This window comes from Flectobacillus longus (assembly GCF_030056705.1).
GTDB lineage: Bacteria > Bacteroidota > Bacteroidia > Cytophagales > Spirosomataceae > Flectobacillus > Flectobacillus longus.
Genome location: NZ_JASHIC010000011.1, coordinates 115,343 through 173,013, shown reverse-complemented (window position 1 = coordinate 173,013; position 57,671 = coordinate 115,343). Strand labels below are relative to the sequence as shown.

Genomic DNA, 57,671 nt, shown 5'->3' with positions numbered 1-57,671 from the left:
TGATCCCGCTGGGACTCGAACCCAGGACCCATACATTAAAAGTGTATTGCTCTACCAACTGAGCTACGGAATCAGTACCCATTTTTTACAATTTACATCGTAAAAACTAAGTCAAAAAATTTACTCTAAAATATCTATCGTGCTAGACATCTCGGTGATCCCGCTGGGACTCGAACCCAGGACCCATACATTAAAAGTGTATTGCTCTACCAACTGAGCTACGGAATCAGTACTCATTTCTTACAATTTGCATCGTAAAAACTAAGTCAAAAAAAATTACTGTAAAATATCTATCGTGCTAGACATCTCAGTGATCCCGCTGGGACTCGAACCCAGGACCCATACATTAAAAGTGTATTGCTCTACCAACTGAGCTACGGAATCGGTACTCATTTTCTACAATTTACATCGTAAAAACTAAGTCAAAAAATTTATTCTAAAACATCTATCGTGCTAGATATCTCGGTGATCCCGCTGGGACTCGAACCCAGGACCCATACATTAAAAGTGTATTGCTCTACCAACTGAGCTACGGAATCGTTGCATATAAGAAGCGTTTTCAGTATTTTTGTTGTTCTGTTTCGTTTTCCTTAATTGCGGTGCAAAACTACTATTTCTAGAAACATAATGCAAGCCATCCATCTAAAAAAAGTTATATTTTTTTTATTTTTCTTCGTTACGATTCCGCAACTTTCTAGGTGTCTGGACAATACAGCATCACTAAAAAAAGCAGATTCTTTATACAAAATTCAAAATTATGGTGCAGCCGAGAGGATTTTTGAACGAGAATTGACAAAATTGGAACATCCGTCGCATATCATTTTCTTAAAGCTTGCCAAAATCAATGAGCAAAAAAGAGACTATTTGAGAACACTTTATTACCTAAATAAGTCTTTTGAGATAAGTCCGAATGATAAAATTCTTTCAAAACTCTACACAATTGCACAAGAACACGAATTAAAAGGGTACGAATTAAATGATTTTAATTTCTTAATATTGGTCTACAAAACCTATTCTGGATTTTTGGTGGCGTTAATGTTGGTGATAGGATTATATGTTTTTATCGTATTGATTGGCAAAAAATACAGACATGAATATATTCCTACATCTCAAAAAGTCATTTTAGGAATTTATTTAATTGGCGTTTGGACCTTATTGAATCTGCCAGACAAATACCATCAAGGTATTATTAATGCCAATCATGTAATTTTAAGGAAAAGCCCATCGGCAGGAGCACCCGTCGAATATGTCATTAACAAAGGGCATCGCCTTAATATTATTGGAGGAAGTGATATTTGGAAAAGAGTTTTTTGGGAAGACCAGCTTTTGTATGTCAAGCAAACTGATCTTTGGCAGGTGGAATAAGTAATGATTGAATGAGTGATTTTAAGATAATCACTCATTCAATCAATTCAGAAGGACTCCTGTTTATGAGTTCCTTTTTAGAGGAGAATCTTTTTCCTTAGCGAGAGTATTAAAAACAAGCTTATCTGTCAAAGAAGGTAAAAACTTATTCAGAAATACCGTAAGCTTACCCTGAGCGGTCAAAATGAGTTCTCTCTTACGATTCTTCACAGCTTTAAGAATAAGGGCTGCAACCTCCTCGGCTGACATCATATTTCCCTCATCACGCATACTTTCACCTTTGGTTTGTCCGTCGCTACCCAAAGATGCAAATCTAATGTTAGAAGCCGTAAAACCAGGGCAAGCAGTCAACACATGTACACCTTCATGAAGCAATTCTGTTCGAAGTGCCTCCAAAAAGCCATTCATGGCAAATTTTGAGGCCGAATAACCAATCCTAACTGGCAATCCACGATATCCAGCAATCGACGAAATTCCTACAATAGAACCTTTCGCCTTTTTGATATAAGGTAAAGCATATTTAGTAGCATACACAGTTCCATAGAAATTAATATCCATGACCTTTTTGATAACCTCTACCTCACAATCCTCAAACATAGAACGCATCGAAATGCCAGCATTATTGATAAGAATATCAATTCTACCATATTTGGCAACTGTTTGGTCTACTACCTTTATGTTATCCTCCTCGAGGCTTACATCAGAAACAATAGCTAGGTTATCTATCCCTGCTGCACTAAGCTCTTTGCTAGTTTCATCCAAAGGAGCTTGCTTACGTCCAGTGATTACAACTTTTGCACCTTCATTGCCAAAAGCAAAAGCCATTGCTCTACCAATACCCGACGATGCCCCAGTAATAATGACTACTTTATCTTTCATAATACTATATCTATACTTGTGTTTAAGATTTTCAAAATTAGGGATTAATTAGCAAAATACATTTTTTAGTTTAGATGTACTCCAAAGATTTCGATTTATGTGGGTCTTTTTTGTAATTTTGCAACCTTATGAGAAAAAAGCACAAAGAAAATATCATTTTTGAAAATGTCTTGGTAGAAGATTTTGCTGCTGAGGCAAAATGTATCAGTCGTGTCGAGGATAAAGTTATTTTTATCGACGGACCTGTGGCTCCTGGCGATTATGCTGATTTACGCATTACGAAATCGAAAAAAAGCTACTATGAAGCGACAGCTCAAAATATAAAGCCAAGTTCCCCATACAGAACTCAAACGATCTGCGATCATTTTGGCACTTGTGGTGGCTGTAAATGGCAACATATTGACTACGCAACCCAATTGTCATTTAAAACTAAGCAAGTGACTGATGCCTTGGAAAGAATCGCCAAAGTAGATCTTCCTAACATCAATCCTATCTTAGGTTCTGGAGAAACATTCTATTATAGGAATAAATTAGAATATACTTTCTCTCAAAACCGTTGGTTAACCATTGAGCAAATTCAGTCAGGTGAAGAGTTTTGTCGTAATGCCTTGGGATTTCACGTACCAAAGCGCTACGACAAAATTTTACATGTAGACCACTGCTATTTGCAACCAGACCCTTCGAATCAAATTCGTAATGCTTTGCATGAATTAGCTCAAAAACATCAAATTGATTATTATGAGCAAATCAAGCAAGAAAAAGGCGCCTTACGTAATTTGATAATTCGTACTGCTACAACAGGCGACTTGATGGTAATTGTTCAGTTTGCCTACGCTACTGAAGAGCAAATTAGCTTGGTGATGGAATTTTTGGATGCGAACTTCCCTCAAATCACGTCGTTAAACTACATTATCAATACTAAAGGAAATGACACTTTCTTTGACTTAGAGGTAGTTAACTACAAAGGATTGCCATACATTGTAGAAGAAATGGAAGGCTTAAAATACAGAGTTGGACCAAAATCTTTTTACCAAACCAATTCTAAACAAGCGTATGAATTATACAAAATTACGCGTGATTATGCTGGATTGACTGGTTCTGAGTTTGTCTATGACCTTTATACGGGAACTGGGACAATTGCCAACTTTGTCGCTAGACAGGCCAAGAAAGTAATTGGATTAGAATATGTGGAAATGGCTGTTGAAGATGCGAAGGTAAACTCACAAATTAATGGCATCAACAACACGGAGTTTTATGCAGGTGATATGCGTAAGCTTTTGGACGATTCATTTATTGATGCTAAGGGACGTCCAGACGTTGTAATTACTGACCCTCCACGTGCAGGTATGGATGAACCAGTGGTTCAGACACTCTTAAATGCCGAACCACACACGATTGTGTATGTAAGTTGTAATCCAGCTACTCAAGCTCGTGATTTGGCTTTACTAGACTTAAAATACCGTGTTGAAGCTGTACAGCCAGTAGATATGTTCCCACAAACTCACCACGTAGAGAACGTTGTGAAATTGGTGAAGAGATAGAGGTTTAATTTAGTGAGTTGTGATTGAGTGATTTGTGATTATTTTTAGATTAAGAACATATTCAAGATTAGGCTTATTCACCAAATTTTTAATACATTAAAAAAAGGGGGCGAAAACAATTTTCGCCCCCTTTTTTGATATTATATTTCAGAATAACATCTCTTAAAATAATCACTCATTCACTCAATCGCAACTCACTCAATTTTAGAATGGAACATCTTGATTTGGTGGAGTTGTACCAAACGATGGCATTTCTCCTCCTCCAGATTGGAAGTTATTCATTTTACTACCTACTGTTCTCGCTCCGCCTTCAAATGTTGTCATTGTATCAGGAACAGCTGCAAAAGATTGTAGAGAATCTCCGCTGGTAAAGCTTGAATAATCTGTAGCATCCAAATCACAATATTTTGTGTACTTGCCAATAAATCTCAACTGAACAGTATCTAGAGAGCCTGCACGGTTTTTAGCAATAATCAACTCTCCCATTCCTGCAATCGACTGCCCATTTTCATCTTGCGTAATACCGTAATATTCTGGACGATAAATAAACATTACCATATCCGCATCTTGCTCGATTGACCCAGACTCACGTAAATCGGATAATTGTGGCTTTTTATCTCCTCCACGAGTTTCTACTGCACGGCTCAACTGCGAAAGTGCAATTACAGGCACATCTAGCTCTTTAGCAAGTTGTTTCAAGGAACGAGATATTGTGGCAATTTCTTGTTCACGGTTTCCTCCTCCTTTTCCTCCTGTATCGCCCGACATCAATTGCAAGTAGTCAATCACAATCATCTGTATATCGTGTTGGGCTTTCAAACGACGAGCTTTAGCTCTGAGTTCAAGAAGTGACAACGCTGGGGTATCATCAATAAAAATTGGGGCATTAGTTAAACGACCAATTTTTGCATGTAATTGCGCCCATTCGTGAGGAGCCAAATTACCTTTTCTTAGTTTTTCAGATTCTAATTCAGCTTCTGATGAAATCAAACGATTGACAAGCTGAACAGAGGACATTTCCAAAGAGAATACCGCTACTGCTTGACCAAAATCCACCGCTGCATTACGACAAGCAGAAAGAATCAAGGCTGTTTTACCCATACCGGGGCGAGCAGCGATAATAATTAATTCTGTTTTTTGGAAACCTGAAGTAATTCTATCCAAAGCACTAAATCCAGAAGGAACTCCCGTAAGACCATCCTTCTGATTTTTCTTCATTTCTAATTCCAACAAGGCTGCTCGCATGATTTGCGACATATCCGAGTAGTTTTTACGAATATTAGCCTCCGAAATTCTAAAAAGTTCTTGTTCTACCCTATCCAACAACTGAAATACATCTGTTGTATCCTCATAAGCCATCTTCTGGATTTCAGAAGATACTGTAATCAATTGTCGTTTTAATGAATGTTCTACTACAATGCGCGCGTGAAATTCGATATTGGCAGCTGAGTTAACTCTTTGAGTTAATTCGGCAAGGTACGAAACTCCACCAGCCATTTCAAGTTCACCATTTGTACGAAGTTGATTAGTTACTGTAAGCAAATCTATCGGCTCAGACGCAGCAAAAAGCTGAGTAATGGCGCCATATATTCTTTGGTGTGCTTCTTTATAAAATGAGTCAGGTTTTAAAATGTCTACCACTGCGGTAAGAGCATCCTTCTCAATCATCAAAGCCCCAAGCACAGCTTCTTCCAAATCGACTGCTTGAGGTGGTATTTTACCCAAACCTGTATCCAGCCAACGATTGGTCGCAGATATTCGACCTCCAGCAAAATTGGAGGGCTTTTTAAAGGTATTATTTCTGTTTGACTGTTCCATTAATACAATTTTACAAATATTTTCTCACATTACCACAATCCCATTTTGCAAAAAAAACCTAAGGGTTTGATTTACAGAGTCAAAAAAAAACTTAGAATTAATCTTATAAGAATCGAACACAAACAAGCGTTATTTTTGTTAGATTAGTACTTTCTAATACTAAATCATCGATTAACATTTATTCATTTTTAGATTTGACAGAAAAAATAATTACACTCGAAGACGTTGAGTTGGTTGGTTTCCTTGGCGTTGAAAACAGCAATATCAAAGTAGTAGCTGAAGCTTTTCCTCAAAGTAAACTTATCTCCAGAGGTAACGAAATCACCATCAGAGGTTCTATTTCTGATATTGTCAAGATTACCGAAATTATAGATTCGATGGTTGTGCATTTTCAGAAGTACGGCAAAATTACAACAGAACAAGTAAAAACGTATCTTTCTAGGGATAAGAATAATGAAGAAGAGGCACCTGTAATCTTAAAAGAGGACGATGATGTCTTATTGTACGGCACCAAAGGCGTGGTTATTCGTGTAAAGTCGCCCAACCAAAAGAAGCTCATCGATGCCGCTGCCGAAAATGACATCGTATTTGCGATTGGCCCTGCGGGTACAGGTAAAACTTATACAGCGGTTGCCCTTGCGGTAAAGGCGCTCAAAAATAAGGAAGTCAAAAAAATTATTATTACTCGCCCAGCAGTTGAAGCAGGTGAAAATTTAGGCTTTTTACCCGGTGATTTAAAAGAAAAAATTGACCCATATTTACGTCCAATTTATGATGCTTTAGACGATATGATTCAACCTGAAAAGTTGAAGTTCTTTATCGAGAACCGTGTTATTGAAATTGCACCTTTGGCTTATATGCGTGGGCGTACCTTGAACAACGCATTTGTATTGTTGGATGAGGCACAAAACACTACTCCTATGCAAATGAAAATGTTCCTGACTCGTATGGGCGTAAATTCGAAAGTGATAATCACAGGTGATAAATCACAGATAGACTTACCTACCAAAGTAAAGTCTGGATTAGTGGAAGCAACCAAAATTTTGCAGGGCATCAAGGGTATTTCTTTTATTGAACTTGATGGTAAAGATGTTGTACGTCACCGCTTGGTAAGAGACATCATTATGGCTTACGATAAAGCTGATGCAGAAAAAGAAGCCCAAAAATCTCATTCATCTTTCCAAAAATGAAAAAAAGCATTTTAAGTACACTAGCTGTTATCTTTTCATACACCACATTTGCTCAAAGCAAATGTGGTGTTGTATTTCAGGACTCTCTGAATCAAAGCATTAACCAAAAATGGTTACAACAAAAAAGTAATTTTGAATACCAAGTTCAGCAATATACCAACGCCTTAAAGGCCTCAAGGACTAATGCATATTCGACTATCCGTATTCCTGTTGTAGTTCATATTATCCATAATACGGCTAGTAAAATCATTGGTGGAAATAACAATATTAATATCAGTGACGAACAAGTTTTATCACAGATTCAGACCCTAAACGAAGATTACCGTAAAAAAGAAGGTTCAGCTGGCTATAATACTAATCCTATTGGAGCAGACATGCAGATTGAATTCTTTTTGGCAGACTCAATTGCTACAGGTGAAACTACCAAAGGGATTACCAGACATTATACCAGCATAGCTGGATTTGATATTATTAAAGAATTGAGTTCGATTACAGCTTTTTCAAAATGGAATCCCTACAAATATTTGAATATCTATGTAGTGAAGAGTGGCACTACCGCCACACCTCTCACTATTGGCTATTCGGGTTTTCCATTTGATGCCTATCTACCTGGACTTGTACCCAATACTACCGAAGCAGCCGAACAACAAATATTTGATGGTGTAGTCATAGATTATCGTTATTTTGGTAAATGTTGTGGGACTATTAGCACAACCTATAACATGGGCAGAACCACCACCCATGAAGTTGGTCACTGGTTGGGCTTATTACATCCTACAGGCGATGTTCGTTGCGGTACAGATTATTGTGATGATACTCCAACGATTGAGAGCCTAAACGCTGGCTTTACTTGCAACAAAATGACCTCCACATGTGATGGCATTACAGTTACCAATCAAATTGAGAATTATATGGATTATTCTCCTGATGTATGTATGAGTCTTTTTACAAATGATCAAAAGATACGGACCAGAGCAGCCTTAGAATTAAGCTATCGAAGAAAATCATTGGTTAATAATTCGACCATTGTACCTGAGAGTAACACTTTACAAGTAAGCATTGACCCTAATCCTGTCAAGAGCAACGCCAACGTAAAGGTGCAGTTTAGTGGAACCGAGAATATCACGATGCAACTCATTTCTGAAAATGGAAATACCTTAAATGAGTACAACTATCAAAGTGTTACCTCCAACTACTACTTAATTAATACCTCCAGCTACGCAAATGGCATGTATTTTCTAAGAGTAAATACCTCCAAGGAAACTAAAGTACTGAGAATGTTTATCTTAAAATAACAAAAGCCCTCTATGATACAGTCTTCATGGAGGGCTTTTGTACTTTTATTGAAAATTTTCATAATTTAATTAAACAATGTTTTTTTACTTGATGTTATCTACACAAACGGAAAGAGTATGGAAAAATCAGAAAAAATCAAACAGGCCTTTATTGAACATTTTTTAGAAAATGGTTCTCACCCAGCTTCGGTGTATGCTTTTACCAAAAAGTTAAAAATGAAGGAAGTAGAATTTTATGAATACTATAATTCATTTGAACTACTAGAAAGCAGTATTTGGCTGGACTTCTTTAAGGATACAGTTACACGAATCGAAAGTGATTCTATCTATGCAGGCTATTCTGTAAGAGAAAAACTTTTAGCTTTTTACTACACTTGGATAGAGGTTTTGAAAGAAAATAGAAGTTATGCCTCACAAACTTGGAGGTTGATTGACAAGCGTAAGTTAAAAACGCCTACTTTTTTAACAGACCTAAAAACAGCTTTCAAAGATTTTACACGAGATTTAGTTTTAGAAGGAAAAGAAAGTAAAGAAGTACAACCTAGAAAATACTTGGACGAGCGCTACCCTGATGCTTTATGGCTTCAGCTTTTGATGATTTTGGATTTTTGGGTAAAAGACCGCTCTAAAGGTTTTGAACAAACAGACGCAATGATCGAAAAAGCTGTGAATACCTCATTTGATTTAATGGCTAGCTCTGCATTGGATTCTGTGTTAGACTTTGCTAAATTTTTGTATCAAAATCGTTAATGCTAATTCGATTAAAGAATTAGTGCCTTTTTTATGAAAGAACAAAATTCGATACCTACCTCCAAAGTAGCACGCGCTACTCAGTTTGTAAAGACAGGCGTAAAAATTGGAGGTAATTATCTCAAGCATAATGTCAAAAAAATAATTGACCCTACTACTCCTAGAGAAGAGTTACATCAAGAAAATGCTGAAGACATCTATGAGTCACTGAGCGAATTGAAAGGCTCAGCTCTGAAGGTAACACAAATGCTAAGTATGGACAAGGGGCTATTACCAAGAGCCTATCGTGAGAAATTTGCGATGTCACAATATTCAGCGCCTCCGCTGTCGGGGCCATTAGTGGTAAAAACTTTCAAAAAGCATTTCAAAAAATCGCCAAGTGAGCTTTATGATAAGTTTGACTTGAGTGCTTCTAATGCAGCCTCTATCGGGCAGGTTCACAAAGCTGAACTTAATGGAAAACAACTAGCGGTTAAAATTCAGTACCCTGGTGTTTCGGAAAGTATTGGCGCTGACCTACGAATGGTAAAACCTATCGCTGTTGCGATGTTTGGTCTCAACGACAAGGATGTAGAAAGATACATGGGAGAGGTACGTGAACGATTGCTTGAAGAAACCAATTATGTTTTGGAGTTAGAACGTTCGGTAGAAATTTCGAAAGCGTGTGCTCATATCCCCAATGTATTTTTTCCGAAATATTATCCAGAATTTTCGTGTGATAAAATTCTGACGATGGACTGGCTTGAGGGCTTACACATGAAAGAATTTTTGGATACAAACCCGTCACAAGCAATCAGAAATCAAATTGGGCAAGCATTATGGGATTTTTATGATTATCAAATTCATACTTTACGTCAAGTTCATGCAGACCCTCATCCAGGAAATTTCTTAATGCGTGAAGATGGCACAATGGGTATAATCGATTTTGGTTGTATCAAGGTTATTCCAGATTTGTTTTACGACAACTATTTTGCTCTAATTAATTTCGACACGCTCGAAGATGAACAAAAAATGAATTCTATTTTCAAAACATTAGAATTCATTGTATCATCAGATTCGAAAGAAGAATCCGAGTTCTTTTCAAAATTATTTAAAGAGATGATTTACTTGCTCGGTCGTCCATTTGGAGAAGACACATTCGATTTTGCCGATGATAGTTATTTTGAGCAGGTATATTTATACGCAGAAAAGCTTCAGAAGCTTGACGAATTAAGAAATTCAAAAGTAGCGAGAGGTTCACAACACGGGCTTTATATCAATCGAACCTATTTTGGTTTGTATTCACTTTTGAACGAGCTAAGAGCAGAAGTAACCATTACGAAGCCTGATTGGCTTAAATCTCAAAAACTTAAAGGAGCATTTGTATAAACAAAAATAGCGTTGATTTCTCAACGCTATTTTTGTTTTGTACTTAGAACGGCAAATCTTCGTCTTCACTAAATGACGGCAAATCTACTGATGATGCTTGTGGTGTAGCAGGACGTTGCGCTGGCGCTTGATAGGTATTAGGCGCTGAAGCAGTAGCCGACGACTCCGATGCAAGTTCAATACGATAAGCTCTCAAGTCTGTGTACCAACGATCGTTGTATTCTCTAGATTCTACACTAAAAGTTACTTTAAGTTTATCACCCAAAGCAAATTGCTTCAAATCAGCAGTACGATCACCCCATGCCGAGAAGCAAGCTTTTTTAGGATATTGTTCTTGTGTTTCAACAACAAATTCTTGTTTTACCCACTGACCATTTTTACCGCTTCCTGTCTGTTCAGGTTGTACTTTAATCAAAGTACCTTCTAATTCTAATGCCATCAAAAAAAAAGTTTAAAAATAATATGCTAATTTAATTTCTGATTTTCAAATACTTAAAAAAATCCTACATTTTTTATTTAAAAAAAGTGATTAGTACTATTTTGCTTTGTCAATTTATCTCTCTACTTTTGCATCATCAAAGTACAAGGCGATGTGGTGGAATTGGTAGACACGCTACTTTGAGGTGGTAGTGCGGGTAACCGTATGGGAGTTCGAGTCTCCCCATCGTCACAAGCGTTCTGAGAAATCAGAACGCTTTTTTTATGTCTAAAGTACAAAAAAAGCCTCTCAAAATAGAGAGGCTAGTCAACTTCTGTTTATTTTATTTTACTCTTTTTCATATCTGCTTTTTGGTAATTTTCTTTAAGTCTTCTAAATTTCTCTTTTTGGTCTTCTATCTTTGTATAATAGTCGATATGCTGTTGCTTCCAGCTAAAAATTGTAGAAATTGGAATACCTTTCTCACGTGCTATAGAGTTCATGCTTTTGCCTGTTAGCATTTCATTGAGTATCTCAAAAATCAAATCGCTTGGGTACTTAATTCTCATCTTATCTTAGTGGGTTATAATGGACAAACAAATATCTTAGGTTGACCTATCATAACTCATAACCCAAAAGATTTTTATATGACGATTCAGACAGAATATAAGCTTTGGGTTATCTATAACAAAAAAGGCACTCACAAGTGAGTGCCTTTTGGAGTTGTGTCAGTTTTTAAACTCCCCTTCAGACATAGCTTTATAGTATGTCTCTTTTAGGCGTTTGAATTTTGCTTTTGTCTGTTCCTCCGTGTCTTGGGGCTCTTCAGCAATTTGTTGTTTCAAGACATTTATATAGGAGGTAGAATTACGAATTTTCTCTGCCAATTCTGGAAAGTTGTACTGATTATACTCTGAGTTTGACTCGGAATCATTTTCTTCGGGTTCGTAAAAGTTTTCTCTCGACATTGGGTTTAGGCTTAAATTGTCCTAGTTTTTTAAAACGTATTCTATGAATTGCGAAATTGATTTTTTCTCAATAGGTTTTTCTAAATAACCTAAAACATCAAAATATTGTAGCTCGTTACGATAATGAAAATAATCATTGGAAGAAGTTATTACAACGAACAAATTTTGTGGCGGTTGTTCTTTTAATATCTTCAACACTTCTATTCCATTCAAGATTGGCATTTCAATATCTAAAAGCATTAAAACTTTAGATTGCTTGAGCACTTTCAACAAATCAAGGGCTTCTTGTCCGTTATTAGCTTCAAAAATCTCACATGTAAAATGTTTGAGAATTCCACGAATAGCAAACCGATTAAATTTCAAATCATCAACAATTATGACGGCAAGCGATTGATTCATTTGTCGAATTCAGTAATATATTCAATAATTCAATTTATAGGAGCGAAACGTATGGCTGACTGCTGAAATATAATATAATTTTGTAAGAAATACAATGAGCAATATTCATTTCTATTTGTTCTTACTTCGACCAATTAGAGATTTGTGAACAGGCTAAAGTCTTATTTTTGATATAGAAGCGCCTTATCAACTTCTTTTATTACTTGTTCAAAATGAGCTGTATTATTAACATAATCCAAATCGTTTACATCAATTACCAAGAGCTTGCCTTCGGTATAACCATTCACAAATTCTTCATAATGGTCATTCAAATCTGCTAAATATTGGTGTGAAATATTGGCTTCGAAGTCACGACCACGCTTTTCGATTTGACGAACTAATTTTGGTAAATCGGCTTTCAAATAAATAGTCAAATCTGGAGCTTTAACAGTTTGCATCATCAAATCAAAAATACCACGATAAGTACCGTAATCATTTTCGCTCATAATACCTGTTTTGTAAAGGTTCATCGCAAAAATAAAAGCATCTTCATAAATAGTACGATCTTGAATAATACGGCGGTTAGAACGCTGTATTTGCATCACTTGTTCGTAACGACTTTTCAAAAAATACATTTGTAAATGAAAAGCCCAACGGGGCATGTCCGAATAAAACTCTGCTAAGTAAGGATTTCCTTCTACTGCTTCGAAAAGCACTTCCCAACCAAAATGCTCTGCCAATTTGCTGGCTAAAGTGGTTTTTCCTGCGCCAATATTTCCTGTAACTGCTATGTGCATAAAATGAAAATGATGATGAGATATGAATTCTTGTGCGAGGTCCATTTCGCACTCGAGAAATAACGTTTTTCTTTTTTAAAACGGTGCAAAGGTCTATTTTTTTACCTCAAAATCCAAACTCATCACATCAAGGATGGTTCAATCATTTTGTGACATTGCTATAACTTAATTATCTTTGCAACTTAAATCATTTTTTTAATCTGTAACTCATGTTGAAGATGAAGCCATACAGAGTGCTTTTATATTACAATTATACTCCTATTCCTAATACTGAGGAATATAGAGAAATTCACCACTTATATTGTATCGAGAACAACCTCTTAGGTCGTATTATCGTAGCGTCGGAAGGCTTAAACGGAACTGTTTCTGGTTTAGTTGAAGATTGTGAAAAATACATGAATTGGTTGCAAAACGACCCAATTTTTGCTGGAAGCGATTTCGACTTCAAAGTAGAGGAGCATGACACACATGCTTTTGCCAAATTGCACGTTCGTGTCAAAGAAGAAATCGTTAATTCAGATTTACCAGTAAATCCTCGTGTTAGAACAGGAAAGCATCTTGAACCTGCGGATTTTAAGGAATTATTGAAAAATGACCCTGATGTTGTTTTGGTAGATATGCGCTCAAATTATGAGCATTCGGTTGGAAAGTTTAAAGGTGCTGTAACTTTCGATATGGAAACCTTGCGTGAACTTCCTGACCATGTTCATGAAATTGAACACTTGAAAGACAAGAAAATCATTACTTATTGTACAGGTGGCATCAAATGTGAAAAAGCCTCAGCATATTTGATTGAAAGGGGTTTTGAAAATGTATATCAATTACATGGAGGAATTATTAAATATGGCTTAGAGGAAGGTGGAGAGGATTTTGAGGGTAAATGTTATGTTTTTGATAATCGTGTCACGACATCTGTCAATACTGTAAATCCTGAGGTTATTTCAAAATGTCATATTTGCGAAACCATTAGTGACCACATGGTGAATTGTGCTAACCCAGAATGTAATGAGCATGTACCGATTTGTCCTAGCTGTTTAGAAAAAATGGAAGGTGCTTGTTCTGAAGAATGTAAAAGTCATCCTCGCAAACGCCCATATAATCCTTCTGGTTATTACAGCAAACAATCTGATAATTATTCGCCAGAATTTGGATTTAAAAGTCGTCAGAAAACAAACGTAGATTATTCTAGCTTTCAGCTTAGTGCAGAATAATTAAAATTTGATACAAAATAAAAACCTCTCATTACGGTGAGAGGTTTTTTATTTTTAACTTAGAATTTGAAAATCAACAATCTTAAACTGATAAAACTATGCAAACAATTTCTGAAACGGACTTAATTCTGAATCCTGATGGAAGCATATATCATTTGAACTTACGCCCTGAAGATATTGCTAATACAATTATTACGGTAGGCGACCCCGACCGTGTAGAGGTAGTTTCTAAATATTTTGACAAAGTTGAAAAAAAGGTCTCGAAACGTGAGTTTGTGACTCACACAGGATATTTAGGAAGTACTCGTATTACAGTCATTTCTAGTGGGATTGGTACTGACAATGTCGAAATTTTGATGAATGAGCTGGACGCACTTGTCAATGTTGATTTACCTACTCGCACTACCAAACAAGAACATACAAGTCTTAATATCATACGCATAGGGACTTCGGGGAGTTTGCAGGAATCTATTCCAGTTGACAGTTATGTAGTATCCAAAAGAGGAATTGGATTTGATGCTTTAGGTCATTTCTATCCTACTTCTATATCTCCATTTTCGGAAGCTATACAAGCACAAATGAACTTGGATTTTCTGTCCTATACTTCATCGGGCTCTCAAAAACTTTATGATTTGCTATTTGACGATAAGAATCCATTGTATTTTGAAGGCAATACAGTGACTTGTCCAGGATTTTATGCGCCACAAGGACGAGTATTGAGATATAATCCTAAACAAGGAAATTTACTTCAAAAATTTAATCAATTTTCTTTTCAGGGAAATGTGTTAACAAATTTGGAGATGGAGACGGCAGGATATTATCTATTTGGGGAATTGTTAGGACATGAAGTACTTTCGATGAGCGCTATAGTGGCGTCAAGAATGACTCATCAATTTTCAAAAAATCCAGAAAAACATACTGAAAGTTTGATTCAACAGGTGCTTGAAAAAATTACAAGGCTATAATTAGGAGTGAGTGATTAGAGGTTGAGTAATTTTGTAATTACCTCATTTATGAATAGGATGCGACTTAAGTCTCATCCTATTCATAAAAATACCTTAAAACAATATCCAAAACTCAGAACTTGTCTTATTTCCTAATTTCCCGCTTTTTTAGCCTTCCATTCTGCTTTGAGTGCTTTTCGTTCTTCTGGACTTAAGCTTCTCCATTTTTCTACAAGCTCTTTACGCTTTCCTTTTAAAGCTGCTTTTTCTTCTGGAGACAATGAATCCATCTTGGCTTTTCGAGCGGCGGCTTTTTCTTCTAACTTGGCTTTCTGTTCAGGTGTCAAATTGGCAAGTCTAGCCTCTACCCTTTCGCGCTTTCTTTCTTTTGTAGTTTCTTGGCTAGTTTGAGCTTTTACTGAAATTGCACCAACTAATAGTGTAACACTTAAAACAAGGATTTTTTTCATGATTGACTGAGAATTAAAGGTTTCGAAATTTTTCCTTTTGACCAAACTGAACATACAAAAGTTTAATCTCTTTTTCCTCATAATCAACACTACACTTCTAATTGCATCACGTAGTCATTCATCCAATAATCATTACCGATATTAATATCCTCCTCTTTAATGATTTTAAAACCTTGTTTCTCATAAAAACCAATCGCTTTATTATTGCGATTAACGTTTAAATGAACAAATTTCAATCCTAGTTGCTTAGCATATTTTGCCACTTCCTGAATCAATAATTTTCCAATGCCTTTACCTTGGGCAGTGGGGAGCATATACAGTTTATGAAGTTTCATTACTTCATCATCCTTACGTTCGAAGCCTGCAAATCCGAGTGGAGTATCACCTTCGTAAGCAAAAACAAAGGTATTTGTTTCAAATTGTCGGGTCAAGGATTCTGAAGAATACATCATGTCTAACATAAACAGCGTTTGCTCTTCAGTCAAGATATGTCCATAAGTTGGTCGCCAAGTTTGTTCGGCGATGGTTTGAATCAAAGGTATATCCTCAGTTGTTGCTTCTCTTAACTTAATCAAATTTTGCATCTTTTAATGAAAAGTATTCTGGGTGTTTGGGGGTAATATTTTTATAAAATGATTGAATTTTAGGTAAATCCTCCTCATAATTTCCTGAAGGCTGGAATACACCTAAAAAACCTGCTTCTTTTTTTCCAAAATCCAAAAAACCAAGGACTATCGGAACGCCAGCATTTTTGGCGATATGATAAAAACCAGATTTCCATTCGCTTGTAAAGGAGCGTGTACCTTCGGCAGGAACTAACAATTGCATCTCAGGCGCATTTATGAGTAAATCTGTCATCATCTGCACCAAATTATTCTTTTGAGAGCGATTAACAGGGATTCCTCCCAAGCCACGAATTATAATGCCAAGAGGGAATTTAAAAAGTGAATCCTTTGCCAGATAGCGAATCTTACATCCCATGGCATAAAGGGTAGCCATAGCATACGGATAATCCCAATTGGAGGTGTGTGGCACAGCAATAATTACTGCTTTGGGATATTTCTTAATTCCTAAGGGAGTCTTATCTACAATCTTCCAGCCACTTAGCTGTAAAATCAGTTTACCAATAATTTTCAACATGGTATTATTGAGCTCAAAACTAAATTTAATCTCTAAAAGCCTATTATCTTTGGGTCAAAATCAGTGGACGTTTTAGAAATAAGCTTCTAAATAAATTCAAAATTTGAGGTTGTTTTTGTTCATTGTTTTTCAAATGTAATCATTTTTCTTGTGGGAGAAAACGTTATTTGTGATTAGCCTTTCAGTAAGTAAAAATAAGTTATGAGTTAATCGTATATCAGTTTTTTGATTTCACTCATAATCTTTCAGATTCTGTCAAAGTTTAACATATCTATTGAATTAATTTACCTTTTCTGTTACTTTAAGGAGTAGGAAAAATTAAATCCGTGGCACGCTTTGATTATAAACTTTTGCTTGTTGGCATCCACAAATAACGATTATGCTATTTACTAATAAGGGCTTCTCACTCAAGTATTAGTGCAAAATAAAATTGCGTTAATCAGCTCTAGGCTGTAAGCAAAAAAGCTTCTATTATTTCATGATAAATACTTTTAACTTTTAGCCTACTGCATAAAGCATAGAGCCTATTGCTGATCAAATTAAATACAAACTAAGACAATCCCTAAAATCAACTTTGCAATGCAAAAGCCTTTAATTCTCATTTCAAACGACGACTCTATTGCTTCTAAAGGAATCAAAACATTAGCCACCATCATGTCACAATTGGGAGAAGTAGTAGTGGTAGCGCCTGACTCACACCAATCAGGTATGGGACATGCAATCACGCTTGATCGTCCTTTACGTGTGAGCGAAGTACATAATTTTTTACCCGATGTAAAAGCATATAAGTGTAGTGGTACACCAGCAGACTGTGTAAAATTCGGGAAGCATTATATTTTAAAAGGACGTAAAATTGATTTAGTCGTAAGTGGCATTAATCATGGCTCCAATTCGTCTATTGCAGTAATTTATAGTGGAACGATGTCGGCAGCTATCGAAGCCGCAATTGAGGGTATTCCTGCAATTGGTTTTTCTTTATGCGAATTTGGGGCAGATATCGAGTTTAGTCATGGAGAGCCCTACATCAAACAAATTGCTCAAACAATCTTACAAAATGGTCTTCCGCATGGAGTGGCATTGAATGTAAACATTCCTGCAAAGTCAGAAGAGGCTATCAAAGGAATTAAAATATGCCGTCAAACAGATGCCCTTTTTCGTGAAACCTTCGAAGAGAGAAAAGATCCTTATGGTCGAGCCTATTATTGGATGGATGGTTACTTACAAAATGATGATAAAGGCGGAAATACCGACGAAGATGCTTTAAAAGAAAACTATATTGCGATAGTGCCTGTTCAATTCGATTTAACTGATTATAAAGCGATTGACATTTTAAAATCTATTAAATTGGGTGAATAAATGCTAAAGCTCAGTTGAGAATTTAACATTTGCATTATTTTAACCTCAAAATTTAACAATAACTTTGAAATTCATTAAATACAATTCAGAGATTAAGTAGCAATGTAGCTTTGTAAATACAACATTAAAATCACAATGTACTTTTCTCTTTCAAAATATCAAAAATATGGCAATAGTCGGTAATCTACTAAAGAAAGGAATTGGTTTGACAACAGTGATTCAGCGTAAAAAAACGAATCATGCCAAACTACAGAAAAAGACACTGATTAAGTTGTTGAATAAAGCACGATTTACACAATTTGGTGACAAATTCAATTTTGAAGACATCATGAATGCAGCTTTGTTTTCGGATGATAAAGAATATTATACCAAATTTAAAAATCAGGTACCCGTTTACGACTACAACAAAATGTATGCTGAATGGTGGTACAAAGCACACGAAGGCGAAAAAAACGTCGCATGGCCAGGTCGTGTAAAGTATTTTGCATTAAGTTCAGGTACTTCAGAGGCTGCCTCCAAACATATTCCTGTGACTAAGGATATGGTAAAGGCTATTCACAGAACGTCTATTCGTCAGATTCTGTCGCTAGGTGCCTACAAAAATTTGCCTCCTCAGCTTTATGAAAAGGGCTATTTGATGCTAGGTGGTAGTACCGAGTTACAACAAATGGGCACACACTATGAAGGCGATTTAAGTGGTATCACTGCTGGAAAAATTCCTTTTTGGTTTGAAAGATTTTATAAGCCTGGCAAAAAAATAGCTGCTACTCGCGACTGGAGTGAAAAACTAGATAAAATTACCAAGCAAGCTAAAAATTGGGATATTGGCTTTATCGTAGGTGTTCCTGCGTGGATTCAGCTATTGATGGAAAAAATTATTAAAGAATATGGTGTCAACAATATCCATGATATTTGGCCAAATTTGGAGATATTCTGTCATGGTGGAGTAAGTTTTGAGCCATACAAACAAGGTTTTGAAAAACTACTTGGTCGCCCTATTACTTATATCGAGACCTATTTGGCATCGGAAGGCTTTTTGGCTTACCAAACACATCCTAATAGCGATATGCGTTTGGTGCTTAATAATGGTATTTTCTTTGAATTTGTTCCTTTCAACGAGAACAACTTTGATTCGGATGGTACTATGGTAGAGCGTCCCGAAACTTTGATGATTGACGAGGTAGAAGAGGGAAAAGAATATGCCTTGCTTATTTCGACTGTTTCGGGAACTTGGCGATATTTGATTGGAGATACTATTAAGTTTACCAATAAGAAAAATGCAGAAATTGTCATTACAGGTCGAACTAAGCATTTTTTAAGTCTTTGTGGCGAACACCTTTCTGTTGATAATATGAATAAAGCTATTGAATTGGCTTCTAAACACTTCAACATTGATATTAGAGAGTTTACCGTTGTGGGCAAAAAAGCAGAAACAACCTTTGCCCACCACTGGTATGTTGGCACTGACGATAAAATCGAAGAAGCAGCATTGGAGCAGTTTATCGATAAAACACTTTGCGAAATTAATGATGATTATCCGGTTGAAAGAAAACATGCACTCCGTGAAATGAAAGTTCATGTACTTCCTACCAAAACTTTCTATGATTTCTTAGCTTCAAAAGGAAAAACTGGTGGTCAAAATAAATTCCCAAGAGTTATTAAGAAAAAAGAACAAATTGAAGATTGGGAAAATTTCTTATCAAAATAAATAGCGTAAATCTACATCAGTAGAGATGCAATGCTTTGCATCTAGAGATATGTTATTGGGGAATATAGTATCAAAAAAGGCATTCGGAATGAGTTTTTCGAATGCCTTTTTTGGTTAATAGTAAATAGGTTCTAAGTCGCAACCTTAATGGAAAAAGTTTATTTCCTCAAATTTCTTTCTGCTTGAAGTATATGTCTTTCCTGATGGATTATTAAAAAATAAAGCGCATCACCTAATCTCAAGGACAAAAATTTTGCAATTGAGATAGGGATTTTAATCTGATTGAGTTGATAATCTTTGGCAAGCCTAAGAATTTCCAGTAAACTCTTTTGATGAGTTATAAACCTATCTAATACATCAAGTGCAGGAAGCTCAGAGTCAGGAATATAGCCTTTCATTGCTTTAAACTTGCTTTTTCCTGTTTCAGGGTGCATACTTTTGATTGCCAATTTCCCCAACCATGTCGATTTGATGGAATGATTCTGCAAGAATTTCTCATTAGTTGACATCCCTTCTTGAAAGCTTCGCAGATAATAGTCACTGTAAGCATTTAGATGTGCCAAACATTGGGCGACACTCCACCCTGCTGTATGGCTAGCTTGTAATAATGTTATTGCATCGGCTGTATATCGCCATTCTACAACCTTATCCAATTGTTTTTCTGTGAGTTGTAATAAAAAATGGAGAAGTTCTTCTTTTGTATCAAAATAGGTTAATCCCATGATTTAAAATAGTTGATTTCAATACAAAGGTAAATGAGCCATAATTTTAAAATCTTGGTATTTTCTAAGATTTATAATTTAATAGAATTAATGAGCTTGCTAAAATTGGTTGCGTCGATTCCAATGTAATTTGCCAAATACTTATGAGGAACGATTTGAAGAATATGGGGACTTCTTTTCAATAAAATTCTAAATTTTTCTTCTGCTGAATAACATTGTATTTCTACTAATCTTTCGAGCAAACCACTAAAGGCATACAACAAACCTTCAAACAGTAATTGATTTATCGCAGGGTAGATTTTCCCTAAATCTCGAACCTCGTAAATATTGGCACGCAACAAGGTAGATTTGGTCAGAGTCTCATAAGTATATTTGGTAGTTCGACCTGTCAGCATTGAATCAAGAACACCTCCAAAATTTGCTTGATAGGTAAATAAAATAGTAGCTTCGTACCCTAAATCATCTTGAAAGACAATCCTTTGGACACCTTCAGTTACAAAATATAAATACTTTTCTGTAGAACCAGCCTCTGTCAATACAGATTTTCGGCTGTAACCGATTGGTTTAAAAAGTGTATAAAACCTTCGTAATTCCTCTTGATTGAGAATCTGGAATGAATTTACCGTTCTTTCAAACAAACGATATGATTCTTCAGGATTATCCATGATAAATCGTTTTGAGCATTTTCCCGATAACTTTTCCTTTCTGAATAAGTAATTCTCTGGAGTTTTTTAACGAATCTGCCAGTGATTGTGGCCCAGTCTGAATAGCACTAACATATACCATTTCGGGAATTTCCAAAAGCTTATCAAGTTCTTGAATTTGTCCAGCTACCCCAAAGATAGGTTTATGATATGTTTTAGCATATTTCAAGACTTCAGAAAGCACTTTTCCTTGAAAAGATTGACTATCAATACGACCTTCACCTGTAATAACTATATCAGTTTGTTCAATCGCTGATGATAAACCGATAGCTTCAAAAACCCAGTGGGCAGCCGAAATGACTTTTCCTCCTAAAAAACAAATACCCCCTGCGCCTATTCCTCCACCTGCGCCCGAACCTGCTATCTCTTGTGTGTCTATTGAAAATGTATCTTTAAAAAGTTGATGAATATGCTCAAGACCATGATTTAATTCTATAACCTCCTCTTGATTCGCACCCTTTTGTGGCGCATATATGTAAGCAGCTCCATTTTTTCCAAAAAGTGTGTTTGTGACATCTGTTGCCACATAAAATTCAGTCAAATGAATTCTTTTATCTATATACTTGGCATTGATAGAAGCTATTTTCTTTAAATTTTCGCCTGACGCTTCCAAATCGTTTCCTTTATCATTCAAGAACTTATAGCCTAATGCTTTCGCCATTCCCATTCCTGCGTCGTTGGTGGCACTCCCCCCTACGGTCAAAAATATCTTTTGGGCTCCTTTATCAAGTGCATGTCTAATTAGTACGCCCGTTCCAAAGGTAGAAGTCTTCATAACATTTCTTTCCTCAGGTTTGAGTAATTCTAACCCAGAAGCTTTTGCCATTTCGACAACAGCTATTTTTTGTTCAGCTATCCACAAATAACTAGCATCAATAGGTCGGTGCAGGGCATCAAAGGTTTGTACAAATTGATAAGTTCCATTCAGTGCCACCTTTAATGCTTCGAGTGTTCCCTCACCTCCATCAGCCAATGGCTTTTGAATTATCTGAGATTCTGGAAAATTATAAAGAATTCCTTCAGCAATAGCAATACATACCTCCGTTGCCGAAAGAGCATCTTTGAAAGAATCACAAGCGATGAGGATATTCATGGTTAAAACATAAACTGTTTATACAAGATAGCCATAGCAGAGCCAATAAAAACCAAGCCAGCGACTTGGTTAATTCGAGCAATGATTTTGGGAGTAAGCACTTTTTTCATTTTATTAGCATAATACGAAATAAGCGATTCTGCTAACATTGTTGCTACCAGACTCAGACAGAAGAAGATAATAATCTGTTCTAAATCAAAATGTTGTGCTCCTTTTAGATAAGTAGATGTACCAAATACGGCAATATAATTAGAAGGATTAAGTAGATTTAGAAATAGCCCAGAGGTAAAGTAATAAAGAACTGTACCAAATTTGGTTTTGGGATAAACTAATTGTGGTTGTTGTTTGAAAATACTGATTAACCCTAGCCCAATCAATAACACCGCTCCTCCTACAGACAGATAAACATCAAAATTGTCGATTTGGGGCAATAAAGCAGTTCCAAAAACTGCAAAAAACATCAAAATAGCATCTGCTGCCGTAACTCCCAAGGCAATCAACATCCCACTTTTGTAACCATTGTCTATACTCGTTTGGATCAATCTAAAAAAGGCTGGACCAAAAGTAAAGCATAGAATAAAACCATACAAAAAGCCAAAAAACGCTGCTGTTATCATACATGAATATCTTAAAATTTGTTTCAGTAAAAAAAGGTGCGTTATTATTTACCAAACAAAATGTTTTTTCTTAATTAAATTCCTTTCAATCTTGCAACTTTTAACAAAGCGGCAATACTCAGCGAATCAGTGATTTCTGAGTTCATAACCATTTCGATTGCCTTTGACAAACTTACTTTTTGAATTTTCAAAATTTCGGTATCATCTGGCTCAGATTCGCCAAAGGTGAGATTTTCGGCCAAATACATATAACCAACTTCGTCGGTTACAGAATTAGAAGTATGAATACGCCCTAACTCAGTCCAGCTTTCGGCAGAAATACCTGTTTCCTCTTTCAATTCTCGTTTGGCAGACTCGATACTTTCTACTTCCAAGGCGCCACCACCCATAGGAATTTCCCAAGAATATTCTTCTAAAGGATAACGATATTGTCCTACCAGCCAAGTATTTAAATCACTATCTACAGGAACAATTGCAATCGCTTTGTTTTTAAAATGCGCTACCCCATAAATGCCAGGTTCGCCGTTAGGTTTAATCACTTCCTCGTGTCGAATACTTACCCATGGATTGTCGTATACTTGGGTAGAAGAGGTTTTGGTCCAAGGATTTTTTTCTTTTGTCATATCACAAAGGTAGAGCAAGAAGCTGAGATACAAAACAGGAAATATTACGTTTTATTTGAACTATTCCGAAATCGATTCGGTTTTCTAAATCATTCCCTATATTTTTCGTTTGATAAACTGAAGGCTTAAAAGAAAATTGGAGTAATATTTTTTTTCAAAATGGTAAAGGATAAATAAAACTTCCCAAACCAGTAATCAACTCCCTTTCAGTACCTTTGTGGAAATTCTAACAATACCATGACCCCTAAATATCGGATTATCTTAGCTTCATTTATAGTCAGTACACTATTAATGATTATAAAGTTTGTGGCCTATTACATGACCTATTCAAGTGCAATTTTAACCGATGCACTCGAATCAATCATCAATGTAGTTGCCAGTGGTTTTGCCTTTTATGCCATCTATTTAGCCTCACAGCCCAAAGACCTCAACCACCCTTATGGGCATGGGAAAATTGAGTTTTTTTCGGCTGGCCTTGAAGGAGTCTTGATTGTCTTAGCTAGTATCTTTATCATATTTCATGCTACCCAAAACTTTTTCAATCCTCAACCTCTTTCTGACCTACCGTTAGGTTTGGGCATTATTATTTCAGGCGTTATAGTCAATTGGTTTTTAGGATATTATATTGAAAAAGAAGGCATCAAATACCAATCACCAACCTTAATTGCCGACGGGAAGCACCTCAAATTAGATGCACAAAGCGGTATCATTCTGATTGCAGCAGTTGCGTTGGTGGTATTTACCAAATCAGCATGGGTGGATGGCGTTGCGTCAGTGATATTTGCCGTTTATATGGGTTGGAGTGGTATAAAGATTATGCGAAAATCCATTGGTGGCTTGATGGATGAAACAGACCTAGATACATTAGAAAAAGTAGTACAGATTTTGAAAAATAATAAAAAATCTGAATGGATAGATATTCATAATTTAAGAATCCAACACTACGGTGCCGATCTTCATATCGACTGTCATATTACTTTGCCACGTTATTATAATCTTGAAGTCGTGCATGCCAATGTCCATGAGTTTGAAGATATTTTAGGTGCTGAATTTCATGGTAACGTCGAAATTTTTATACATGCCGACCCATGTTTAGACGATTGCTGTTATTATTGTAAAGTGCAAGATTGTCCAATTCGTAAATTTCCTATTTCCAAACATATCGAATGGAATGAAGTCAATTTATCTCTTAATCAGAAACACTTCATTGAAAGCATATAGTATTCTTTTTCTCGCCAGTATTTGTAGTATTTTAGGACTATGTGGTTGCCTACAAGGCTTTACCATGAGTGCTAGTCAAGTAGATGAATATTATACTGCCTTACCCCCAAAACCTGACTTTGGTTACGCAGAATATGACCATAAAAAAATCTATTTTTCTCAATCTACCAATATCCGACACAAACTACTATTTCTCATTCATGGAGCTCCAGGTGCTTGGTTTGGATATAAAAATTATTTGAATGATTCATTGTTACTAAAAGAGTTCAAAATAGTTGCAGCAGACCGATTTGGGTATAATCATTCTGATAATAGGCTAGTTTCTATTGATGAACAAGCAAAGGCATTTTACACATTACTCCAAAAATATCCTAACTATGAAGTTACCGTAGTAGGTCGTTCGTATGGAGCTGCCATTGCCGCCAAATTAGCAATGGACTATCCAGAAATGGTCAAAAAATTATTACTAATTTCTCCTGCATGTGCCCCAAAACTAGAAAAATACTGGTGGTTTTCTAAGCCCGTGAATATGGGATTTATAAAGTTTTTTTTACCTTCTTATGTAAATAGAGCAAGCGAAGAAAAATTTGCACATCAAGAAGAATTAGCGAATTTAGAAAAGGATTGGAGTAAAATTCACTGTCCAGTAATTATATTACAGGGAGGCAAAGATTGGATTATTGATACTCGAAATGGAGCTTATCTCGATTCTGTAATTACGAAGGCTCCAAAGCAATATATCTATTTACCTGAAAATGGGCATTTATTGACTGCTGAAAGAAAAGACTTAATAAAAGATTTGTTATTAAAACCGTAGACCTTCAAAGATAAGGTCTACGGTTTTGAGTCTATTTTACTTCTTTAAGCTGTTGTAAAGCTGTAAGTTGTTTCATATTTTTCTCCATTCCTTCGGTAGAGCCGTCCAAGAAAATCACATTTCCTTTTCCTTGTTCAGCAAAATGCTTAATGGCTTCAGTCCACATCGAAAACAAAATAAGTGATGCGTCTAATTGATTGTCTTTCATTACCTTAGCAGACTCTGCCATACCTTTAGCTACCTCTTCGCGGAACAAAGCCACCCCTTGACCGCGTAGTTGTGCTGCCACTTTTTCGGCTTCAGCTGCAATACGAATAGCATTTCCTTCTGCCTCAGCAGCTTTAGTTTTGGTAATTAATAAAGCTTGACCTTCGTTTTCAGCAGCAGCTTTTAGGTTATTCGAGGCTACGATTTGTGCCATCGAACGCATAATTGCTTCATCAAATGCAATATCATTCAATTGCAAATCAATCAGATGGTATCCCCACGTTTCGAGCGTATTATCGATGTGTTCTTTTACCTGAATCACAATTTCGCTTCTCAAACCAAGTACTTCTGCCTGACGCTTAGTTGCTACCAATGCACGAATTGTTCCTTCAATTGTACGAATCAAGGCTTGCATAAATGAGCGCTCATCCATAAACTTAAACGCTACATTTTTGATTGTCTGCTCCTCTTGATTCATTACGGCATACACCAACATGGCTTTAAAATTCACATTGGCTTGGTCAGCAGTAATAGCTTGGAATTCTAACTCAATTGAACGACTTTGAATAGAGATTTTCTTAAAGATTGCTTCAACAAATGGGATTTTGAAGTTTAGCCCTGGCGTCATAATTCGCTGATATTTCCCAAAAATAGTCACAACTGCGACAGTTCCTTGGTTTACAATAGCAAACGAAAGCGCCAACAGAGGGAAGGCAATAACTAATAATACAAGTAAAAACGACATAGTTGTAAAATTATAGGTTAAAAAAACAGCACACTCGGACGAATATGCTGTTCCAATTTTACAGAAAAAATACCAAAGTCAATAATAATCTTTCAAATTTATGCGCCTTTAATACTTCCCATACCTCCATCAACACCAATTATCTGCCCAGTAATCCATGAGGCTGAATCATTTAATAAAAACGTAGATATACGGGCGATATCCTCTGTTGTACCAACTCTTCCAAGGGGATGACGTTTGTTGGAAGCTTCTTTTTTCTCTTCCGTAGAAAGCAGGTTTTTAGCTAAAGGTGTATCTGTCAAGGATGGAGCCACGCAGTTTACTCGAATTTTTACAGGGGATAACTCAGCAGCCAAAGATTTTGTCAATCCTTCAACCGCTCCTTTAGATGCTGCTACCGACGCATGAAAACCCATCCCTATTTTTGCGGCAACTGTACTAAACAATACGATGGATGCTCCATTTGCTTTTTTGAGCTTGGGCAAAACTGCTTGAATCACAGCTACAGCTCCTATCAGGTTTATCTGAAAATCAGTTTTAAAGTCGTCTAAGCTCAAGCGATTGATTGGCTTTAAGTTGATTGTACCAGGACAATAAACAAGTCCATCTATCGATTCGGGTAATTGACCCAATACTGAAGTATCAGTGGAATTAGCATCCCAAGTAAAATGAGTTATTCCTTCTATTGACGGAGCATTTCTTGAAGCAGAAAAAACTTGATGCCCTTCACCAAGCAGTTGCAAGGCAATTGCTTCTCCAATACCAGAGCTAGCACCAATAACTAAATAATTCTTTATCATATCTTGTGGAATATTTTAAAAATTCTTTTAAACAAAAAAAGACATTCAAAGTATAAACTTCAAATGTCTTAATTTGTTTGAGCTTCAAGAAACAATCACATTATCTGCTAGATTCCTATATACTTCAAAAATTCCTGACGTACGCTTTCCTCTTGAAATTTACCACCATAGTAGCTTGTTACTGTCGACGAGGTATCATCTTTGACACCACGAGATGCAACGCAAAGGTGTTTGGCATCAATCATTACTGCTACATTCTCAGTACCCAAAATTTCTTGTAAATCCCTAGCAATCTGTACTGTCAAGCGCTCTTGTACTTGCGGGCGCTTTGCATAATACTGAACAATTCTATTTAGCTTTGACAAGCCAACTACCTTTCCTTCAGCAATATAAGCCACATGAGCCTTGCCAAAAATTGGTACAAAGTGGTGCTCACAATTTGAATAGAAAGAAATATTTTTTTCAACCAACATTTCATTGTATTGATACTTATTCTCAAACAATGCAATAGATGGCTTATTTTTAGGGTCTAAACCACTAAAAATCTCTTTGACATACATTTTTGCTACACGTTTTGGAGTACCTTTCAACGAATCATCCGTTAAATCTAGACCTAAGGTTTCCATAATTTGTCTGAAATGATATTCAATTTGAGCTATTTTCTCTTCTTCACTCAGCTCGAAGGCATCAGCACGCATAGGAGTATCCACAGAAGTCGCAATGTGGTCATCGCCAATTTCTTCATCAGTTAGCAATAATTTTCCATTATTATCCAACAGGGTATTCAACAAAGTTTCGTTCTGTTTCATATAATCTGATTTTTATATCCAAGTTTGGGTTTAGTTTGTTTCTTAGGATGTCATAAATAACAATAGCAATATTTTCAGCAGAAGGATTCAAATCCTTAAATTCCTCGGTATCAAGATTTAAGTTTCTATGATCAAATCTATCCAAGATTTCTGTCTTAATAATGTCACTCAACACCTTCATATCAATCACATAGCCTGTTTCGGAATCTAGTTCACCAATCACTTGTACAATCAATTCATAATTATGACCATGAAAGGTTGGGTTGTTACATTTACCGTAAACTCGCACGTTCTTCTCATCCGACCAATTGGGATTGTGAAGGCGATGTGCGGCATTAAAGTGTTCTTTGCGGAACACCGCCACTCGCTTTGTACTCATTGTAGTTTTGCTAATTTAAAAGTGAATTTAGAGACATACGGACATATTGGGCAGAATATATCCCGAGCTTACGCTCCAACTGAAACAAACTATATTTCATCGGGGATTTAGTCGTCAAGTTTAAAAGTCGTCTGAAAGGTTGTCAGCAACACTCTTAAACTAAATCGGCGAGTAGTTCTTTCATTGAGTCAAACTTAATGTTTGAATAAAATGTTTCGATTTTGTTTAAATTTTTATTTAAAACATTAAACAAAATACAATTGTCTCATAAACATCAAATGGTTTTGGATGACCCTCCGAATTAATAAACACAGAATCGATTGAGATTGTTCAATGTGATGATTAAAAGTGATTTTGCATTTAGTAACTCAAAGATACAAAGGAATTGGATTATAATAATAACTTTACCCGAGGTTTGAGTCGATAAAGAATCTAGCATAGTTTGGTATTCTTTATTGTGCAAAAATAAGGAATTACTAAAATATAGTTTTTGCTTCATCGCCCACAAACTCCTGTTTCTGAACCAGTTTAGATTGCACTCAAAACTTACACAGAAACCGAAATTTGGGGATATCAGAGTTTTTTAATTAGTTTGGCTAAAAAATAAAAACTATTCCTAAATTTGCGGTAATATATTACCTCGCTTTTGAGGCGACAGTAACACTATTCTCAAAAAATATATTGCTACTTTCATCGAGCATTTTTTATATGGCAAAACTATTAATCATGGCAGGCGGGATGTCTTCTCGCATGAAAAAAACAGACGGCAATTCAAATTTGGATGAAAAGCTAATCGAACAAGCAAATACACTTCCAAAAGGTATGATTGGCGTAGGGAAAGACGGTCGTCCGTTTATGGATTATCTTTTATATAATGCGCATCGTGCTGGATATGATGAAGTTTTGATTCTAAAAAACCCGAAAGATACTGTAACGCAACCTTATTATGATCAATTGGTAGCTGATGGCAAAGCTTGGGGCTTTACTTTTAAATTTGCAACACAACAGATTGCACCTGACCGTGAAAAGCCTGCTGGAACAGCCGATGCTATTCAACAAGCCTTGGAGCAAACACCTGAATGGAAAGGCGAACGCTTTACAGTTTGTAACTCCGACAATTTGTATTCAGTTTCTGTACTTACACTTTTAAAGGATGCAGAAATTCCGAATGCTGTAGTGTCTTACAACGCTGACGCATTGGGTGTAGAACCAGAACGTGTTAAAGCTTTTGCGATTATCAAAACAAACGAAGATGGTAGTTTGGTAGAAATCTTAGAGAAACCCAACGACGAACAAATTGCCGAAGCAAAGCGTGTGGCTGGACAAATTGGAGTTAATATGAACGTGTTTCACTTTAAATATGATGATATTTTGAAATATGTTCAGTCTGAACCTTTCAATCCCATCCGCAACGAACGTGAATTGCCAAGTGCGGTTACTCGTATGGCAAAAGAGAATCCAGGTTTAGTAACCACCGTTCCTGTAGCTGAGAATGTACCTGATTTAACCTCAAAAGGTGATATTTCGTTAGTTCAAAAATATTTGGTTGATGAATTTGGCGATTTCTAAAATATTCAGCCTTAATTCATAACCTTCCTACCCCGACTGTTGTTATAGAAACAGTCGGGGTATTTTATTGTCAATCTACCAATAAGCCCTAAATTTGCACAGTCAATAGTTTTGACAAAAATTCAAATTTATATTTTAGCTCGTTATGTCGAATAACTCTCAAATAGTGAACCTTATCGAAAAAGGCACCAAGTATTGTACTTCTCTTACCGAATATAAACGTCGTGAAACAACCTCTGTAAATATCGGAGATTTGTGGATGGGCTCACAATATCCAATTCGTATCCAATCTATGACAACTATCGATACCATGGATACCATTGGTTCGGTAGAACAAACGCTCAGAATGGTGGAGTCTGGTTGTGAGTTGGTACGTATTACAGCACCTTCTGTAAAAGAAGCGCAAAATTTAGAGAATATTCGCAAAGAACTTCGTAAGCGTGGTTGCAATGTCCCATTAGTTGCTGATATACATTTTACGCCTAATGCAGCAGAACTAGCGGCAAGATTGGTCGAAAAAGTGCGTATCAATCCAGGAAACTATGCCGACAAAAAGCGTTTTGAAACTATTGATTATACTGAATCGTCGTATCAAGCAGAATTAGAACGTATCAGAGACAAGTTTGTTCCTCTAATTAAAATTTGTAAAGAATACGGTACTGCCATGCGTATTGGTACCAATCATGGTTCGTTGAGCGATAGAATTTTGAGTAGATATGGCGATACACCACTTGGAATGGTTGAGTCTGCCTTAGAATTTTTGAGAATTTGTGAAGACGAAAATTACTTCAATATCGTCTTATCAATGAAGGCTTCGAATACACAAGTAATGGTTGAAGCTTATCGTTTGCTTTGTAAAAAGTTAGATGAAGAAGGACTAAAACCTTATCCCTTACATCTTGGTGTAACCGAGGCTGGCGAAGGTGAAGATGGTCGTATCAAGTCGGCTGTCGGAATCGGAACGTTGTTGGAAGATGGTCTTGGAGATACCGTGCGTGTTTCATTGACGGAAGACCCTGAATTTGAAGCACCAGTTGCCAAAAGTCTCATCGATAGATATACACATCGTGCCGAAACCACTACATTGATTCCAGCTTGGAAACCTGCAAACACAGAACTTTCTGAAGCATTTGACTCGCCTATAAATCCATTCCAACACTTCAGACGAGCAACCGAAGACGTTGCAGTTTTTGGTGGACATAACGTTCCAAGAGTGATTGCAGACTACTCTCAAGTAGGTATTAATGAACATGATGATTTAAAGTCGATTGGTCATTTTTACTTACCTGCTACTGACAAGTGGGCAATGAATGATTTAGGTGCCGATTTTGTGTACTCAGGTCAAAAGCCAGCATCTTTCATGTTGCCAATGGGACTTAAAGAAATCGTTGACTACAAAATTTGGTCAGAGAAAAATTGTCCAGAAAATTTATTCCCTTTGGTAGCTATTGAGACTATTTCAAAAGATATTAAACTACATAACTCCCTGAATTTCATTGCAGTTAATATTGACAATCTCAAGCCAGAATTTATTTCAATTTTATCATCTTTAAGAAAGGCTGTTTTGGTGATTTCTACGAATAATACGCATGGAATGCCAGCCTTAAGACGCTTCTTTTTTGAGCTAATAAGTCAAGCAATAAAGCTTCCTGTTGTTATTTGGCGTCAATACGGAGCTATGTCAGCTAGTGATTTTCAACTCTTTTCAGCAACGGATTTAGGTGGTTTATTAGTAGATGGCTTAGGCGATGGAGCTATACTTTCTGTACCTCAAAATACCCCCGAATCAGAATTCCAAGGCTTGGCGAAAATCTACAATTCTACAGCATTTGGTATCTTGCAAGCTGCTAGAACTCGTATGAGTAAAACTGAGTACATCTCATGCCCATCGTGTGGTCGTACCTTATTCGATTTACAAGAAACCACAGCAATGATTCGTAAAAGAACGGATCATTTAAAAGGTGTAAAAATCGGAATTATGGGCTGTATTGTAAACGGTCCTGGCGAAATGGCAGATGCCGATTATGGCTATGTCGGTATAGGAAAAGATAAAATCGCTTTGTATCGTGGACAGCAAGTAGTTAAAAAATCTGTGCATGCCGACCGTGCAGTTGATGAGCTTATTGAGCTAATTAAAGAAGATGGTGTGTGGTTTGAGCCAGCGCAAAATGCAGAATTAGCGGATATGCTTTAATTGTAAAATTAGATTCTTTGTTATACTAACAGAGAATTACACTCAAATAAATATTGTTTCACAATAGATTTCAAAACCATGAGTCGTATCAAAGATCAATTCAAATTAGGTGAAGCCTTTGGTTATTTTCTTAGAGTTTTCTCTAAACCAGACCCGTCGAAACCGACAAGCTTCAATTTGCGCACGATGCACTTCATCAACAAGATTTCGATTTTGATGTTTTTAGTTTGTCTAATCGTTATGGTTTATCGTGCCTTTATTCGCTAATCTTACTAGACATGAACATCGAACAGTTCAGAGAATATTGTTTGTCAAAAAAAGGTGTTACAGAAGAACTTCCCTTTGGTCCTGAGACTTTGGTATATAAAGTCATGGGAAAAATATTTGCCCTCACAGGGCTTGACAGCGAAGTTTTTACGGTAAATCTTAAATGTGACCCTGAAAAAGCTGTATCGCTTCGTGAGGAATTTTCTTTTATTATTCCAGGCTTTCACATGAACAAAAAACATTGGAATACCGTTAATTTTGAAAGAACTCCTTCGAAGATGGCATCCGAACTTGTAGACCACTCTTATGAAATTGTGGTATCAGGCTTAACCAAAAAACTTCGAACAGAGTTAGCACAATTATAAACCAATAGCAATCGTTTCTGTACTATGGAATGGCTAGTCCTCTTTTTCTTTTTACCGTTTGTCCTAACCTTGATGTTCTTCAATTGGTTGGAGGAGAAGTTTATTACCATTAAAAATAGGGAGAAGCTAGAAGATGGTGAACACCTAATTCATCATCGAAAATATAAAGAAGCACTTTCATTTTTTACCGAAAAACTAAAACGCTTTCCAAAATCAGCCAAAGCGCATTATTATCGCTCACTTTGTAATTTGCAATTGGGAAACTTATATTCGGCATTGTATGACATCGAACAATCTTTGAGTTTTGATAATACAGTTGGAGAGTCTTATGTAACCAAAGGAAAGATTTTGTACAAATTAGAGGATTATGACGGTGCATTCTTAGAATTTGATAAAGCTGATTGGCATTTTAGAAGTGAAAACCCGACAGCACTACGATGGCGAGGAATGGCAAGGTACCAATTAGGTCAACGGAAAAATGCTATTGAAGATTTCCAGCAAGCTGTGCAATTAGGTGATGAAGATTCTGACTATATTTTAAGAACGAGTTTTGAATATATTCATAAAATTTAACAAAAAAGGTGAATGACTCAATATCATTCACCTTTTTTGTTTTGTTACAATTCTAAAACTAACGCCCTTTTGTAGCCCAAACATTTGCTTTTGTCAAGGCAGCTTTATCCGAAGTTCTTGATTTCACAAAATTACTTAGATAAGTATAGCTTGCCTTATCGGTTTTAGCATCGATGATTGATTCTAATATTTTGATGGCCTCCGCTGATTTTCCTTCTCTAAATAAAGCAGTAGCCTCCTCTCTAAACACACGTACACCGATTGCTTTTTGAGTCACCCCAAGTTTTGCGAGATTCCCTTTTACTTGTGCAATTTTAGCAGAAGAGTATTTATTACCTCTACTCGAATAAAGCGAATACATGATAATATTCTCAGCTGTTTGCTTCACTAAATTTTTATCAAACTTGGCATTAAATTCAGCAAGGTGATTAATCATGTACACAAAAAGAGGATTCTCATCATCCATAATAGCTTTTTGAAGCACAGCAAAATTCACGTTACTGGTGTATTGGGTGGTAGGAATTGACTTTGCATACGTTTTCAATACTGCGATATTCATGACTGTATCTTTCAGAATACGAGCCATATAGCCATAATCAATCAAGAAATTAGTAGTTCTGTTTCCACTTTGATAAATAGCTTTATAGCCAGTTGCTCTCTTTTGTGGGTTCAAAGCAATCATTGCCGACGAAATAAGCGCCTCGGGCGAATTGGTATTCTCTCCCATAATCGCAATGTGCATCAGTTTAACGTCTTTGTCAAAAAACAGCAACGTTGGCGTTGATGGAATCCAAATATTTTGTTTTTGTAAAAAACCAGCCGCTTCAGGCGATGTCATATCCAATTTATAGGAAATATAATTTTTATTATAAATATCCCCTACTTGTTGGTTTTCGAAAGTTGGTTTAAACGCCATACAAACATGACAAGTGGGTGCATATGCCTCTAAGAATACCGCTTTATTTTGAACTTTTGCCAAATCAAAAACGGTTCGTAAATTTCCGCCAGAAATAAAATTGACACCTCGCTGGGCAATCGTAGAAAGACTCAATAACAACAAAACGACAATACTTAGCAAAGCTCTTTTCATAGTGAATGTATTAGGGATATGGTTGGAAACAACAAATATATTTGCAATAAAAAAGCTGATTATGCTGGAAAACTCCAACATAATCAGCTTTCAGATGTTAGAAAATTAAGCTTGTTGCTGTTGAGCTGCTTTCATTTCCTCCTTCAAAGTTTGGCTCAAATCTTTACACAAAGTGTCGATTTTGATTGCCATGGCTTCATCGCCAGTAGCACGAATAGCGGCTTCTGCGATACTTCCCATCATCTCGATATAGAAACGTTTCATTTCAAGTACATCCATATCTTTGGTCCATAAAGGTAAAGCAAGCGTCCCTTTGTGGTAGTGATCCCAAACACCAATAAAGATAGATTTTGTTTCCTCAATTCCTTCGTTAGGGTTTTCGGTAGCAGTCCACTGAATTTGCTCTGGAATACTTTGGTCGTCTAATGTTACTTGAAAATTGATTTCTGATTTTTTCATGATAAATTCTTCACCTGCTTAAATATTGTGCAAGTATCTATATTGGAAAATTAAAGCTTTCAGATGAAACAGCGATTTCAGTCGAAAAGTTTGCTTAGTGCAAACAAAAGCTTACAGCGAATTTAGCACAAAAAACTAGTTAGAACCAAATACTTTTTTGAGAAGGTCTGTTACACGAGCAGCGGGATTCTCACGAATCTTCTGTTCTTCTTGTGCAACCAACACAAATAATCCATCGATTGCCTTTTGTGTGGCGTATCCTTTCAAATCTGGATTTAGCTTTTGTGCTGTAAAAGGAATCTTGTTATAAGTAGTTGCAATATCGCCATACAATTTGGTCGCGCCCGTCGAATTGATAGATTCTTCCATAATTGGAGCGAATGCTTTAGCCAATGCGTCTGATGATGTACGTTTTAGATATTGTGTAGCAGCGTCTTTGTCACCTTTCAAAATACTCAAAGCATCTTGAATTGTCATTTTGCTAATAGCATCCACAAAAATTGGTACTGCCTGACCAGCCGCCTTTTCTGCACCTCTATTTAAAGTCGTGATAAATTTATCACATTCACTTCCTAAGCCAATTTGACGAAGCTTTGCTTCTACTTTTTGTGCCTCGGGTGGAAACAATAATTTAATGGTTTGATTACCCAAAAATCCATCGAGCGCCCCTGCTTGTGCCGAAGAGTTTTTGATACCAACTGTCAATGCTTCTTTTAAGCCTTTACCTATTTCATCTGAAGTAAGTCCGCCCTTACTCGCATTTGCCAATACATCATTGGCTTGTTTTAAGATATTTCCTAGGTTTTGAGATTGACAACTAGTTACTGTACCTAATAGGCAGATGGCGATAAGAATTCTTTTCATAAATAAGATGTTGTTTAAATGGAGAGAACCTGTCGTCCTCGATTACTTTCATTTTCAGACTTTAAGAGTGAATAGAAGTAACAAAATCTAAGATTTCAGTGCTCGGTCTTTTAAAATCTTTTGCTTTGTACTATTGAATTAAACGACAAAAGTGGCGAAAATGTGTAATTTTGGGCAAAAATAATGAATTCTTAGCAGGGCTTATCCGAAACGACGTGGTTTATTCAGTTGAAAGTTGAATAAATTAATCCTAAAAGCATCTTGAACCTTTTAAGCAATGATTAAAGCAGAGATTATTACAATTGGGGATGAAATCCTGTATGGTCAGATTACAGACACTAATACGCAATGGATTAGTGCAGAATTAGATAAAATTGGTATTAAAACCGTCCGAAAATCTTCCGTTGGAGACACCGAAGAGGCGATTCTAACGATTTTTTCTGAGGCTTCGAGTCGTGCGGATGTAGTATTGGTCACTGGAGGATTGGGTCCTACAAAGGATGATATTACCAAAAAAACTTTTTGTAAATTCTTCGGAACAGAACTAGCCGTCCACGAACAAGCCCTTATCGACCTAAAGGCTTTTTTCCATAAAAGAGGTCGAGAAGTTACAGGACTTAATTTAGGTCAATCCGAATTGCCACTTAATGCTACATATATTCAAAACAAACTAGGTACAGCGCCAGGTATGTGGTTTGAACAAAATGGAGTCATTTATATTTCGATGCCAGGGGTTCCTTACGAAATGAAAGGACTGATGTCAGATGCGATTTTGCCTCAACTTCAAGGTCATTTTAAAACACCTACTATTTTCCATCAAATTATCAGAACTGTCGGTATAGGAGAATCTATTTTAGCAGAAAAAATTGCTGATTGGGAAGATGCTTTACCTGAAAACATAAAGCTCGCTTATCTGCCCTCGATGGGAAGTGTCAAACTGCGACTTACGGGTTTTGGCGAAAATGAGGAAGAAATAAAAATTCAAGTTGCTTCTGAGGTTCAAAAGCTTATTCCAATCATTGAGGAGTTTGTATATGCACTCGAAGATATTGAGCTAGAAGTTGCAATAGGAAGACTTTTGAAAGAAAAAGGTCTTACTGTTTCTACAGCCGAAAGCTGTACAGGCGGATATTTAGCTCATCAATTTACCAAAGTTGCGGGCTCGTCAAGTTATTATTGGGGAAGTGTTATCTCGTATGATAATTCGGTCAAAATCAATCAACTTGGTGTAAGACCAGAAACTTTAGACCAATTTGGAGCTGTTTCGGAAGAAACCATTATTCAAATGTCTGAAAATGTACGTCAAAAATTAGGTACTGATTTCGGATTGGCAACCAGTGGTATTGCTGGTCCTGACGGAGGATTACCTGACAAACCCGTAGGAACAATTTGGATTGCGGTAGCAACAAAAGATCAGACATATACTCAAAAGCTTCAATTGGGAGGCTTTAGAGAGCAAAATATTCATTTAACTTCTATCAACATACTTAATTTATTGAGAAAAGTTTTGAAATAACTGAACAGTTTCGGATTTTCGGCCGAAAATGAGGTTTGAGCACTTCCACACAACCGAAATTTAAACTTTACAGCCAAAAACAAAACAAAAAACTTACAATTATGGCTCAAATTGAAATTATTATGCCCAAAATGGGTGAGAGTATTATGGAGGCTACTGTGCTTTCGTGGCTAAAGAAAGTTGGCGAGCGCATTGAGGCAGACGAATACTTATTGGAGGTAGCAACAGATAAAATTGATACTGAAGTGCCTTCATCGCATGCTGGGATTGTAAAACAGTACTTGGTACAAGAGGGTGATATTGCTGTTATTGGAAAGCCTATCTGTATTATTGAAACTGATGGTGAAGCCAGCTCTGAGCCAGTTTCAGAAACTATCGAAAAGGAAATCCAAGAAATTCAGTCGCTGACAGGAATTAATTTAGACCCTACCAATCAAGCGAGCGCAGAGGTTATTTCTGCTGATACAGCTAACCGTTTCTATTCGCCATTGGTTATGAGTATTGCTAATGAGGAAGGAATTTCGGCACAAGAATTATCCCAAATTGCAGGAACAGGTTCGGAAGGTCGTGTGACTAAACATGATATTTTGGCATACTTAAAAAATCGTCAAAATCCTGCAAGTATTGCCACTAAAGTAGCTCAAACTGCTGTGGTTGAGACACCTAAAGCCGCTCCAATTACTTTCTCTGGTCAAGACGAAATCGTACAAATGGACCGTATGCGTCGAATGATTGCCGACCGAATGGTTGACTCAAAACGCATTGCTCCTCACGTAACATCTTTCGTTGAAACAGATATGACAACGGTATCTTTGTGGAGAGAAGGTATCAAAAATAGCTTTAAGAAAGAATACGGTGAAAATATCACTTATACGCCTCTTTTGATTGAAGCCGTGGTAAAAGCCATTAAGGATTTCCCTAAAATCAATGCTTCGGTGGATGGTGATAAAATTATTTATCGTAAAAACATCAATATTGGTATGGCTGTAGCTTTACCAAATGGCAATTTGATTGTTCCTGTAATTCATAATGCAGATTCTTACAATTTGATTGGTCTGACTAAAAAGGTCAACGATATTACCCAACGTGCTCGTGAAAACAAGTTGAGACCAGAAGACCTCGAAGGTGGAACTTACACCATCTCAAATATCGGTACTTTTGGTAACATCATGGGAACACCGATCATTATGCAACCGCAAGTGGCAATTATTGCTTTTGGTGCTATCCAGAAAAAACCAGCCGTCATCGAAACACCTCAAGGTGATTTAATAGGTATTCGTCAAAAGATGTTTATCTCTCATTCGTACGACCACCGTGTTGTGGACGGCTCGCTTGGTGGACAATTTGTCAAACGAGTTTCTGATTATTTAGAAGGCTTCGACCCAAAACGAAACCTTATCTAAGGTTTATCTAAAAGGTTTTAAATCCTCAAAGAAGGTGATGCAAAGTATCAAGCTTTGTCCGGTCTTCTTTGAGGATTTTTTCTATATTTTCAAAAGAATCATGTTCAAAAACATTCGCTACACTTCCTTTTTTTAGCCATAATATCTTATCACATACTCCCGTAAGTGTCTCTAAAATATGTGATGTTAAAAGGATAATCTTCCCTTTTGCCTTTAACTTCAAAATGATTTCTTTGAGCAGAAAACTAGACTCTAAATCAAGCCCATTAAAAGGTTCATCAAAAATCATTACTGGTCTATCAAGTATTAATATGCTTAGCAATGCCAGCTTTTTTTTCATACCTGTCGAAAAATCTTCTATTTCTTGGTTCAAGGGTATGTCCAACATTTCTGCCCAAGATTGAAGGTCGACCATTTGTCCATTTTTAAAAAAAATGTGAAGATATTCTTGAGCGGTAAGATGCGGATAGAAATAATTATGCGTTTCGAGCATTGCTATTGATTTTATATTCAGTTGCTCATGTTGAAACTGAATTATTCCCTGCTGTAATGGTAAAAAGCCAGCTATCGAGTTTAGTAAAGTAGATTTTCCTGCACCATTTAAACCCAAAATGCCAAGTATTTCTCCATTATTGACCTCAAAGGATACATTATCTAAAACAAGATTTTTTTCATACGAAAAACTAAGGTGATTAATACTAAGCATAAAAATAGGTTTGAAGGTTTCTGATAGCTTTTGGATAGAATACGATAAAAAGTACGATAGAAATTGGGAAGAAATAAGGTAGTAACATTCCCAACAAAGTCATTACAACATATACTTTTCCTGATGTGACAGATTCATTAGGGATATAGGATTTGTACTTATTTAAAATCAATACAGTAAAGTTGAGCAAATAAAAGAATAGTAAAATCAGATAGGCTAACCAGTGTTCAGGAAATCGGAATATATACCATAATACAATTGGTGCAATAAACTTTGCAAAGAGGAATAACTGAGAAAGAATTTTTGCTTTTAAAAACCCACGAGCACTCTGGTGGTCTAATTTTAAGATTAATTGGCTTTCGCAAAAATTATAACAACCTACTAAACTAATTGTCACCAAACCAATACCTATAAAACCAGCCCAATGCCAGATACCTACGATGATTGTTAAAAGATAAAGTCCATATATTCCCCATCCGTTTTGTCGAAAGTGAGCATGCCATTCAAACTGAGAGGGAGGAATCCATGAGTGTTTCAATCGAATAGCACGCCAGTTGAGTTCAACATTAGGCTGAAACCTTGCCAGAAATGCCACAATCACAACAGTAAAACTCCCATACAGCCAATTTTGACTCCAGAGTACATTCCATCCAACAAAAGGAATTGTTAGCATTTCGTATTCGAATAGATACACAAGCCATGTTTTTTCCAAGAAAATTTGCTGTAGTAGTCGCTTATCCTTTCGGTTTTGGTGAAAAGGAATAATTGAAAAAGGAAGAATGAGAATCCACAAAGGACTTGTTTTCGAAATACCAATTAGTTGCAGAAACAACCCTATCAACAAACATATTGCCAGAAATGTATATATCCATCCCATTTTTTGAAGAATTGAAAGGAATTGTCTACATCTGAGAAAGCATATTTTTTGTATCATGAAGCATTCGTTTTGTCATTGAATTAAGGTATATAATCTATGAGTCGCAAACATCAACGGATAATTACAAAAAAAGGCTATCCAGTTGATTGGATAGCCTCAAAAATTTATTCTTTTTCGAAATTAGAATTGTGCATCTGCTGGTTTCACATTCGGACGAATGATTCTCAACCATGTCAAAACTTTAATCACTGGATATGTAGGGTCGATTTCGTACCATTTTGCACCAAAGTTCATGCTGTTAGGCAATTTATGATGGTTATTTTGGAACAATTCACCCATCATCAAGAAATCAAAAATCAATGAGTTTCTTGATTTATCGTGGTTATCAAAATTTTGGTATCCATACTTATGACCAGACCAGTTAACGATAGCACCGTGGATAGGTCCCATCAAAAAGTGGATTGGCAATAAAAAGAAGAATGCCCAGTGCATATCGAAGTACACAAATGCAACGATATAAAACACAGAATAAGCAACTCCCCAACCAACGCGCGACATCCAGCTATCGCCCAATTTCTCAATAAAAGTTGAGTATGGGTAATTGTGGTCAAAACGTTCTTCAATTTTTGTTTTACTATTCAAAAGTGCATTGTAAATGTCTTTTGTTTTCCACATCATTGTGAACACATTGCTCGAAAAATGAGGTGAGTGCGGATCCTTCTCGGTATCGCTGAATGCGTGGTGCATTCGGTGCAAAATCGCATAAGCACGAGGGCTCAAATAAGAAGAACCTTGAGAAACGTAAGTCAAAAAATAGAAGAAACGCTCCCAGAATTTGTTCATCAAAAACATTTTGTGCGCCGAATAACGGTGCAAGAAAAATGTTTGGCTAAATAATGACAAATACCAGTGAATGATAAATGCGGGTAATACCAATTGCATGTGTAAAAGTTGTTTAAATGTTACAACAAATATACTCTTTGTTATCCTAAATTGTTTTAATCATTAATTATTCTGACAAATGTCATTTTTCTTGCAAATTTAGTCAGGATTAATCGTATGGTTTTCAGGAAAAGTACAAATTCTAAACTACTAACCTATTGTTTATAAAGGCTATTTTTTCCTAAAAAGAGGTTAAGGCAAACGACAAAAGATTGGCGCCCATCTGCAATGCTCTTTGGCGAATTGGCTCGGGGTCATTGTACACAGATTGATCTTCCCAGCCATTACCTAAATCGCATTCGTAACTATAAAAACAAATCAATCGCCCTTCCCAAATCAAGCCAAATCCTTGCGGAGCTTTGCCATCATGTTCATGAACTTTGGGCAGACCATTGGTGAATTTGAACTTCTGGGAATAGATTGGATGATTATAAGGCAATTCCACAAAATTTAGCTCAGGAAATACCTTTTTCATTTCTCTACGAACGAATTTATCAAGTCCATAATTGTCATCAATGTGTAAAAAACCACCACTCAACAGATACTTTCTTAGGTTGCGAGCCTCTGATTCGGAGAATACCACATTTCCATGACCAGTCATGTGCACAAAAGGATAGGTAAACAATTCGGGGCTACCAGGCTCTACAATATCTTCTTCAGGAAAGATGTTCATTCGCAAGTTGCTATTGCAGTACTTAATGAGGTTTCCGAGTGATGTCTTGTTACAGTACCAGTCTCCACCTCCGCCGTATTTCATCTTTGCAATCTTAAAAGATGCCTGAGAGTAGGCAGGTTGAAATCCTAGGAAAAGTACAATTCCGAGTACAATGCAAGCAAGGTGTCTAAATCGCATCATATAGTATAAATATCGTAGTTAAATGGACGGATTGTATATATTATTGATTCAACAAATTCGCTGTATGACAAGCTACTAAACCCGCTGTTTCGGTTCTCAAACGACTTTCACCGAGACTTACTGGTCTAAATCCTTTGCTCAAAGCCTGTTCGATTTCTTCTGGCGAAAAGTCACCTTCAGGACCAATCAGCACGCAAATGCTTTGTTTTTGCATTGGAATATCTTTCAACAATGTCCTTTCTCCCTCTTCCAAATGCGCAATAACATGAAAATCCGCTTCTGGAAGTTTAGTCAGAAAGGTTTTCCATGTTTGAATCTCATTAATTTTGGGTAAATATGCTTTTAAGGATTGTTTCATGGCACCAATTGCCACTTTTTCAATTCTCGGTATTTTGATTTCCTTCCTCTCAGAATAACGGGTTTGGATAAAAGATATTTCATCAATACCTATTTCGACACATTTTTCTACCATCCATTCTATTCTATCCAAATTTTTGGTTGGAGCTATAACCAGATGAAAACGATAAGGTTGCTTTCCAAATGCTAGCTTTGTTTCCAGAATGCGAAATTCACATTTTTTATCATTTGCTTTGCTTATTTCGCAACGATACAACCCTCCTATTCCATCTATTACATGAATTTCGTCTCGTTCTTTCAAGCGTAATACCTTAATAGCATGACGAGACTCTTCTTCACTTAGTTGTTGTAATTTTTGAATTTCTGGTTGATAAAATAAATTCATTCCACTTTATGTTAAACTTTATGCTTTAATGCGTAATCTTCTGTTGATTCCAAACAAACAAGGTCGCAAAAACCTGTTTTTTAGCTTTGCGACCTTACTTTTTGACCATGCTTTGTTTTATTCGTCGTGATCAGTTTTGAAAGAATAAAGCGTTGGGTCAAGTCTGATACTTCCAGTCAAGAAATCGTCAACAAACTTAATTACAACTTCTTCTGTGATTTCATCTACATTCAAACATACGTCAATGCCGATACCATATTCAAATTCTTCATCAATTTCAATATGTTCAGACAACTTAATTTCCTCATTCTCTTCCATTTCATCGATTATCTCAGCAATGAAAACATCCACTTCCTCATCAAGTGCCTCATTAGGTTTGTACTTAGCCGAACGTTGATCCATTGGCACGTATTTAGGAAATGCCTTTACTGCTTTTTTCTCAGCAGCTTCAAACACAACGCTACTATAATGCAAGCGCAAAGTATAAAGCACAGCATCATAAATCACTTCTTGGCCTTTGTATTCACCTACAAATTGAACATGAACAAACTCTTCAACATTGTCTGGTTCATCATTTAGCTCGTCTTCGAAGTACACAAATTTTTGACCAGCTTCTTGGCATTCTTGCTTTAATTGAGCGATTTCGGCTGGGTCAAACCCTAAATTTTTTGGTTGTGCCATAATTTTAACTTTAATAGATTTTCTTAATGTTTTGTCAAATATAAGAAAAATGCCCTCTATTTGAGAATAGAGGGCATTAAAATTATCGAATTAACAATAACTCACGGTATTTTGGTAAAGGCCATTCATCATCGTCAACAATTAATTCAAGCTTGTCAACGCAATAACGGATTTCTTCAAAATAATTTTTGATTTTGTCACTGTACATTTTAGCACGTTCGTAAGCATCTTCTAAGTTGTTTGCTTCTTTACGAGCTTCAGTCATTTCATCTACCAAAGTAGTGATTTTTGACGTGTACTGCGAAATCTTCTTAATCATCTCTACCGTAGGAGCATAATACTGCGGGTCGATACCGATTTCTTTTTGTCCACGTACGTTATCTACCAATTGTGTTTGGTATTTCAATGAAGTAGATACCACGTGATTGATTGCCAAATCGCCCATAACACGAGACTCGATTTGTACTTTTTTCATGTAGTTCTCTAATTCGATTTCAAAACGCGCGTGCATTTCTGTCTCACTAAAGATGCTGTATTTGGTAAACAACTCGATAGCAGAAGGCTCAATATATTTAGCCAACGCCTCTGGAGTAGTTTTCAAATTAGACAAGCCACGACTTGCTGCTTCTTCTACCCACTCGTCAGAATAGCCATTTCCTTCAAACAAAATACGTTTAGTTTCCTTCACGTATTTCTTCAATACCTCAACAATAGCTAATTCCTTCTTAATTCCTTTTTCGAGGATAACATCTACTTCCTCTCTAAATTTAATTAATTGGTTTGCCATAATGGTATTCAAAATCGTCATTGGTGAAGCCGAGTTCGCTGATGAACCAACCGCACGGAATTCGAATTTGTTACCAGTAAAGGCAAATGGAGAAGTACGGTTACGGTCGGTATTGTCCAACAACAATGCAGGAATTTTGTTGATACCCAAACGCAAATACACATTATCTCCTTTTTCTAACTTAATATCATTCAAGTCAGAAAGGTTTTCTAAATCATTTAATACACGACTCATTTCGGTACCAATGAAAATAGAGATAATCGCAGGAGGAGCTTCGTTTGCACCCAAACGGTGTTCGTTACCAGAAGTAGCGATAGAGGCTCTCAACAAGTCTGCATGATCGTGTACGGCTTTAATGGTATTCACAAAGAACGTCAAGAAACGAAGGTTTTCTTTCGGTTTCGTCGAAGGTCCCAACAAGTTAATACCTGTATCTGTACCCAAAGACCAGTTGTTGTGTTTACCCGAACCATTGATACCCGCAAAAGGTTTTTCGTGGAACAACACTCTTAATTTGTGTTTAGCAGCCACTTTGTTCATCAAGTCCATCAACAAAGCATTGTGGTCACAAGCCAAGTTAACTTCCTCAAATGTTGGAGCTACCTCAAATTGAGCTGGCGCTACCTCATTGTGACGTGTACGTACTGGCATACCCAATTTCAAGGCTTCCAATTCAAAGTCAACCATAAAGGCATTGATTCTTGAAGGAATCGAACCAAAATAGTGGTCTTCCAATTGTTGACCTTTTGCTGGAGAATGTCCGAAAACAGTACGACCTGCCATCATCAAGTCTGGACGAGCATTATACAATGCTTCATCCACCAAGAAATATTCTTGCTCAGCACCTAATGTAACGGTTACTTTAGACACATCACGGCTAAAGTATTCATTCATTACTTTAGTAGCCGCCTTGTCGATTAACTCAATTGATTTCAACAAAGGAGTTTTGTAGTCAAGCGCCTCACCAGTGTAAGAAACAAATACTGAAGGAATACAAAGCGTGGCAGTACCAGCAGTGTTTTCCATAATGAAAGCAGGAGAAGAAGGATCCCATGCAGTGTAGCCACGAGCTTCGAAAGTAGAACGGATACCACCATTCGGGAATGAAGACGCATCTGGCTCTTGTTGAACCAAAGCACTACCTTTAAATTTCTCGATTGCTTTACCCGTATGAGTCACATCAAAAAACGCATCGTGTTTTTCTGCGGTTGTGCCCGTCAATGGTTGAAACCAGTGAGTATAGTGTGTAGCACCTTTTGAAAGTGCCCAAGATTTCATCGCTGCTGCTACCTCATCGGCCGCCTCACGGTCTATCTTCTTCCCATCTTGGATAGCGTTGGTAATTTTGAGATATGCTTCTGGACTAAGGAGCGAACGCATCACTTCGTCATTAAAAGTATTACTGCCATAAAAGTCAGTTACTTTTTCAGTAGGCACTTTAACAGGGACAGTCTGGCGTGACTGAGCCAATTCAAGAGCTTTAAATCTTGCTATTGCCATAATTTGAAAATATGAATTTTGGTTGACAAAATTGTTTGCAGTCCAAAAATAGACAATAGATTCATAAAAACAATCAGGATTTTTTCAGAAACCCGTATAAATACCCTAATATCGTTTTAGCTTTTCTGCAAAATCTAGTTCGTTATACATATACTATATCTATAATAATTGCATTATTACTTTAAAAGCAGTTTGAAAAACATCGGGGATTCAGAAAAAAAATGAAAAAAACACCATTTTAGGCTTAAGTACAAACTATCAAATGAATTCAAAATAAAATCTTTTAAGAAAAAATTGTATTATTCCAATAAATATAGAAAATATTTTGCATTATTCTTTTATTGCAAAATTATATCTTGTACTTTTGGATATCACAAAATATAATTCGCATTAAGAGGAAATTAAGCATTTATGCAGATAGTATTTTTTACTCAAAACTGACGAATGCAATCAAACAAGTTAAATTTTAAATCTTTTTTGAAATTTTTTTTGTATTTTTCTCATAAACTAGTTTATATTTGTACCAAGAATTACGAAATAATTAACCAATCAATAAAAATCAGTTAAATTATCATGGCAAAATCAAAACTTGAGTATATCTGGTTAGATGGATACAAACCAACTCAGAGTCTACGTAGCAAAACTAAAATTGAAAACAATTTTAGTGGAAAATTAGAAGACTGCGATATGTGGTCATTCGACGGTTCATCAACTGAGCAAGCCCCTGGTGGTTCTTCTGACTGTTTATTGAAACCAGTATATATTTGTGCTGACCCAGCTCGTAGAGATGCTTATTTGGTTATGTGCGAAGTTTTGAACGCTGACGGTACGCCACACGAATCTAACGGTCGTGCAACTATCGAAGACGATGACAACGATTTCTGGTTTGGTTTTGAACAAGAATATTTCTTGTGGAACTTAGAAACTGACAAACCTCTTGGCTTCCCAGCTAACGGTTACCCAGCTCCACAAGGCCCATACTACTGTTCAGTAGGTGCTAAAAATGCTTACGGTCGTGATATCGTTGAAGAGCACTTAGACATCTGTTTGGACGCTGGTTTGAACGTTGAAGGTATCAACGCTGAAGTTGCTGCTGGTCAATGGGAATTCCAAATTTTTGCTAAAGGTGCAAAAGAAGCTGGTGACCAAATCTGGGTTGCTCGTTATTTGTTGGAAAGATTAGGTGAGAAATACAACGTAGCTATCAACTGGCACTGTAAGCCACTAGGCGCAACAGACTGGAACGGTTCAGGTATGCACGCTAACTTCTCTAATACTGTATTGCGTACTTGCGGAAGCAAAGAAACTTACGAAGTTATTTGCGAATCATTCCGTCCTTACGTTGCAGAACACATCGCTGTATATGGTGCTGACAACCACTTGCGTTTGACAGGTAAGCATGAAACTCAGTCAATCGATCAATTCTCATTTGGTGTATCTGACCGTGGTGCTTCTATCCGTATCCCAATCGCTGCAGTTGAAAAAGGTTGGAAAGGCTGGTTGGAAGACCGTCGTCCAAACTCTGCTGCCGATCCATACAAAGTTGCAGCTCGTATCATCAAAACTGTAAAAACTGCTAACGTTTAATCAGCATAATGATATATTTAAAGCCCACCCAAAAGGTGGGCTTTTTTATTTGCCCACACTTCCCAAATATTTACAAAATGGGCGTAACTTTACGGAAAAATTTATAGGCCGTGTTAGATAGATTGTACTTTTTAATGAGATATTACCTTTATTGGATTATCTACTTTATCATCAGCAAAGAAGTTTTCGTTCTTTATCATTTTAATAAATTCCATGCTCTCGATAGTTTGACTCAAATGAAGATTTTTGTAGTTGGTCTTCGTTTAGATGCTTCATTTGCTGCTTACTTGAGTATTTTACCATTTACCTTATTAGCATTTTCGATCAATCCCAAAATTCAAAAACCCGTTTTGAGTTTTGTCAAATACTATACCTATATATTGGTCATCATTTGTACTTTGATTGTTACCATAGATTTGGAACTCTATCGTGCTTGGGGTTTTAGGATAGATACTACTCCTCTGATGTATTTGAGTAACCCCGAAGAAATGATGGCTTCGGCAGGAGCTTCCCCTACTAGTTTATTAATTTTTATTTGGGTAGTTATTAGTATCATTTCAATACTAGCTTTTCATTTTCTTTTTCAAAAAATACGGTTTGAAAAACTCCCTTGGCTCAACTTTCCAGTTGTCCTTTTTTTAGCTGCCGCACTAATTATTCCAATTCGTGGAGGGTTACAATTAGCACCAATCAACCAAAGTGCAGTTTATTTCTCAAACAAGCTATTTGCTAATCATGCAGCTATTAATCCTCTTTGGAATTTTGCAGATTCTTGGTTTAATAAAACTGCCGATAAAGGTAATCCTTATCAATATTTACCAATAAAAGAAGCTGAAAAAGAAGTATTAATTACCCTACAAAATAATTCGCCAACGACTGAATATGTCATAGATACAACAATTACCAAACCCAATGTCTTAATCATAACATGGGAAAGTCTTACGGCAAAAGTATTTGATAAAACTGGCGGATTGAAAGGTGTTTTGCCCGAATTAGGTAAAATTGCGGATGAAGGTATCCTTTTTAGGAACTGTTTTGCCAGTGGTGACCGTTCAGATAAAGGATTGATTGCTATTTTGAGCGCATTTCCTGCACAACCAACGGCGAGTGTCATGACTATGCCAAAGAAAACGGCTCATTTGCCGATTTTAAGTCAGGATTTCAAAAAACTGGGATACAGTACAGCATGGTATTATGGTGGTGAGCCCGAATTTGCCAATATTAAGTCTTATATGTTGGCTGGTGAATTTGACCAATTGATTACCAAAGAAAACTTTGACCCAAAGGATATGAACTCCAAATGGGGCGCACACGACCATGTGGTTTTTAATCGATTATTGCATGATTTGAATGTGTATAAAGAGCCCTTCTTTGTCAATTATTTTACCTTAAGTAGCCACGAACCCTTTGAAGTACCTATGGAAACGGTTTTCAAAGGCGATGACATGAAGGATAAATTTATCAATGCACATCATTATACCGATAGAAGTCTGGGTAAATTTATTGAAGAAGCTAAAAAACAAGAATGGTGGAAAAACACCATCGTCATTATTGTGGCAGATCATGGACATCCTTTGCCAAAAGATGACAAAAAAATAGACAATTTTCATATTCCAATGGTTTGGACTGGCGGTGCATTGAAGGTAAAAGGAAAAGTAATCGATGCCGTTTGTTCACAGAATGATTTGGTGGCGACTCTCCTAGCTCAACTTCGTAAGCGCAATCCAGCTTATCAATGGTCTAAAAATATATTTCAACAAAATTATCAACCATCGGCATATTATGTTTTCAATGATGGTTTCGGCTGGGTAGCTCCAAGAGGAAATTTTGCTTTTGACAACCAAGGTAAAAACCTCATCGAAACCTCAGGAAAAGTCGATTCAAACCTTGTAAAACAAGGAAAAGCATATCTTCAGTTATCATTTCAAGCATTTTTGAATTTATAGCTGTAACTTTGCCAAATAGATTTCTAAAAAGATTTATGCAAAACACTGAGAATCATACGGATAAAAAGAAAGTAGCCTTTTATACCTTAGGCTGTAAATTGAACTATTCGGAGACTTCAACCATTTCTCGAATGTTTGAATCGAAAGGGTATGAAAAAGTAGAGTTCAATCAAAAGCCCGATATATTTATCATCAATACTTGTTCGGTAACCGAAAATGCCGACAAAAAATGTAAGAAAATTGTCAAGGAAGCCAACAAAATCAACCCTAATGGCTACGTGACTATTATTGGTTGTTACGCACAATTGAAACCCCAAGAAATCGCTGATATTGAAGGAGTTGATGCTGTTTTGGGTGCGGCTGAAAAGTTTCAATTGATTGATTTATTGGATGGTTTTGTAAAAGAACCTAGTAGTCAAAAAGCCAAGGTTTACAATCAAAATATCGAAGAGGCAATTGACTATCATACTTCTTATTCATTAAATGACCGTACTCGTACCTTCTTGAAAGTACAAGATGGTTGTGATTACCCATGTGCTTATTGTACGATTCCCTTGGCACGTGGAGCCAGTCGTTCAGACAGTATTGCCAATGTGGTAAAGGCAGCGCAAGAAATTGCAGCAAGTGGTGTGAAAGAAATTGTATTGACGGGTGTAAATATCGGGGATTTTGGTTTGCGCAACGGTAATAGAGAAGAAACCTTCTTCGATTTGGTCAAAGCACTCGACGAAGTAGAGGGAATCAACCGCTTTAGAATCTCGTCTATCGAACCAAACTTGTTGACAGATGAAATTATCGCATTCGTGGCGCAGTCAAAACGCTTTGTTCCGCACTTTCACATACCTTTACAATCGGGTTCAAACAAAGTTTTGGGCTTGATGCGTCGTCGTTATAAAAGAGAGTTATATATAGATAGAGTTCAAAAAATCAAAGAACTCATGCCAGACTGTTGTATTGGCGTCGATGTCATTGTAGGTCATCCAGGCGAAACAGAAGAAGAGTTTTTGGAAACATACAATTTCTTAAACGAATTACCAATTAGCTATTTGCACGTATTTACCTATTCAGAGCGTGAAAATACCACTGCTATTGGTATAAAACCTGTAGTTCCACAAAGTAAACGTGCCGAACGTTCGAAAATGTTGCATATTTTGTCAGACAAAAAACGTCGATATTTCTATGAGCAACAATTAGGAAAAAGCTTTGAAGTACTATTTGAAGAAGATGTAGAAGACGGACAAATGCAAGGCTTTACTGAGAATTATGTTCGAGTGACAGCCAAGTATGACCCACTCTTAATCAATGAAACTAAGCAAGTTGCCTTGGTAAGCATTAATGAAAAAATGCTAGTAGAGGTTCAAGAAGCCGAAGTATTATTCGAAAGTCATTAAAACAAAAAAGGCTGTTCAGAGTTGAGCAGCCTTTTCTTATAACAAAACAAAACCACAAGAAACCAAACTTGTGGTCTGCAAAGATAATTAATATTCTTAGAATAATACTAACAATAAGCGAATTTTCTCCAAATTGTTCAATTACTCATTTTATCCTTTATATTCAGTAGATTATGAAGGGTTTCCGCCTTTAAAGAATTTTCTTTTCTTATAAAACCTTGGACGTGAAGGTGCATAAGCAGCAATAATTTCATATACATCATTCGTTCCAATTTCCTCAGCCATTCTCAATAACAACAAAGCGCTCACCTCCGCATCCTCCATCGCATTATGGTGGTTAAAACGATGATTGAGTTTGTTTGTTGCGAGTGTATTCAAGCCATAGCCCGGTTCTTCTTTCCAAATCTTTTTCGACAACTCCAAAGAACACAAAGAAGCATACCTGATTGGCGGAATGCCATATAATTCCAGAACGGTACTCAATACCCCAAAGTCAAACTTTCCATTATGGGCTACTAAAGTAGTATTTTCAAGATAGGGTTTTATTTCAGGCCACACTTGGTCGAAGGTTGGTTGTTCCTCCAGCAATTGTGCCGACAAGCCATGCACACGGAATTGATAATACCCCACCTCAAACGGTTCAGGGCGAATCAACCATTCTTTTCTCTCAGTAATCACGCCATTTTCGACTTTGACTGCCCCCAAAGCACACGCACTACTTCTACTATTATTGGCAGTTTCAAAATCTATTGCTGTAAAATTCATACTAATAACATCTTCATCACATCGGTGCTTTTGGCTAAGCTATAGCCCATAAATCATTTTTGATTAACCGAATTTAAAATACATTCTAATTTCTGCGACTACAAATATCGGAAAAAAGGAGCGAAAATGGTAGAAAATGGTAAGGGGATTCTTACAGTATTTGGTAGGATTGTGAGATTAGTCTCAAGATGAGTAAACCCAGATAATAAGTTTTCCTAAACGAGAACTCCGTCGGATTTGTGAAGATACCTTTATTTTTTACTTTAGGAAAATCATTGGGTTATTAATCATTAAGGCAAGTTCTAAGTAGTGTTTGACAAAAGAATAACTATCACAAGCATGACCATCAATCTACCCATGCGATGGCTAACAACTTATGAAGAGTTAATTCTTAATAACGGCCGATATAACCAAGAAATGTTAATATTGATGATGGATATAAGGAAAAAGATATAGAGCTCAAATGTAGAACTTATTTTTGGCAATATAGTAAATTCTTAAAGTACAGAATAACACTACTTTCTTCACATAAAGTAGTTAACGTTAATAGGCATTTATCAACTACTTTATGTAAAAATTTTAGAAAAGGCTTAATTGCTCAATATGTTTAGGATGGAAAGTTCCAATTATAATAAATGGATTCTTGGCAGTTAAGTGATGTTGTTGTGTTGTACCTAAGAAGAAATGTAAATCTTTTGTTTTTGCAAAATCATCAAGATACTTTTCTTTTACTTGCACACAAGCTTTTTGCTCATTTTGTTGTTTAGAAAGACAATTCCAAAATAACTGACCAACTTCCCAATCCTCAATCATTAGTTTACTTCTTTTGCCATTTATATCTTCAAATGTATAAGAAAACTTATATGGTAACTTTTTGACAATTTTTGGGATTCCATCACTTACATTTTCGAAAATATTAAACTGATTGAATTGTTGAACCTTTTCTCTATCCCAATCACGTTCTACTTCTTCGTAAGTAAAATCAATTACTTTAGTCGGTTTAAAAACTGCAAGCGATGTATATTTAGTATTGTCTTTGGAATCCTGAATCAAAGATTCTAGGTTATTATAAACATTATTTAAAACATACTTTCTTCTGTTATCCCAACTTTTTTTGTCAGAGGGAATATTACCTACAACCTCAATTTGTGTATCATGAGAATAAGGTCTATAACTTTCCAATCTATAATCTTTCGAATTTCTAACCAAGTCTATTTCAATCCACTGATATTTTTTGTATTGTTCATGGAAAGGTTTCTCTCGAAATTTTATTGGATAAATTCTTATCCAACTTCCATCTTCAAGAAAACCAGCGGTGCAAACTAATTCTCCATATTTATTTGAAAGTGTAGGATAAGTTTTTACAGTGATTAATACTTTGGTTTTAGCCATAATTAAATATGCTGTAGTTTATAATGATAGTGGGAATGCTCTATTACGGATTCGGATAAATCTTTCCTATGGCATTGACAAATATTCGCTTCGAAACATGTTAATGCGACTCGGTGTTTATCTTTTAATAAATTTAATATTTTTTCTTGATATAATTTAGTGTTATTAAGAACCTCTTTTCTATAAGAAACAAATAAATTATCGTAGTCAACTTGACAATTAAGTTGTTGTCTTTTATCCGATTCTATACCTAGCTCAGGAATATGTATGTATTCTATACCAAGGCTTTCACAAGCAGATTTGAGTTGATGCTTGCTAAACCCAAATTTCATACTTAAGGGGTTCTTTCTAACATCACACAAAACTTTTATATCATATTTAATTAGTTTATTAAGATATTCTTCGAGACTAACACCTTCATAACCAATTGTGTAAAGAGCACTTTCTTCTGATATTGGCTTAAGTAATTTTATGGCTTCAATTTCTGGTTCCGATAGGTACTTATTAATAATTATACTATTAAATGCTAATTCAGGATATTTTTGATAGGTAAGTTTTATCAGCTCGTCCTTAGATTTATTAAAGTTTACGGATTTTAATCTAACAAAAGATTTACGATCCACTTCTTTTAGGTCCTTAATGTAACTACGGCTGTCAATTTTTATGAACTCATCTGACACTTGGTCTAAAATCTGATACTTAGTCAATGCGCTCAAATCTGCTGAAAGTTGGAATGAATAGCACCCAAATTTGTTTGGCACAAAATGATATACTGGTTTTTCTTGCTCTTTAGTAAAAAGCAACGTTAACTTTTGGAGGCTTACTTTATCAAGTTTTCCTCCAAATAATTCAATTAATGAAAGTAATATTTTTCGTCTGTAATACATAATACAAAAGTACATCTCAATTCAATAGGATTTAGTCTTAACTCAATCATTATTTTTCTCTACAAACTACGAACCTAATTAACCTTTTCCTACTCTTGAATAGAATAACCAAACCATTCCGATTAAAGGTATCTTATTGAAGAAGGCACCTTAGTTTTTCGTCTTGATGAGATACCTGATGATAAACTATGCAACCAAAAATAATTACAACTTCCTACCTTCAAGGCTATCAAATTACTCAAATAATTAAAATGGCACTGGATTTTTTAATTGATGCCTTACAGATAGTTCAGAAAAAATCAATTAAAACATAGGAAACAAGCAGATTTCAATCACCGAATACCAACCGTTCACGTTTTTGGTCTTTACGAGGGTTGGTTCTGATAGTAAATGGCTTTGAAAATTTGAGTCTTTTTCCATTCTTTTTTTTAACTGCAACTGACACTTTACTGACATTTTACTGACACTTTAGTGACAATTCGAAAATGTGGTGGTGTATATAACAACAAAATGCCCTCTGACATAGTCTGAGGGCATTTTTTCTGAAACAAAACCACAAGAACCATTACTTGTGGTCATGCTTGTATAGTTATTAATCCTAAACTTCGATTAAAGATTCGTCGTGTTGTGAAATATCCAAACCAACTCTTTCTTCTTCTTCTGTTACACGCAATGGAACGATTTTGTCTGTTATAAACAACAATGCGTAAGATGCTAAGAAAGCGAAAGCTGATACTACAACTAATGCAACGATGTGTTTGATGAACAATGAAGCGTCGCCAGAGATAAACAAACCTTCTTCTGCTACTGCTCCGTTGATTGCTTTTGAAGCAAACAAACCTGTCATCAACATACCCATCATACCACCTGTACCATGGCAAGGGAATACGTCTAATGTATCATCCAATTTAGAGTTAGCTCTCCAGTGTGCTGCAATGTTAGACACGATTGCTGAAACAGTACCGATAAAGATAGCTGCAGGAACTGATACGAAACCAGATGCTGGTGTGATAGCTACTAGACCAACTACTGCACCGATTGAGAAACCTAATGCTGATACTTTACGACCACGTGTTACATCAAACAATACCCAAGACAAACCTGCTGAAGCTGCTGCTACGTGTGTTGTAGCGAATGCTGATACTGCTAATGCTCCTGCGCCTACTGCCGAACCTGCGTTGAAACCAAACCATCCGAACCATAATAAACCTGTACCTAGCAATACGTAAGGAATGTTTGCTGGAGGAAGAATGTTTGCCTCAACATGAGATTTACGACGTTTCAAGTAAATAGCACCTGCTAAAGCTGCCCAACCTGCTGACATGTGTACTACAGTACCACCTGCAAAGTCAAGAACACCATATTTGAACAACCAACCATCTGGGTGCCATGTCCAGTGAGCCAATGGAGCATATACTACTACACAAAACAATACCATGAACAATACAAAAGCACGGAAGTTGATACGTTCAGCTAATGCACCTGAAATCAAAGCTGGAGTGATTACAGCAAATTTCATTTGGAAGAATGCAAACAAAGCAAATGGAATTGTTGGAGCTAATGACCAAGGTTTTCCGTCGAATACACCTTTGAAAAATGCGTAATCTAATGGGTTACCAACAATACCGCCGATTGAACTACCAAATGCTAATGAGAAACCAAAAATTACCCAGATTAGCGTAATTACTCCCATCGCAATAAATGATTGCAACATTGTAGAAATTACGTTTTTGTGGTTAACCATACCACCGTAGAAGTATGCCAAACCTGGAGTCATTAATAATACTAATCCTGCGGATACTAACATCCAAGCGATATCACCTGTGTCAAGACCTTCAGTTACTGCTGGACCAGGAGTTGGTACAAAAGCTGCAAAAATTGCAATTACCAGGAGGATCAACATTGGGATCCAAGTGGGTTTTTGTTGTGTCATGATACTAAAAGTTTTAGGGTTTATGGATTTTGTTTTCAGAGAATGTCATATTCTTAATAGATATATGACGATTATCTTATATTAAGTCAGGAATAAAGGGATAGTATTCCTGACTTAGTGTAAATAAATATCTTAATTAAAATTTGTAAATCATAGCCCAAGTCAATGTTGACTGTGATTTTACATCTTTACCATCTCCATCTACGAAGAAGTTTTTGTCGTAAGAGTCTACTCTGAATTCTGGTTTCAATAACAAGTGACCGTCTGCTACAGTAAATGTTGGAGTGATAGTGAATGAATTTACGCTTACACCACTACCAGTAGCATCAAGTAGTGCAGTTACACCGTCTTTGTTAGAGAATGATTCGTAACGAGCGCCTAAGCTAAATGTGCTAGTGAAATCGTATTTAGGATACAATGCGATACCACCCCATGTCTTTCCACCTTGCTCACCAGTTGCAGCATTCAAACCAAACAAAAATTTGTCTGTTACTTGATAAGTAGTAGCTACATCTAACAAGTTATATGTTCCTGTTGGTGTCAATCCTGTAACAGGGTCTTTTGAGTTACGGTTGATTGTAATACCGTTTACATATACGTTCCATCCTGCTGTTGGTTGAACAAATACTTGTGCAATCAAACCTGGTTTGTTGTTATTGCTGTACAATTGGTCAACACCACTTACTATACCACCCATCAAAGCAAATTTGTCAGACACTGCATAAGCAGCTTTAACACCTACATGGTAGAAAGGACCGTTGTTGAACAAGTTTGAAAGCGAGTAGTGGTAGTTTACTGGAGCATCAATTACTTCATAACCGATGTGTGTACCAAACTGACCTGCTGTCAATGTTAATTTATCTGTAGCCTTCCAGTTGAAATAGGCTTGTTTGATAATCAATGAAGATGATCCATCTTTTCCTAATGGTCCAATGTTATTTCCGTAGTTACCCAAGTCAGCGTTTGGACCGAATGTCAAGTCTAAAACAACATCAGATTTGCTAGTTGAGTATCCAATCTTAGTTTGAGCCAAACCTAAAGAGAATCCAGTTTTTTGATCAAATGCTCTAGCTGTACCAGAAGCACCTGTGTTCTTCATATCTCTAGGATTATTGAAGTTTGACAAATAGTAAGAATCAATGTATCCAGAGAATGTAAACTTACCTTTATCTTCTTCCTTATCTTGAGAAAATGCAGGAACTGCTAAAAACAAAGAAAATAATGCCGTTAAAGTCTTTTTCATAATATTATTTGGTTAATTGATTAATTATTAATGCTTGATTACATTGCAAATATTATAGGTAAAAATCATTAATCCAAATTTTTTAGATAATTTTTAAACCTATTTTTTGCTATTTTTCAAAAAATAATCCAAAATCAATCTTTTTATAAACCAATATTACCTCTTTTTACATAAAAATTTAACAAACAAGTTCGTTTTTAAACTTATTTGGCAAATCAACCGATATACCAAATATTATTTTTTGCACATTTTGATATTTTTTTGGATTTTTTCAATAAAAAAGCCCCGATTTCTCTAGAAATCGGGGCTTAGAGCCTTACAGTACAATTGTACTATACCATGTTATTCTGCATGTAACCATGCTTTTTTAGCCAACAATGTTTCTTCGTCTTCCACATAGTCTGGATCTGGAACACAACAGTCAACTGGACAAACAGCTGCACATTGTGGTTCTTCGTGGAATCCCATACACTCAGTACATTTATCAGATACTATATAGTAAAACTCGTCAGAAACAGGAGCCATTGGGTCTTTACCGTTGATAACAGTACCGTCTTCCAATTCAACATCGACCAATTTTGTCCCACCTGACCAAGTCCACTCTACACCACCCTCATAGATTGCAGTGTTTGGGCATTCTGGTTCGCAGGCTCCACAGTTGATACACTCCTCAGTGATAATAATTGCCATAGCTTTTTAAATAATTGATTAAAACGTTATCGGTTTATGGCTATCGGTTAATCGGAAAAGATTATCGCGCTAAATTCAAAATTTATTGATAATGGTTTTGATAACTGATAACT

At 36.3% G+C, this 57,671-nt stretch carries 57 protein-coding genes and 5 tRNA genes; 23 read left to right on the top strand and 39 right to left on the bottom strand.

Annotated elements, in window-relative coordinates; genetic code table 11:
* From QM491_RS09685 to QM491_RS09670, 4 genes are all read right to left on the bottom strand, one after another.
* Positions 1–73 (bottom strand) — tRNA-Lys (locus QM491_RS09685).
* A gap of 82 nt (positions 74–155) precedes the next feature.
* Positions 156–228: transfer RNA gene (locus tag QM491_RS09680), tRNA-Lys, on the bottom strand.
* Between the two features lie 83 nt (positions 229–311).
* Positions 312–384 (bottom strand) — tRNA-Lys (locus QM491_RS09675).
* A gap of 82 nt (positions 385–466) precedes the next feature.
* Positions 467–539: transfer RNA gene (locus QM491_RS09670), tRNA-Lys, on the bottom strand.
* Between the two features lie 88 nt (positions 540–627).
* Here QM491_RS09670 and QM491_RS09665 point away from each other — a divergent pair.
* Positions 628–1,365, top strand: coding sequence for a hypothetical protein (locus tag QM491_RS09665; protein WP_283327300.1), 738 nt, complete (start codon positions 628–630; stop codon positions 1,363–1,365).
* A 63-nt stretch (positions 1,366–1,428) separates the two neighbouring features.
* Here the strand turns inward: QM491_RS09665 and QM491_RS09660 are convergent, their stop codons facing one another.
* Positions 1,429–2,244, bottom strand: coding sequence for an SDR family oxidoreductase (locus tag QM491_RS09660; RefSeq protein WP_283327299.1), 816 nt, complete (start codon positions 2,242–2,244; stop codon positions 1,429–1,431).
* A gap of 128 nt (positions 2,245–2,372) precedes the next feature.
* Here QM491_RS09660 and rlmD point away from each other — a divergent pair, with 128 nt between their 5' ends.
* The gene (gene rlmD, locus QM491_RS09655; protein ID WP_283327298.1) at positions 2,373–3,785 is read left to right on the top strand and encodes a 23S rRNA (uracil(1939)-C(5))-methyltransferase RlmD; all 1,413 of its coding nucleotides are present in this window, start codon (positions 2,373–2,375) and stop codon (positions 3,783–3,785) included.
* Positions 3,786–3,989: 204 nt separating this feature from the next.
* Here rlmD and dnaB read toward each other — a convergent pair whose 3' ends face one another.
* Positions 3,990–5,603: a replicative DNA helicase gene (dnaB, locus tag QM491_RS09650; protein WP_283327297.1), complete on the bottom strand. Its 1,614-nt coding sequence runs from the start codon at positions 5,601–5,603 to the stop codon at positions 3,990–3,992.
* A 194-nt stretch (positions 5,604–5,797) separates the two neighbouring features.
* Between dnaB and QM491_RS09645 the strand changes: the two genes are divergently transcribed.
* From QM491_RS09645 to QM491_RS09630, 4 genes are all read left to right on the top strand, one after another.
* Positions 5,798–6,793, top strand: coding sequence for a PhoH family protein (locus QM491_RS09645; RefSeq protein ID WP_283327296.1), 996 nt, complete (start codon positions 5,798–5,800; stop codon positions 6,791–6,793).
* Positions 6,790–8,088, top strand: coding sequence for a M43 family zinc metalloprotease (locus tag QM491_RS09640; protein WP_283327295.1), 1,299 nt, complete (start codon positions 6,790–6,792; stop codon positions 8,086–8,088). The genes QM491_RS09645 and QM491_RS09640 overlap by 4 nt, the downstream gene beginning before the upstream one ends.
* Before the next feature lie 117 nt (positions 8,089–8,205).
* A complete protein-coding gene (locus QM491_RS09635; RefSeq protein ID WP_283327294.1) occupies positions 8,206–8,838 on the top strand; it encodes a TetR family transcriptional regulator C-terminal domain-containing protein in 633 nt (210 codons plus the stop codon).
* A gap of 33 nt (positions 8,839–8,871) precedes the next feature.
* Positions 8,872–10,206 (top strand): ABC1 kinase family protein, encoded by a 1,335-nt coding sequence (locus tag QM491_RS09630; RefSeq protein ID WP_283327293.1) that lies wholly within the window; start codon positions 8,872–8,874, stop codon positions 10,204–10,206.
* Positions 10,207–10,249: 43 nt separating this feature from the next.
* On the opposite strand, the gene QM491_RS09625 is transcribed toward QM491_RS09630, so the two are convergent.
* Positions 10,250–10,645, bottom strand: coding sequence for a DUF3127 domain-containing protein (locus QM491_RS09625; RefSeq protein ID WP_283327292.1), 396 nt, complete (start codon positions 10,643–10,645; stop codon positions 10,250–10,252).
* Positions 10,646–10,792: 147 nt separating this feature from the next.
* On the opposite strand from QM491_RS09625, the gene QM491_RS09620 reads away from it, so the two are divergent.
* Positions 10,793–10,876: transfer RNA gene (locus tag QM491_RS09620), tRNA-Leu, on the top strand.
* A gap of 86 nt (positions 10,877–10,962) precedes the next feature.
* On the opposite strand, the gene QM491_RS09615 is transcribed toward QM491_RS09620, so the two are convergent.
* The 4 genes from QM491_RS09615 to QM491_RS09600 all read right to left on the bottom strand — a co-directional run bounded on the left by QM491_RS09615 (position 10,963) and on the right by QM491_RS09600 (position 12,767).
* Positions 10,963–11,193 carry a hypothetical protein gene (locus QM491_RS09615; RefSeq protein WP_283327291.1) on the bottom strand — a complete coding sequence of 77 codons (231 nt, stop codon included), beginning with the start codon at positions 11,191–11,193 and terminating at the stop codon, positions 10,963–10,965.
* 159 nt (positions 11,194–11,352) lie between these two features.
* The gene (locus QM491_RS09610) at positions 11,353–11,592 is read right to left on the bottom strand and encodes a hypothetical protein (protein ID WP_283327290.1); all 240 of its coding nucleotides are present in this window, start codon (positions 11,590–11,592) and stop codon (positions 11,353–11,355) included.
* A gap of 21 nt (positions 11,593–11,613) precedes the next feature.
* A complete protein-coding gene (locus QM491_RS09605) occupies positions 11,614–11,991 on the bottom strand; it encodes a response regulator transcription factor (RefSeq protein ID WP_283327289.1) in 378 nt (125 codons plus the stop codon).
* Positions 11,992–12,152: 161 nt separating this feature from the next.
* The gene (locus QM491_RS09600; protein WP_283327288.1) at positions 12,153–12,767 is read right to left on the bottom strand and encodes a deoxynucleoside kinase; all 615 of its coding nucleotides are present in this window, start codon (positions 12,765–12,767) and stop codon (positions 12,153–12,155) included.
* Between the two features lie 218 nt (positions 12,768–12,985).
* Here QM491_RS09600 and trhO point away from each other — a divergent pair, with 218 nt between their 5' ends.
* Together trhO and QM491_RS09590 are read left to right on the top strand one after the other, a co-directional pair.
* Positions 12,986–13,978, top strand: coding sequence for an oxygen-dependent tRNA uridine(34) hydroxylase TrhO (gene trhO, locus QM491_RS09595; protein WP_283327287.1), 993 nt, complete (start codon positions 12,986–12,988; stop codon positions 13,976–13,978).
* A 98-nt stretch (positions 13,979–14,076) separates the two neighbouring features.
* Entirely contained in the window at positions 14,077–14,943 is an 867-nt protein-coding gene (locus QM491_RS09590) for a nucleoside phosphorylase (protein ID WP_283327286.1), read from the top strand.
* Between the two features lie 131 nt (positions 14,944–15,074).
* Here the strand turns inward: QM491_RS09590 and QM491_RS09585 are convergent, their stop codons facing one another.
* The 3 genes from QM491_RS09585 to QM491_RS09575 all read right to left on the bottom strand — a co-directional run bounded on the left by QM491_RS09585 (position 15,075) and on the right by QM491_RS09575 (position 16,532).
* Positions 15,075–15,392 (bottom strand): hypothetical protein, encoded by a 318-nt coding sequence (locus tag QM491_RS09585; protein WP_283327285.1) that lies wholly within the window; start codon positions 15,390–15,392, stop codon positions 15,075–15,077.
* Positions 15,393–15,481: 89 nt separating this feature from the next.
* On the bottom strand, positions 15,482–15,976 hold the full coding sequence (locus QM491_RS09580) for a GNAT family N-acetyltransferase (RefSeq protein WP_283327284.1): 495 nt from the start codon (positions 15,974–15,976) through the stop codon (positions 15,482–15,484).
* A complete protein-coding gene (locus QM491_RS09575) occupies positions 15,960–16,532 on the bottom strand; it encodes a 1-acyl-sn-glycerol-3-phosphate acyltransferase (protein ID WP_283327283.1) in 573 nt (190 codons plus the stop codon). The genes QM491_RS09580 and QM491_RS09575 overlap by 17 nt, the downstream gene beginning before the upstream one ends.
* Before the next feature lie 579 nt (positions 16,533–17,111).
* Between QM491_RS09575 and surE the strand changes: the two genes are divergently transcribed.
* A complete protein-coding gene (surE, locus tag QM491_RS09570) occupies positions 17,112–17,888 on the top strand; it encodes a 5'/3'-nucleotidase SurE (RefSeq protein ID WP_283327282.1) in 777 nt (258 codons plus the stop codon).
* A 166-nt stretch (positions 17,889–18,054) separates the two neighbouring features.
* On the top strand, positions 18,055–19,596 hold the full coding sequence (locus tag QM491_RS09565) for a GH3 family acyl-acid amido synthetase (RefSeq protein ID WP_283327281.1): 1,542 nt from the start codon (positions 18,055–18,057) through the stop codon (positions 19,594–19,596).
* A gap of 158 nt (positions 19,597–19,754) precedes the next feature.
* On the opposite strand, the gene QM491_RS09560 is transcribed toward QM491_RS09565, so the two are convergent.
* The 5 genes from QM491_RS09560 to QM491_RS09540 form a co-directional block, all read right to left on the bottom strand.
* Complete coding sequence (locus tag QM491_RS09560) at positions 19,755–20,318, bottom strand: DinB family protein (protein WP_283327280.1); 564 nt, start codon at positions 20,316–20,318, stop codon at positions 19,755–19,757.
* A gap of 71 nt (positions 20,319–20,389) precedes the next feature.
* On the bottom strand, positions 20,390–20,983 hold the full coding sequence (locus tag QM491_RS09555; RefSeq protein WP_283327279.1) for a Crp/Fnr family transcriptional regulator: 594 nt from the start codon (positions 20,981–20,983) through the stop codon (positions 20,390–20,392).
* Positions 20,976–22,115 carry a glycerate kinase gene (locus tag QM491_RS09550; protein ID WP_283327278.1) on the bottom strand — a complete coding sequence of 380 codons (1,140 nt, stop codon included), beginning with the start codon at positions 22,113–22,115 and terminating at the stop codon, positions 20,976–20,978. The genes QM491_RS09555 and QM491_RS09550 overlap by 8 nt, the downstream gene beginning before the upstream one ends.
* Positions 22,116–22,117: 2 nt before the next feature.
* A complete protein-coding gene (locus QM491_RS09545) occupies positions 22,118–22,732 on the bottom strand; it encodes a LysE family translocator (protein WP_283327277.1) in 615 nt (204 codons plus the stop codon).
* Between the two features lie 74 nt (positions 22,733–22,806).
* On the bottom strand, positions 22,807–23,355 hold the full coding sequence (locus tag QM491_RS09540; RefSeq protein WP_283327276.1) for an NUDIX domain-containing protein: 549 nt from the start codon (positions 23,353–23,355) through the stop codon (positions 22,807–22,809).
* A 237-nt stretch (positions 23,356–23,592) separates the two neighbouring features.
* On the opposite strand from QM491_RS09540, the gene QM491_RS09535 reads away from it, so the two are divergent.
* Together QM491_RS09535 and QM491_RS09530 are read left to right on the top strand one after the other, a co-directional pair.
* Entirely contained in the window at positions 23,593–24,576 is a 984-nt protein-coding gene (locus tag QM491_RS09535; RefSeq protein ID WP_283327275.1) for a cation diffusion facilitator family transporter, read from the top strand.
* Positions 24,527–25,393 carry an alpha/beta fold hydrolase gene (locus QM491_RS09530; RefSeq protein ID WP_283327274.1) on the top strand — a complete coding sequence of 289 codons (867 nt, stop codon included), beginning with the start codon at positions 24,527–24,529 and terminating at the stop codon, positions 25,391–25,393. Before QM491_RS09535 ends, QM491_RS09530 begins: the two co-directional genes overlap by 50 nt.
* Positions 25,394–25,424: 31 nt before the next feature.
* Here QM491_RS09530 and QM491_RS09525 read toward each other — a convergent pair whose 3' ends face one another.
* The 4 genes from QM491_RS09525 to QM491_RS09510 form a co-directional block, all read right to left on the bottom strand.
* Positions 25,425–26,345, bottom strand: a complete 921-nt coding sequence (locus tag QM491_RS09525) for an SPFH domain-containing protein (RefSeq protein ID WP_283327273.1) — start codon at positions 26,343–26,345, stop codon at positions 25,425–25,427.
* 98 nt (positions 26,346–26,443) lie between these two features.
* A complete protein-coding gene (locus QM491_RS09520; protein ID WP_283327272.1) occupies positions 26,444–27,145 on the bottom strand; it encodes an SDR family NAD(P)-dependent oxidoreductase in 702 nt (233 codons plus the stop codon).
* A 107-nt stretch (positions 27,146–27,252) separates the two neighbouring features.
* Entirely contained in the window at positions 27,253–27,954 is a 702-nt protein-coding gene (gene folE / locus QM491_RS09515; protein ID WP_283327271.1) for a GTP cyclohydrolase I FolE, read from the bottom strand.
* The gene (locus tag QM491_RS09510) at positions 27,914–28,333 is read right to left on the bottom strand and encodes a 6-pyruvoyl trahydropterin synthase family protein (RefSeq protein WP_283327270.1); all 420 of its coding nucleotides are present in this window, start codon (positions 28,331–28,333) and stop codon (positions 27,914–27,916) included. Before QM491_RS09510 ends, folE begins: the two co-directional genes overlap by 41 nt.
* A gap of 708 nt (positions 28,334–29,041) precedes the next feature.
* On the opposite strand from QM491_RS09510, the gene QM491_RS09505 reads away from it, so the two are divergent.
* From QM491_RS09505 to QM491_RS09485, 5 genes are all read left to right on the top strand, one after another.
* The gene (locus QM491_RS09505) at positions 29,042–29,902 is read left to right on the top strand and encodes a sugar phosphate nucleotidyltransferase (protein WP_283327269.1); all 861 of its coding nucleotides are present in this window, start codon (positions 29,042–29,044) and stop codon (positions 29,900–29,902) included.
* Between the two features lie 145 nt (positions 29,903–30,047).
* Positions 30,048–32,096, top strand: a complete 2,049-nt coding sequence (gene ispG / locus QM491_RS09500; protein ID WP_283327268.1) for a (E)-4-hydroxy-3-methylbut-2-enyl-diphosphate synthase — start codon at positions 30,048–30,050, stop codon at positions 32,094–32,096.
* 78 nt (positions 32,097–32,174) lie between these two features.
* Positions 32,175–32,363, top strand: coding sequence for a DUF6728 family protein (locus QM491_RS09495; protein ID WP_283327267.1), 189 nt, complete (start codon positions 32,175–32,177; stop codon positions 32,361–32,363).
* Positions 32,364–32,374: 11 nt separating this feature from the next.
* Entirely contained in the window at positions 32,375–32,728 is a 354-nt protein-coding gene (locus QM491_RS09490) for an MmcQ/YjbR family DNA-binding protein (protein WP_283327266.1), read from the top strand.
* A 24-nt stretch (positions 32,729–32,752) separates the two neighbouring features.
* Positions 32,753–33,301, top strand: a complete 549-nt coding sequence (locus QM491_RS09485) for a tetratricopeptide repeat protein (protein ID WP_283327265.1) — start codon at positions 32,753–32,755, stop codon at positions 33,299–33,301.
* 58 nt (positions 33,302–33,359) lie between these two features.
* On the opposite strand, the gene QM491_RS09480 is transcribed toward QM491_RS09485, so the two are convergent.
* The 3 genes from QM491_RS09480 to QM491_RS09470 all read right to left on the bottom strand — a co-directional run bounded on the left by QM491_RS09480 (position 33,360) and on the right by QM491_RS09470 (position 35,714).
* On the bottom strand, positions 33,360–34,391 hold the full coding sequence (locus QM491_RS09480; RefSeq protein ID WP_283327264.1) for a thioredoxin domain-containing protein: 1,032 nt from the start codon (positions 34,389–34,391) through the stop codon (positions 33,360–33,362).
* A gap of 105 nt (positions 34,392–34,496) precedes the next feature.
* Positions 34,497–34,850 carry a gliding motility protein GldC gene (gene gldC, locus QM491_RS09475; RefSeq protein WP_283327263.1) on the bottom strand — a complete coding sequence of 118 codons (354 nt, stop codon included), beginning with the start codon at positions 34,848–34,850 and terminating at the stop codon, positions 34,497–34,499.
* A gap of 135 nt (positions 34,851–34,985) precedes the next feature.
* Entirely contained in the window at positions 34,986–35,714 is a 729-nt protein-coding gene (locus QM491_RS09470) for a DUF4197 domain-containing protein (RefSeq protein WP_283327262.1), read from the bottom strand.
* Positions 35,715–35,991: 277 nt separating this feature from the next.
* Between QM491_RS09470 and QM491_RS09465 the strand changes: the two genes are divergently transcribed.
* The gene (locus QM491_RS09465) at positions 35,992–37,230 is read left to right on the top strand and encodes a competence/damage-inducible protein A (RefSeq protein ID WP_283327261.1); all 1,239 of its coding nucleotides are present in this window, start codon (positions 35,992–35,994) and stop codon (positions 37,228–37,230) included.
* Between the two features lie 101 nt (positions 37,231–37,331).
* Complete coding sequence (locus QM491_RS09460; protein ID WP_283327260.1) at positions 37,332–38,633, top strand: dihydrolipoamide acetyltransferase family protein; 1,302 nt, start codon at positions 37,332–37,334, stop codon at positions 38,631–38,633.
* A 25-nt stretch (positions 38,634–38,658) separates the two neighbouring features.
* On the opposite strand, the gene QM491_RS09455 is transcribed toward QM491_RS09460, so the two are convergent.
* The 7 genes from QM491_RS09455 to QM491_RS09425 all read right to left on the bottom strand — a co-directional run bounded on the left by QM491_RS09455 (position 38,659) and on the right by QM491_RS09425 (position 45,724).
* Entirely contained in the window at positions 38,659–39,339 is a 681-nt protein-coding gene (locus tag QM491_RS09455) for an ABC transporter ATP-binding protein (protein WP_283327259.1), read from the bottom strand.
* Positions 39,332–40,216, bottom strand: coding sequence for a hypothetical protein (locus tag QM491_RS09450; RefSeq protein WP_283327258.1), 885 nt, complete (start codon positions 40,214–40,216; stop codon positions 39,332–39,334). Before QM491_RS09450 ends, QM491_RS09455 begins: the two co-directional genes overlap by 8 nt.
* A gap of 180 nt (positions 40,217–40,396) precedes the next feature.
* A complete protein-coding gene (locus tag QM491_RS09445; RefSeq protein WP_283327257.1) occupies positions 40,397–41,158 on the bottom strand; it encodes an acyl-CoA desaturase in 762 nt (253 codons plus the stop codon).
* A 181-nt stretch (positions 41,159–41,339) separates the two neighbouring features.
* Positions 41,340–42,014 carry a DUF4159 domain-containing protein gene (locus QM491_RS09440; protein ID WP_374761251.1) on the bottom strand — a complete coding sequence of 225 codons (675 nt, stop codon included), beginning with the start codon at positions 42,012–42,014 and terminating at the stop codon, positions 41,340–41,342.
* A 40-nt stretch (positions 42,015–42,054) separates the two neighbouring features.
* Entirely contained in the window at positions 42,055–42,756 is a 702-nt protein-coding gene (locus QM491_RS09435; RefSeq protein ID WP_283327256.1) for a 16S rRNA (uracil(1498)-N(3))-methyltransferase, read from the bottom strand.
* 117 nt (positions 42,757–42,873) lie between these two features.
* A complete protein-coding gene (locus QM491_RS09430; RefSeq protein ID WP_283327255.1) occupies positions 42,874–43,437 on the bottom strand; it encodes a hypothetical protein in 564 nt (187 codons plus the stop codon).
* An 82-nt stretch (positions 43,438–43,519) separates the two neighbouring features.
* A complete protein-coding gene (locus QM491_RS09425; protein WP_166550233.1) occupies positions 43,520–45,724 on the bottom strand; it encodes a glutamine synthetase III family protein in 2,205 nt (734 codons plus the stop codon).
* 573 nt (positions 45,725–46,297) lie between these two features.
* Here QM491_RS09425 and QM491_RS09420 point away from each other — a divergent pair.
* The 3 genes from QM491_RS09420 to mtaB all read left to right on the top strand — a co-directional run bounded on the left by QM491_RS09420 (position 46,298) and on the right by mtaB (position 50,648).
* A complete protein-coding gene (locus tag QM491_RS09420; RefSeq protein ID WP_166552187.1) occupies positions 46,298–47,311 on the top strand; it encodes a glutamine synthetase beta-grasp domain-containing protein in 1,014 nt (337 codons plus the stop codon).
* Between the two features lie 236 nt (positions 47,312–47,547).
* Complete coding sequence (locus QM491_RS09415) at positions 47,548–49,257, top strand: LTA synthase family protein (RefSeq protein WP_283327254.1); 1,710 nt, start codon at positions 47,548–47,550, stop codon at positions 49,255–49,257.
* 35 nt (positions 49,258–49,292) lie between these two features.
* Entirely contained in the window at positions 49,293–50,648 is a 1,356-nt protein-coding gene (gene mtaB, locus QM491_RS09410; protein WP_283327253.1) for a tRNA (N(6)-L-threonylcarbamoyladenosine(37)-C(2))-methylthiotransferase MtaB, read from the top strand.
* A 171-nt stretch (positions 50,649–50,819) separates the two neighbouring features.
* Here the strand turns inward: mtaB and QM491_RS09405 are convergent, their stop codons facing one another.
* The 6 genes from QM491_RS09405 to QM491_RS09380 form a co-directional block, all read right to left on the bottom strand.
* Positions 50,820–51,413: a 3'-5' exonuclease gene (locus QM491_RS09405; RefSeq protein WP_283327252.1), complete on the bottom strand. Its 594-nt coding sequence runs from the start codon at positions 51,411–51,413 to the stop codon at positions 50,820–50,822.
* A 579-nt stretch (positions 51,414–51,992) separates the two neighbouring features.
* On the bottom strand, positions 51,993–52,805 hold the full coding sequence (locus QM491_RS09400) for a DUF8758 domain-containing protein (protein ID WP_283327251.1): 813 nt from the start codon (positions 52,803–52,805) through the stop codon (positions 51,993–51,995).
* 2 nt (positions 52,806–52,807) lie between these two features.
* Positions 52,808–53,692 carry a DUF488 domain-containing protein gene (locus QM491_RS09395; RefSeq protein WP_283327250.1) on the bottom strand — a complete coding sequence of 295 codons (885 nt, stop codon included), beginning with the start codon at positions 53,690–53,692 and terminating at the stop codon, positions 52,808–52,810.
* A 598-nt stretch (positions 53,693–54,290) separates the two neighbouring features.
* A complete protein-coding gene (locus tag QM491_RS09390) occupies positions 54,291–55,595 on the bottom strand; it encodes an ammonium transporter (RefSeq protein WP_283327249.1) in 1,305 nt (434 codons plus the stop codon).
* Between the two features lie 166 nt (positions 55,596–55,761).
* On the bottom strand, positions 55,762–56,868 hold the full coding sequence (locus QM491_RS09385; protein ID WP_283327248.1) for a porin: 1,107 nt from the start codon (positions 56,866–56,868) through the stop codon (positions 55,762–55,764).
* 342 nt (positions 56,869–57,210) lie between these two features.
* The gene (locus QM491_RS09380; protein ID WP_283327247.1) at positions 57,211–57,558 is read right to left on the bottom strand and encodes a 4Fe-4S dicluster domain-containing protein; all 348 of its coding nucleotides are present in this window, start codon (positions 57,556–57,558) and stop codon (positions 57,211–57,213) included.
* Positions 57,559–57,671: the final 113 nt, after the last annotated feature.

Coding starts and splice junctions, on each gene's coding strand:
- QM491_RS09405 (WP_283327252.1), bottom strand. CDS start 51,413: ATGAATTTTACAGCAATAGATTTTGAAACTGCCAATAATAGTAGAAGT.
- ispG (WP_283327268.1), top strand. CDS start 30,048: ATGTCGAATAACTCTCAAATAGTGAACCTTATCGAAAAAGGCACCAAG.
- QM491_RS09550 (WP_283327278.1), bottom strand. CDS start 22,115: ATGAATATCCTCATCGCTTGTGATTCTTTCAAAGATGCTCTTTCGGCA.
- QM491_RS09400 (WP_283327251.1), bottom strand. CDS start 52,805: ATGGCTAAAACCAAAGTATTAATCACTGTAAAAACTTATCCTACACTT.
- QM491_RS09545 (WP_283327277.1), bottom strand. CDS start 22,732: ATGATAACAGCAGCGTTTTTTGGCTTTTTGTATGGTTTTATTCTATGC.
- QM491_RS09430 (WP_283327255.1), bottom strand. CDS start 43,437: ATGGCACAACCAAAAAATTTAGGGTTTGACCCAGCCGAAATCGCTCAA.
- QM491_RS09495 (WP_283327267.1), top strand. CDS start 32,175: ATGAGTCGTATCAAAGATCAATTCAAATTAGGTGAAGCCTTTGGTTAT.
- QM491_RS09460 (WP_283327260.1), top strand. CDS start 37,332: ATGGCTCAAATTGAAATTATTATGCCCAAAATGGGTGAGAGTATTATG.
- QM491_RS09630 (WP_283327293.1), top strand. CDS start 8,872: ATGAAAGAACAAAATTCGATACCTACCTCCAAAGTAGCACGCGCTACT.
- QM491_RS09575 (WP_283327283.1), bottom strand. CDS start 16,532: ATGTTGAAAATTATTGGTAAACTGATTTTACAGCTAAGTGGCTGGAAG.
- gldC (WP_283327263.1), bottom strand. CDS start 34,850: ATGAAAAAATCAGAAATCAATTTTCAAGTAACATTAGACGACCAAAGT.
- QM491_RS09590 (WP_283327286.1), top strand. CDS start 14,077: ATGCAAACAATTTCTGAAACGGACTTAATTCTGAATCCTGATGGAAGC.
- QM491_RS09665 (WP_283327300.1), top strand. CDS start 628: ATGCAAGCCATCCATCTAAAAAAAGTTATATTTTTTTTATTTTTCTTC.
- QM491_RS09555 (WP_283327279.1), bottom strand. CDS start 20,983: ATGGATAATCCTGAAGAATCATATCGTTTGTTTGAAAGAACGGTAAAT.
- QM491_RS09450 (WP_283327258.1), bottom strand. CDS start 40,216: ATGGGATGGATATATACATTTCTGGCAATATGTTTGTTGATAGGGTTG.
- QM491_RS09425 (WP_166550233.1), bottom strand. CDS start 45,724: ATGGCAATAGCAAGATTTAAAGCTCTTGAATTGGCTCAGTCACGCCAG.
- QM491_RS09625 (WP_283327292.1), bottom strand. CDS start 10,645: ATGGCATTAGAATTAGAAGGTACTTTGATTAAAGTACAACCTGAACAG.
- trhO (WP_283327287.1), top strand. CDS start 12,986: ATGAAGCCATACAGAGTGCTTTTATATTACAATTATACTCCTATTCCT.
- dnaB (WP_283327297.1), bottom strand. CDS start 5,603: ATGGAACAGTCAAACAGAAATAATACCTTTAAAAAGCCCTCCAATTTT.
- QM491_RS09465 (WP_283327261.1), top strand. CDS start 35,992: ATGATTAAAGCAGAGATTATTACAATTGGGGATGAAATCCTGTATGGT.
- QM491_RS09610 (WP_283327290.1), bottom strand. CDS start 11,592: ATGTCGAGAGAAAACTTTTACGAACCCGAAGAAAATGATTCCGAGTCA.
- QM491_RS09635 (WP_283327294.1), top strand. CDS start 8,206: ATGGAAAAATCAGAAAAAATCAAACAGGCCTTTATTGAACATTTTTTA.
- QM491_RS09470 (WP_283327262.1), bottom strand. CDS start 35,714: ATGAAAAGAATTCTTATCGCCATCTGCCTATTAGGTACAGTAACTAGT.
- QM491_RS09580 (WP_283327284.1), bottom strand. CDS start 15,976: ATGCAAAATTTGATTAAGTTAAGAGAAGCAACAACTGAGGATATACCT.
- QM491_RS09660 (WP_283327299.1), bottom strand. CDS start 2,244: ATGAAAGATAAAGTAGTCATTATTACTGGGGCATCGTCGGGTATTGGT.
- rlmD (WP_283327298.1), top strand. CDS start 2,373: ATGAGAAAAAAGCACAAAGAAAATATCATTTTTGAAAATGTCTTGGTA.
- QM491_RS09505 (WP_283327269.1), top strand. CDS start 29,042: ATGGCAAAACTATTAATCATGGCAGGCGGGATGTCTTCTCGCATGAAA.
- QM491_RS09530 (WP_283327274.1), top strand. CDS start 24,527: ATGAAGTCAATTTATCTCTTAATCAGAAACACTTCATTGAAAGCATAT.
- QM491_RS09600 (WP_283327288.1), bottom strand. CDS start 12,767: ATGCACATAGCAGTTACAGGAAATATTGGCGCAGGAAAAACCACTTTA.
- QM491_RS09560 (WP_283327280.1), bottom strand. CDS start 20,318: ATGGGATTAACCTATTTTGATACAAAAGAAGAACTTCTCCATTTTTTA.
- QM491_RS09385 (WP_283327248.1), bottom strand. CDS start 56,868: ATGAAAAAGACTTTAACGGCATTATTTTCTTTGTTTTTAGCAGTTCCT.
- QM491_RS09480 (WP_283327264.1), bottom strand. CDS start 34,391: ATGAAAAGAGCTTTGCTAAGTATTGTCGTTTTGTTGTTATTGAGTCTT.
- QM491_RS09485 (WP_283327265.1), top strand. CDS start 32,753: ATGGAATGGCTAGTCCTCTTTTTCTTTTTACCGTTTGTCCTAACCTTG.
- QM491_RS09605 (WP_283327289.1), bottom strand. CDS start 11,991: ATGAATCAATCGCTTGCCGTCATAATTGTTGATGATTTGAAATTTAAT.
- QM491_RS09490 (WP_283327266.1), top strand. CDS start 32,375: ATGAACATCGAACAGTTCAGAGAATATTGTTTGTCAAAAAAAGGTGTT.
- QM491_RS09520 (WP_283327272.1), bottom strand. CDS start 27,145: ATGATAAAGAATTATTTAGTTATTGGTGCTAGCTCTGGTATTGGAGAA.
- QM491_RS09615 (WP_283327291.1), bottom strand. CDS start 11,193: ATGAGAATTAAGTACCCAAGCGATTTGATTTTTGAGATACTCAATGAA.
- QM491_RS09445 (WP_283327257.1), bottom strand. CDS start 41,158: ATGCAATTGGTATTACCCGCATTTATCATTCACTGGTATTTGTCATTA.
- QM491_RS09535 (WP_283327275.1), top strand. CDS start 23,593: ATGACCCCTAAATATCGGATTATCTTAGCTTCATTTATAGTCAGTACA.
- QM491_RS09585 (WP_283327285.1), bottom strand. CDS start 15,392: ATGAAAAAAATCCTTGTTTTAAGTGTTACACTATTAGTTGGTGCAATT.
- QM491_RS09395 (WP_283327250.1), bottom strand. CDS start 53,692: ATGTATTACAGACGAAAAATATTACTTTCATTAATTGAATTATTTGGA.
- surE (WP_283327282.1), top strand. CDS start 17,112: ATGCAAAAGCCTTTAATTCTCATTTCAAACGACGACTCTATTGCTTCT.
- QM491_RS09640 (WP_283327295.1), top strand. CDS start 6,790: ATGAAAAAAAGCATTTTAAGTACACTAGCTGTTATCTTTTCATACACC.
- QM491_RS09540 (WP_283327276.1), bottom strand. CDS start 23,355: ATGACAAAAGAAAAAAATCCTTGGACCAAAACCTCTTCTACCCAAGTA.
- QM491_RS09565 (WP_283327281.1), top strand. CDS start 18,055: ATGGCAATAGTCGGTAATCTACTAAAGAAAGGAATTGGTTTGACAACA.
- QM491_RS09390 (WP_283327249.1), bottom strand. CDS start 55,595: ATGTTGATCCTCCTGGTAATTGCAATTTTTGCAGCTTTTGTACCAACT.
- QM491_RS09455 (WP_283327259.1), bottom strand. CDS start 39,339: ATGCTTAGTATTAATCACCTTAGTTTTTCGTATGAAAAAAATCTTGTT.
- QM491_RS09440 (WP_374761251.1), bottom strand. CDS start 42,014: ATGATGCGATTTAGACACCTTGCTTGCATTGTACTCGGAATTGTACTT.
- mtaB (WP_283327253.1), top strand. CDS start 49,293: ATGCAAAACACTGAGAATCATACGGATAAAAAGAAAGTAGCCTTTTAT.
- QM491_RS09510 (WP_283327270.1), bottom strand. CDS start 28,333: ATGAGTACAAAGCGAGTGGCGGTGTTCCGCAAAGAACACTTTAATGCC.
- QM491_RS09420 (WP_166552187.1), top strand. CDS start 46,298: ATGGCAAAATCAAAACTTGAGTATATCTGGTTAGATGGATACAAACCA.
- QM491_RS09415 (WP_283327254.1), top strand. CDS start 47,548: ATGAAGATTTTTGTAGTTGGTCTTCGTTTAGATGCTTCATTTGCTGCT.
- QM491_RS09525 (WP_283327273.1), bottom strand. CDS start 26,345: ATGTCGTTTTTACTTGTATTATTAGTTATTGCCTTCCCTCTGTTGGCG.
- folE (WP_283327271.1), bottom strand. CDS start 27,954: ATGAAACAGAACGAAACTTTGTTGAATACCCTGTTGGATAATAATGGA.
- QM491_RS09380 (WP_283327247.1), bottom strand. CDS start 57,558: ATGGCAATTATTATCACTGAGGAGTGTATCAACTGTGGAGCCTGCGAA.
- QM491_RS09435 (WP_283327256.1), bottom strand. CDS start 42,756: ATGAATTTATTTTATCAACCAGAAATTCAAAAATTACAACAACTAAGT.